The organism is Planctomycetia bacterium (assembly GCA_015075745.1).
GTDB lineage: Bacteria > Planctomycetota > Phycisphaerae > UBA1845 > UTPLA1 > UTPLA1.
In genome coordinates, this window is sequence record JABTTW010000001.1 from 3,171,930 (window position 1) to 3,229,600 (window position 57,671).

At 61.3% G+C, this 57,671-nt stretch carries 51 protein-coding genes, 3 tRNA genes and 1 pseudogene (2 of these 55 cut by a window edge); 17 read left to right on the plus strand and 38 right to left on the minus strand.

Going from position 1 to position 57,671, the window contains the following annotated elements; genetic code table 11:
• Positions 1 to 3,214, plus strand: the 3' portion of a protein-coding gene (locus HS101_12490) for a S8 family serine peptidase (GenBank protein ID MBE7507082.1). The gene continues 2,129 nt to the left of window position 1, outside the view; the window shows 3,214 of its 5,343 coding nt (coding positions 2,130-5,343); its start codon lies beyond the left edge, outside the window; it ends in the stop codon at positions 3,212 to 3,214.
• 54 nt (positions 3,215 to 3,268) lie between these two features.
• On the opposite strand, the gene HS101_12495 is transcribed toward HS101_12490, so the two are convergent.
• A tRNA-Cys gene (locus HS101_12495) sits at positions 3,269 to 3,342 on the minus strand.
• Positions 3,343 to 3,509: 167 nt separating this feature from the next.
• Here HS101_12495 and HS101_12500 point away from each other — a divergent pair.
• Both HS101_12500 and HS101_12505 read left to right on the plus strand, forming a co-directional pair.
• A complete protein-coding gene (locus HS101_12500) occupies positions 3,510 to 4,430 on the plus strand; it encodes a 23S rRNA (adenine(2503)-C(2))-methyltransferase RlmN (GenBank protein ID MBE7507083.1) in 921 nt (306 codons plus the stop codon).
• Between the two features lie 165 nt (positions 4,431 to 4,595).
• A complete protein-coding gene (locus HS101_12505) occupies positions 4,596 to 5,939 on the plus strand; it encodes a hypothetical protein (GenBank protein ID MBE7507084.1) in 1,344 nt (447 codons plus the stop codon).
• Between the two features lie 15 nt (positions 5,940 to 5,954).
• On the opposite strand, the gene rocD is transcribed toward HS101_12505, so the two are convergent.
• Positions 5,955 to 7,199: an ornithine--oxo-acid transaminase gene (rocD, locus tag HS101_12510; protein MBE7507085.1), complete on the minus strand. Its 1,245-nt coding sequence runs from the start codon at positions 7,197 to 7,199 to the stop codon at positions 5,955 to 5,957.
• A gap of 237 nt (positions 7,200 to 7,436) precedes the next feature.
• On the opposite strand from rocD, the gene HS101_12515 reads away from it, so the two are divergent.
• Positions 7,437 to 7,510 (plus strand) — tRNA-Arg (locus HS101_12515).
• A gap of 88 nt (positions 7,511 to 7,598) precedes the next feature.
• Here the strand turns inward: HS101_12515 and HS101_12520 are convergent.
• Positions 7,599 to 8,957 carry an aminotransferase class V-fold PLP-dependent enzyme gene (locus tag HS101_12520; protein MBE7507086.1) on the minus strand — a complete coding sequence of 453 codons (1,359 nt, stop codon included), beginning with the start codon at positions 8,955 to 8,957 and terminating at the stop codon, positions 7,599 to 7,601.
• 212 nt (positions 8,958 to 9,169) lie between these two features.
• Between HS101_12520 and HS101_12525 the strand changes: the two genes are divergently transcribed.
• Positions 9,170 to 10,603: a M20/M25/M40 family metallo-hydrolase gene (locus tag HS101_12525; protein MBE7507087.1), complete on the plus strand. Its 1,434-nt coding sequence runs from the start codon at positions 9,170 to 9,172 to the stop codon at positions 10,601 to 10,603.
• Positions 10,604 to 11,166: 563 nt separating this feature from the next.
• Here HS101_12525 and HS101_12530 read toward each other — a convergent pair.
• The 5 genes from HS101_12530 to HS101_12550 all read right to left on the minus strand — a co-directional run bounded on the left by HS101_12530 (position 11,167) and on the right by HS101_12550 (position 18,196).
• Positions 11,167 to 11,784 carry a hypothetical protein gene (locus HS101_12530; GenBank protein MBE7507088.1) on the minus strand — a complete coding sequence of 206 codons (618 nt, stop codon included), beginning with the start codon at positions 11,782 to 11,784 and terminating at the stop codon, positions 11,167 to 11,169.
• A gap of 147 nt (positions 11,785 to 11,931) precedes the next feature.
• Positions 11,932 to 12,600: a hypothetical protein gene (locus HS101_12535; GenBank protein MBE7507089.1), complete on the minus strand. Its 669-nt coding sequence runs from the start codon at positions 12,598 to 12,600 to the stop codon at positions 11,932 to 11,934.
• A gap of 338 nt (positions 12,601 to 12,938) precedes the next feature.
• On the minus strand, positions 12,939 to 13,727 hold the full coding sequence (locus HS101_12540; GenBank protein MBE7507090.1) for a class D beta-lactamase: 789 nt from the start codon (positions 13,725 to 13,727) through the stop codon (positions 12,939 to 12,941).
• A gap of 136 nt (positions 13,728 to 13,863) precedes the next feature.
• Positions 13,864 to 16,569, minus strand: coding sequence for a hypothetical protein (locus HS101_12545; protein MBE7507091.1), 2,706 nt, complete (start codon positions 16,567 to 16,569; stop codon positions 13,864 to 13,866).
• Positions 16,570 to 16,777: 208 nt separating this feature from the next.
• On the minus strand, positions 16,778 to 18,196 hold the full coding sequence (locus HS101_12550) for a PQQ-dependent sugar dehydrogenase (protein MBE7507092.1): 1,419 nt from the start codon (positions 18,194 to 18,196) through the stop codon (positions 16,778 to 16,780).
• A gap of 219 nt (positions 18,197 to 18,415) precedes the next feature.
• Between HS101_12550 and HS101_12555 the strand changes: the two genes are divergently transcribed.
• The 3 genes from HS101_12555 to HS101_12565 all read left to right on the plus strand — a co-directional run bounded on the left by HS101_12555 (position 18,416) and on the right by HS101_12565 (position 21,457).
• Positions 18,416 to 19,549, plus strand: a complete 1,134-nt coding sequence (locus HS101_12555) for an ABC transporter permease (GenBank protein ID MBE7507093.1) — start codon at positions 18,416 to 18,418, stop codon at positions 19,547 to 19,549.
• Positions 19,542 to 20,243, plus strand: coding sequence for an ABC transporter ATP-binding protein (locus tag HS101_12560; GenBank protein MBE7507094.1), 702 nt, complete (start codon positions 19,542 to 19,544; stop codon positions 20,241 to 20,243). Before HS101_12555 ends, HS101_12560 begins: the two co-directional genes overlap by 8 nt.
• Positions 20,244 to 20,311: 68 nt before the next feature.
• Entirely contained in the window at positions 20,312 to 21,457 is a 1,146-nt protein-coding gene (locus HS101_12565) for an acyl-CoA dehydrogenase family protein (GenBank protein MBE7507095.1), read from the plus strand.
• A 45-nt stretch (positions 21,458 to 21,502) separates the two neighbouring features.
• Here HS101_12565 and HS101_12570 read toward each other — a convergent pair whose 3' ends face one another.
• Positions 21,503 to 21,925: an Rrf2 family transcriptional regulator gene (locus HS101_12570; protein MBE7507096.1), complete on the minus strand. Its 423-nt coding sequence runs from the start codon at positions 21,923 to 21,925 to the stop codon at positions 21,503 to 21,505.
• A 233-nt stretch (positions 21,926 to 22,158) separates the two neighbouring features.
• Between HS101_12570 and HS101_12575 the strand changes: the two genes are divergently transcribed.
• Positions 22,159 to 22,941, plus strand: a complete 783-nt coding sequence (locus HS101_12575) for a hypothetical protein (GenBank protein MBE7507097.1) — start codon at positions 22,159 to 22,161, stop codon at positions 22,939 to 22,941.
• A gap of 30 nt (positions 22,942 to 22,971) precedes the next feature.
• Positions 22,972 to 23,460 carry a hypothetical protein gene (locus tag HS101_12580; GenBank protein MBE7507098.1) on the plus strand — a complete coding sequence of 163 codons (489 nt, stop codon included), beginning with the start codon at positions 22,972 to 22,974 and terminating at the stop codon, positions 23,458 to 23,460.
• 66 nt (positions 23,461 to 23,526) lie between these two features.
• Here HS101_12580 and HS101_12585 read toward each other — a convergent pair whose 3' ends face one another.
• The 6 genes from HS101_12585 to HS101_12610 form a co-directional block, all read right to left on the minus strand.
• Entirely contained in the window at positions 23,527 to 26,028 is a 2,502-nt protein-coding gene (locus tag HS101_12585) for an FAD-dependent oxidoreductase (protein MBE7507099.1), read from the minus strand.
• A 51-nt stretch (positions 26,029 to 26,079) separates the two neighbouring features.
• Positions 26,080 to 26,382, minus strand: a complete 303-nt coding sequence (locus HS101_12590; GenBank protein ID MBE7507100.1) for a winged helix-turn-helix transcriptional regulator — start codon at positions 26,380 to 26,382, stop codon at positions 26,080 to 26,082.
• Positions 26,383 to 26,463: 81 nt separating this feature from the next.
• Positions 26,464 to 26,916 carry a D-tyrosyl-tRNA(Tyr) deacylase gene (locus HS101_12595; protein ID MBE7507101.1) on the minus strand — a complete coding sequence of 151 codons (453 nt, stop codon included), beginning with the start codon at positions 26,914 to 26,916 and terminating at the stop codon, positions 26,464 to 26,466.
• Entirely contained in the window at positions 26,907 to 27,908 is a 1,002-nt protein-coding gene (locus HS101_12600; GenBank protein ID MBE7507102.1) for a WYL domain-containing transcriptional regulator, read from the minus strand. The genes HS101_12595 and HS101_12600 overlap by 10 nt, the downstream gene beginning before the upstream one ends.
• Positions 27,909 to 27,957: 49 nt before the next feature.
• The gene (locus HS101_12605; protein ID MBE7507103.1) at positions 27,958 to 29,784 is read right to left on the minus strand and encodes a hypothetical protein; all 1,827 of its coding nucleotides are present in this window, start codon (positions 29,782 to 29,784) and stop codon (positions 27,958 to 27,960) included.
• Positions 29,785 to 29,844: 60 nt separating this feature from the next.
• Complete coding sequence (locus HS101_12610; GenBank protein ID MBE7507104.1) at positions 29,845 to 31,650, minus strand: TolC family protein; 1,806 nt, start codon at positions 31,648 to 31,650, stop codon at positions 29,845 to 29,847.
• 390 nt (positions 31,651 to 32,040) lie between these two features.
• Here HS101_12610 and HS101_12615 point away from each other — a divergent pair, with 390 nt between their 5' ends.
• The gene (locus HS101_12615) at positions 32,041 to 32,514 is read left to right on the plus strand and encodes a winged helix-turn-helix transcriptional regulator (GenBank protein MBE7507105.1); all 474 of its coding nucleotides are present in this window, start codon (positions 32,041 to 32,043) and stop codon (positions 32,512 to 32,514) included.
• Positions 32,515 to 32,652: 138 nt separating this feature from the next.
• Here the strand turns inward: HS101_12615 and HS101_12620 are convergent, their stop codons facing one another.
• From HS101_12620 to HS101_12640, 5 genes are all read right to left on the minus strand, one after another.
• Entirely contained in the window at positions 32,653 to 33,972 is a 1,320-nt protein-coding gene (locus tag HS101_12620) for an IS1380 family transposase (GenBank protein ID MBE7507106.1), read from the minus strand.
• A gap of 193 nt (positions 33,973 to 34,165) precedes the next feature.
• Positions 34,166 to 34,882: a reverse transcriptase-like protein gene (locus HS101_12625; GenBank protein MBE7507107.1), complete on the minus strand. Its 717-nt coding sequence runs from the start codon at positions 34,880 to 34,882 to the stop codon at positions 34,166 to 34,168.
• A 64-nt stretch (positions 34,883 to 34,946) separates the two neighbouring features.
• Positions 34,947 to 35,696, minus strand: a complete 750-nt coding sequence (locus HS101_12630) for a hypothetical protein (protein MBE7507108.1) — start codon at positions 35,694 to 35,696, stop codon at positions 34,947 to 34,949.
• Between the two features lie 311 nt (positions 35,697 to 36,007).
• A complete protein-coding gene (locus HS101_12635; GenBank protein ID MBE7507109.1) occupies positions 36,008 to 37,240 on the minus strand; it encodes a GntR family transcriptional regulator in 1,233 nt (410 codons plus the stop codon).
• 324 nt (positions 37,241 to 37,564) lie between these two features.
• Entirely contained in the window at positions 37,565 to 38,581 is a 1,017-nt protein-coding gene (locus HS101_12640; GenBank protein MBE7507110.1) for a dipeptide epimerase, read from the minus strand.
• Positions 38,582 to 38,998: 417 nt separating this feature from the next.
• Here HS101_12640 and HS101_12645 point away from each other — a divergent pair, with 417 nt between their 5' ends.
• From HS101_12645 to sppA, 4 genes are all read left to right on the plus strand, one after another.
• The gene (locus tag HS101_12645) at positions 38,999 to 40,108 is read left to right on the plus strand and encodes a 3-oxoacyl-ACP synthase III family protein (protein MBE7507111.1); all 1,110 of its coding nucleotides are present in this window, start codon (positions 38,999 to 39,001) and stop codon (positions 40,106 to 40,108) included.
• On the plus strand, positions 40,075 to 40,677 hold the full coding sequence (locus HS101_12650) for an isoprenylcysteine carboxylmethyltransferase family protein (GenBank protein ID MBE7507112.1): 603 nt from the start codon (positions 40,075 to 40,077) through the stop codon (positions 40,675 to 40,677). The genes HS101_12645 and HS101_12650 overlap by 34 nt, the downstream gene beginning before the upstream one ends.
• A gap of 33 nt (positions 40,678 to 40,710) precedes the next feature.
• A complete protein-coding gene (locus tag HS101_12655) occupies positions 40,711 to 41,724 on the plus strand; it encodes an NAD-dependent epimerase/dehydratase family protein (GenBank protein ID MBE7507113.1) in 1,014 nt (337 codons plus the stop codon).
• A 73-nt stretch (positions 41,725 to 41,797) separates the two neighbouring features.
• The gene (sppA, locus tag HS101_12660; protein ID MBE7507114.1) at positions 41,798 to 42,799 is read left to right on the plus strand and encodes a signal peptide peptidase SppA; all 1,002 of its coding nucleotides are present in this window, start codon (positions 41,798 to 41,800) and stop codon (positions 42,797 to 42,799) included.
• Between the two features lie 23 nt (positions 42,800 to 42,822).
• On the opposite strand, the pseudogene HS101_12665 reads toward sppA, so the two are convergent.
• A pseudogene (locus tag HS101_12665) lies at positions 42,823 to 42,927 on the minus strand (hypothetical protein).
• 26 nt (positions 42,928 to 42,953) lie between these two features.
• Between HS101_12665 and HS101_12670 the strand changes: the two are divergent.
• Complete coding sequence (locus tag HS101_12670; GenBank protein ID MBE7507115.1) at positions 42,954 to 43,973, plus strand: VWA domain-containing protein; 1,020 nt, start codon at positions 42,954 to 42,956, stop codon at positions 43,971 to 43,973.
• Between the two features lie 210 nt (positions 43,974 to 44,183).
• Here HS101_12670 and HS101_12675 read toward each other — a convergent pair whose 3' ends face one another.
• Positions 44,184 to 44,627 (minus strand): cytochrome c, encoded by a 444-nt coding sequence (locus HS101_12675; GenBank protein MBE7507116.1) that lies wholly within the window; start codon positions 44,625 to 44,627, stop codon positions 44,184 to 44,186.
• A 195-nt stretch (positions 44,628 to 44,822) separates the two neighbouring features.
• Between HS101_12675 and HS101_12680 the strand changes: the two genes are divergently transcribed.
• Positions 44,823 to 45,629, plus strand: a complete 807-nt coding sequence (locus tag HS101_12680) for a sugar phosphate isomerase/epimerase (protein MBE7507117.1) — start codon at positions 44,823 to 44,825, stop codon at positions 45,627 to 45,629.
• Between the two features lie 33 nt (positions 45,630 to 45,662).
• Here the strand turns inward: HS101_12680 and dnaB are convergent, their stop codons facing one another.
• From dnaB to HS101_12760, 16 genes are all read right to left on the minus strand, one after another.
• A complete protein-coding gene (dnaB, locus tag HS101_12685; GenBank protein MBE7507118.1) occupies positions 45,663 to 47,177 on the minus strand; it encodes a replicative DNA helicase in 1,515 nt (504 codons plus the stop codon).
• The gene (gene rplI, locus HS101_12690) at positions 47,113 to 47,664 is read right to left on the minus strand and encodes a 50S ribosomal protein L9 (GenBank protein MBE7507119.1); all 552 of its coding nucleotides are present in this window, start codon (positions 47,662 to 47,664) and stop codon (positions 47,113 to 47,115) included. The genes dnaB and rplI overlap by 65 nt, the downstream gene beginning before the upstream one ends.
• Before the next feature lie 13 nt (positions 47,665 to 47,677).
• Positions 47,678 to 47,941, minus strand: coding sequence for a 30S ribosomal protein S18 (locus HS101_12695; protein MBE7507120.1), 264 nt, complete (start codon positions 47,939 to 47,941; stop codon positions 47,678 to 47,680).
• 37 nt (positions 47,942 to 47,978) lie between these two features.
• Positions 47,979 to 48,473, minus strand: coding sequence for a single-stranded DNA-binding protein (gene ssb, locus HS101_12700; protein ID MBE7507121.1), 495 nt, complete (start codon positions 48,471 to 48,473; stop codon positions 47,979 to 47,981).
• 45 nt (positions 48,474 to 48,518) lie between these two features.
• Entirely contained in the window at positions 48,519 to 49,043 is a 525-nt protein-coding gene (gene rpsF, locus HS101_12705; GenBank protein MBE7507122.1) for a 30S ribosomal protein S6, read from the minus strand.
• A 68-nt stretch (positions 49,044 to 49,111) separates the two neighbouring features.
• A complete protein-coding gene (locus tag HS101_12710) occupies positions 49,112 to 49,684 on the minus strand; it encodes an aminoacyl-tRNA hydrolase (protein ID MBE7507123.1) in 573 nt (190 codons plus the stop codon).
• Positions 49,685 to 49,729: 45 nt separating this feature from the next.
• On the minus strand, positions 49,730 to 50,383 hold the full coding sequence (locus HS101_12715; protein MBE7507124.1) for a 50S ribosomal protein L25: 654 nt from the start codon (positions 50,381 to 50,383) through the stop codon (positions 49,730 to 49,732).
• A 12-nt stretch (positions 50,384 to 50,395) separates the two neighbouring features.
• Positions 50,396 to 51,358 carry a ribose-phosphate pyrophosphokinase gene (locus HS101_12720; protein ID MBE7507125.1) on the minus strand — a complete coding sequence of 321 codons (963 nt, stop codon included), beginning with the start codon at positions 51,356 to 51,358 and terminating at the stop codon, positions 50,396 to 50,398.
• 13 nt (positions 51,359 to 51,371) lie between these two features.
• Complete coding sequence (locus HS101_12725) at positions 51,372 to 52,451, minus strand: NTP transferase domain-containing protein (GenBank protein ID MBE7507126.1); 1,080 nt, start codon at positions 52,449 to 52,451, stop codon at positions 51,372 to 51,374.
• Positions 52,452 to 52,488: 37 nt separating this feature from the next.
• Positions 52,489 to 52,559 (minus strand) — tRNA-Gln (locus HS101_12730).
• Between the two features lie 422 nt (positions 52,560 to 52,981).
• On the minus strand, positions 52,982 to 53,794 hold the full coding sequence (locus HS101_12735; GenBank protein ID MBE7507127.1) for a site-specific DNA-methyltransferase: 813 nt from the start codon (positions 53,792 to 53,794) through the stop codon (positions 52,982 to 52,984).
• Entirely contained in the window at positions 53,791 to 54,768 is a 978-nt protein-coding gene (locus HS101_12740) for a prepilin-type N-terminal cleavage/methylation domain-containing protein (GenBank protein MBE7507128.1), read from the minus strand. The genes HS101_12735 and HS101_12740 overlap by 4 nt, the downstream gene beginning before the upstream one ends.
• A 3-nt stretch (positions 54,769 to 54,771) precedes the next feature.
• Entirely contained in the window at positions 54,772 to 55,620 is an 849-nt protein-coding gene (locus HS101_12745) for an ABC transporter substrate-binding protein (GenBank protein ID MBE7507129.1), read from the minus strand.
• 513 nt (positions 55,621 to 56,133) lie between these two features.
• On the minus strand, positions 56,134 to 56,571 hold the full coding sequence (locus tag HS101_12750) for a DUF488 domain-containing protein (GenBank protein MBE7507130.1): 438 nt from the start codon (positions 56,569 to 56,571) through the stop codon (positions 56,134 to 56,136).
• Between the two features lie 2 nt (positions 56,572 to 56,573).
• Complete coding sequence (locus tag HS101_12755) at positions 56,574 to 57,203, minus strand: DUF488 domain-containing protein (protein MBE7507131.1); 630 nt, start codon at positions 57,201 to 57,203, stop codon at positions 56,574 to 56,576.
• A protein-coding gene (locus HS101_12760) for a hypothetical protein (GenBank protein ID MBE7507132.1) crosses the window boundary here: on the minus strand, positions 57,200 to 57,671 show its 3' portion. The gene runs 269 nt beyond the window's last position; the window shows 472 of its 741 coding nt (coding positions 270-741); its start codon lies beyond the right edge, outside the window; its stop codon occupies positions 57,200 to 57,202. The genes HS101_12755 and HS101_12760 overlap by 4 nt, the downstream gene beginning before the upstream one ends.

The following is a 57,671-nucleotide window of genomic DNA, read 5'->3' on the forward strand; positions in this document are numbered from 1 at the left end:
CGTCTCTTTCAGTCAGGCCGTCGGCGGCAGCGGCCCCATGGCCGGCACCCGAGGCGTTCGCGCCATCGGCGGAAACAAGTGCTGGGGCACCGATCTGACCTACACTTACGATCCCGGAACCGATGCCTGGCTCCAGACGCCGCCGATCAATCTGACCGGCGTCACCTCACCGGTCATCCTCGAATACTACGACTGGTGCCTGCTCGAGACCTTCTACGACACCTGCACCCTGGAAATCGTCGACTTCAACGACAACATCATCGGCTACCTCGACCCCGACACCGGCGGTGACTACGACTGGACCCAGCGCTCCTACGACCTGTCCCCCTTTGCCGGCCAGGTTATCAAGGTCCGCTGGCATATCGTCAGCGACGGCATCTATCAGCGCGACGGCTGGTTTATCGACGAGGTGAAGATCACAGTCGCCGAGCAGGTCAACCTGCCGCCGGTCGCCAAGAATAAGTCGGCCTCATCGCCAGCGAACATGACCACCGCGATCGGGCTCGTCGCCCTCGATCCGAATCCCGGAAACACGATGAGCTTTGTCATCACCTCGTTGCCGGCGCACGGCCAGCTCGTCGATCCGTTCGCCGCGGCGATCAACTCCGTCCCCTACACCCTGGCGAGCAATCAGAACTTCGTGCATTACACCCCGGCGATGGACTACCAGGGGCCGGATTCGTTCACCTGGGAGGCTAACGACGGCTCGCTCGCCTCGAACACCGCCAACGTGAAGCTCACCATCGGCACCCCGGTGATGATTCAGAATCATCCGCTCGATACCGATCCCGGTTGGGCGCGGGAAGGCGGCTGGCAGTTCGGCCAACCCGGCGGGCAGGGGGGCGACCCCACCATCGGCTTCACCGGCCTCACCGTCTTCGGCTACAACCTCGCCGGCGCATACCCGGATAATCTCGCGGCGAATTACCTGACCATGTCGCCGCTGAACTGCACCGGCCTGTATGGCGTGACGCTTAAGTTCGCGCGTTGGCTCGGCGTGGAAAATGCCGCCTTCGACAAGGCCACGATTCAGGTCTCCACCGACGCCGTCAACTGGACGACGATCTTCACCAACCCGACCAGCGACTTGTTCGAGACCAGTTGGAGCCAGCAGTCCTACAACATCGGCGAAATCGCCGACAACCAGCCCTTCGTCCTGATTCGCTGGGGCATGGGCCCGACCGACACCAACACCACCGGCGCCGGATGGAACATCGACGACGTCTCCATCTGGGCGATCGGTACGCCCTCCGGCAACATGCCGCCCTTCGCCAACAACGTCTTTGCGACCACCGCCGTCAACAACCCCGTGAGCGTCACCCTGAACGCCACCGATGCGGATATGGATTTGCTCACCTACTCAATCGTCTCTCTGCCCGTTGGCGGCACGCTGTCCGACCCGAACGGCGGCGCGATCCTATCGGTTCCTTACGTGTTGCTCGGCGGTGGAAACGTCGTGAATTATTTGCCGAACATGGGCTTCGACGCCGGCGACTCGTTCATGTACCGCGCGACCGACGGCGACATCCCCTCAAATGCCGCCACCGCCGCCATCACGATCCTCAATCCCGCCGGATTCCCGTTCACCGATACCTTTGAGGCCGGTTCGCCCTTCAGCACCCACTGGATCGCAAGCCAGTCGAGCACCGGCCGCATCCTGGTGACCGGCGCCAACGGTCCGATCGGCGCCTATCACGTCACCATGGATTCGTCGTCCGGCTATTCGTCGAATGAACTGACCCTGGTCGCCGATCTCGCCGGCGCGTCAAACGTCCTCCTCCAGTACGACTGGAAGGAATTCGGCGACGAGTCGAATCTGCTGCCGCTCTCGTGGACCGGCTCTGCCGTAGGCGATGGCGTGGCCGTCAGCGAAGACGGCGTCACCTGGCACCGGATTGCCAACCTGACCGAAGGCACGTCGACCTACCAGACCGTCCTGATCGATCTGGACGCCGCCGTCGCCAGCGCGGGACTCACCTACAACCAGACCTTCCGCATTCGCTTCCAGCAGTACGACGACAATCCGATTCCGACCGACGGCATCGCCCTCGACAACATCATGCTCATCCAGGGCACCAGCGATCCGCTCATCGCCACGTCCTCACTGCCGATTGCCCCGCTCAATCAGCCCTATGCACCCTTGCAGCTTGCCGCCGTCGGCGGTGATCTGCCGCTGGCCTGGTCGATGATCGACAACTTCGGCGAGGACTCCCTCGGCGCCAACCAGTTCGCAACGGTCGGCACGCCGCGAGGCTGGCAGGCCGACGACGCCGCATTCGACTACACCCTGCCGTTCTCCTTCCCGTTCTACGGGCAGAACTACACGCAGGTGAAAATCGCCACTGACGGCTGGATCAACTTCGGCGCATACGTCGGCAGCACCTGGAACAACAGCACCACGCTCCTCCAGGCCAACAAGCGCATCGCCGTCATGTGGGACGACCTCAAGACCAACGTGCCGGGCGGTGACATCTTCATCGACGAAACCGTCGCCGGTCAGGTGACCATCCGCTGGCAGGGCGTCGTCCGCGCAGGCTCGATTCCCGCCAATTTCAGTTGCACCTTGATCGACGACGGCCGAATCGAGATGAACTACGGCAGCCAGAACACAGGCCTGACCTGCACCATCGGCGTCTCCGACGGTGTCAGCCGGTCCTTCCTCGCCTCCTATAACGCGCAGGCCGCCCTGACCAATGTCGATTCCATCGAGCTGCTGCTCTCTCGGCTTCCGATGGGAATGATGCTGTCGGCCGGCGGAATGATCTCCGGCACCCCGACCGAGACCGGCCTCTTCAAGCCGATCTTCCGCGTTCAGGACCAGTCCGCCCGAACCGACACGCGCAAGCTTCAATTGCTGGTGCCCGACCTGATATTCGGAGACTTTGATAACGATCAGGACGTGGACGCCGACGACTTCGAGCAGTTCAAGCTCTGTTACACCGGATCGGACAATGGCCCCGTCGCGCCGGGCTGCGAAGCGGGTGATGAATTAGGCGATGGCGACATCGACTGTCTCGATTGGCGTGCCTTCCGCGCAGCCTTCCAGAACAGCAGCGGCTACACACCGGCCATGGAGATAGACGATTTCGTCGCTGTGTTGACCGATGACATGGACGTGACCGACCTCGATCGGTGCCTCGCCGACACCAACGACGACGACATCAACGACGGAAGTGATATTCAGGGGCTGATCGATGCGCTCCTGAGCCAGTAGCGGGAAAATTCGACCGCAGCCGGAGATATATTCGCACAACGAAAAAGGGGGTAAAGGCCGCGGTCGGATTCGAACCGACGAATCACGGATTTGCAATCCGCTCCCTTGGTCCACTCGGGCACGCGGCCGATTGAGCTCGCCGGAGGATTCCGGCAAGACAGGCAATTATCGTCTGCATGAAGGATAGTCGTCAAGACGAGCCTCAGCCAAGGTCCGAATGTGCCGTACGATCGTGCGGTCAAGGGCTCATTCGTCGCGGTTTATCCCCCAAGCGGCTATTCTAAAGAGACGAATCATGGTCTCTCTCACCAACAGCATCAGCCCGCCACTACCCGGCGAATTCCTGCCCGTCTCGCGCACGCAGGCCGACGGCGGCCTGGTCAAGTTCTGCCAGCGCACCCCCGACGGCTACGAGATCGAATCCGTCATCATTCCCATGGGCGCTCGAGAAAAGACCTGGCGAACCCTCTGCGTCTCATCGCAGATCGGGTGCAAGCGGGGATGCACCTTTTGCCAAACCGCGCAAATGGGCCTCCTGCGAAATCTGACCGTCGATGAGATCCTCGGCCAGGTCCGCGCCGCTCGCAGCGCCTTCGGCGCAAACGTCCGCAACCTCGTCTTCATGGGCATGGGCGAGCCGATGGACAACCTCAACAACGTGATAGAGGTCATCAAAATCCTGCACGGCGATCACGCCAACCAAATTCCCCGCCGCCGCATCACCGTCTCGACGGTCGGCAAATGCGAGGGAATCCGCCGGCTCGCGGCCCTTCGCTGGCGCAGGCTCAATCTCGCCGTTTCGCTCAACGCCCCCAACGACGACATCCGCTCGCAGATCATGCCCATCAATCGCGTCGAGCCGATGGCCCAGCTCCGCGAGGCGATTGCCGCCTACCCCGTCCGCGCCGGCGGCCACGTTCTCATCGAATACGTGCTCATTCGCGGCGTCAACGACGAGCTCGATCACGCCCGCCAGCTCGCCGAGTATCTCCGCGGCCTGCACACCTGCGTCAATCTGATTCCCTACAATCCCCGTGATGATTCCCCCTACGAGCCGTCCGACGACGAAACCGTCTCCGCTTTCCAGCTTGCGCTCATGAACGCCGGACAACTCTGCTTCCGCCGCAACACAAAAGGCCAGGCCGCCATGGCCGCGTGCGGGCAGCTTGGCAATCTCGAATTACGTCGCCGTGGCCTGGCTCCGCAATCAATCTGACAAGCCGCCGCACACGGTGTTGATCCGCCATGGCAACCTCGCAAGAATAGTTCGAAATCGGCGGCTAAAACCCATCAACGGCGCGCTTTTCCTGGGAGGCGAATCATTAAAACACCCCACAACTCCGTTTCGCCAGTCTGTGGGCGATGGACCGCCGGCCCACGGTTGCTCTACGGCGTCGTAGCGGCGTTTCTGATCCTCCCGTTCGCCGCTACGGCGAACGCCGCTCCACCCAAGGTCGTCAAGGCCGTTCCCGATCACGGCGATACCGACGTCGATCCGGCCCTCACGCAGATCACCATCGAGTTCGATCAGGACATGACCCCCGACAGCTTTTCCGTCTGCGGTGGAGGGCCCACGTTTCCCGAGGTGGTCGATAAGCCCGTCTGGAAATGGCCGCGCACCTTCGTAATCAACGTCCGGCTCCAGCCCGACCACGGCTACGACCTGAGCATCAACTGCTCGGGGGCCGTCAACTTCCGCAACGCAGCCGGAGAATCCGCCGCGATCTACCCCATCTCCTTTCACACGCGCGCCGCAACCGTCAGGGAGACAAAGCGTCTTACGTCGAAAGACAACGTGGCCGCGATCGAAGAATGTCGCCGCCTGATCGACGAGGCCTATTCCTACCGCAATCTACGCACGGTGAATTGGAACAAGCAGTTCCGGCGATACACCACAAAGCTCAAAAAAGCCAAGACCCCTGCCGAGTTTGCACGCACGGCGGCGAAGCTCCTCGCCCCCGCCAAGGACCTCCACATGTGGCTCCAGGTCGAGCGCATCTCCTTCCCGACCTTCCAGCGCCGCTACAAGCCGAACTACAACCTCAAGCTGCTCCCCCAGATCGTTCCTCAATGGAACGACCACAACCCCGTCGTCTCCACCGGCCGCTTCGACGACGGCATTACCTACATCCTCATCAATTCCTGGGGTTCGAATAATCCGAGCGACCTGGAGCCCGCATTCTCCGCCCTGTCAGCGGCGTCGCCCGACAAAGGCGTCATCGTGGACGTCCGCCCCAACTCCGGCGGCGCGGAGCCGTTGGCCCTCGAGTTCGCCGGCTGTTTCGTCCGCGAGCCCGCGACCTATTCGCAAAGCGCCTTTCGCACCAAGCGAAAGAAGAGCGGCTTCGCCAAACCCGCGCAGCGAGTCGTCGAACCGAACAAGGCCCGCCCGGCATTCAAAGGCCCGGTGGTGGTCCTGATGGGCAAAGGCGTGATGAGCAGTTGTGAGTCGTTCGTGCTGATGATGCGGCACGGGGCCAAAGCGCCCCTGATCGGCGACACGACTTACGGAAGTTCCGGCAACCCCAAGCCGCACGATCTCGGCAACGGCGTCACGCTGGTCCTGCCCTCGTGGAAGGACATGCAGCCCGACGGCACCGTCATTGAGGGCAAGGGGATCGACCCCGACATCCGCGTAAAACCCGCCAAGGCAGACTTCAAGACGAGCGATCCCGTCATCGAAGCGGCCATCAAGGAATTGAAAAAACGCGCCGGCAGTCGCTAGCGCCCATTCGCCCGCCTACTTCACGGGCTGCGCTGAAAGCAGCGCCGGGCCGATCCGCTCCATGGCCCAGTCGATGTCGCCCTTCTCGATGATCAGCGGCGGGGCAAATCGAATGACGTCCTCGTGCGCGTCCTTGCACAGAATCCCCTCGCCCATGAACTTCTCGCAGAACCATCGCGCCTTCGGGTAGTTCGACTTGATCTGAACGCCGATCAGCAGGCCGCGGCCGCGCACTTCCTTCACCGCCGGCGCGTTCACCGCCGACAGCTTGCCGCGGAAGTATTCGCCCAGCTCCTTCGAGCGATGTTCCAGCCCCTCGTCGCGGATAATCTCCAAAGCCGCCCGCGCCACGGCGCACGCCAGCGGATTTCCGCCGAAGGTCGAACCATGATCGCCCGGTGTAAAGACGCTCATGATCTCTCGCGAACTCACCACCGCGGAAATCGGCACGATGCCGCCGCCCAGCGCCTTGCCCAGGCACATCGCATCCGGCCGCGCATCGGGCCCGTCATGCTGCCACGCAAAGCGATACCCCGTGCGGCAAAGCCCCGTCTGGATCTCGTCGGCAATCATCAGAATGTTGTTCTTCGTGCAGATCTTTCGCACTTCGCGCAGATAGCCGTCCGTCGGCACCAGAATGCCGCTCTCCGCCTGAATCGGCTCGACAAAGAACGCGACCGTATTCGGCGTGATCGCCTTCTCCAGCGCAGCCGGATCGCCGAATGGAATCAGCGGGAACCCCGGCGTGAACGGCCCGAATCCGTCTCGGTACTGCTCGTCGGTGCTGAAGCTGACAATGGTGATCGTCCGGCCGTGGAAGTTGCCCTTGGCGCAGATGATCTCCGCCTTGTCCTTAGCGACCTTTTTCTTGTTATAGCCCCACTTGCGCGCCATCTTCAGCGCCGTCTCGCACGCCTCGGCCCCGCTGTTCATCGGCAGGACCGTCTCGTATCCCGACAGTTCGCACAATTCCTTGCAGAACGGGCCGAGCTGATCGTTATGAAAGGCCCGGCTCGTCAGCGTCACTTTATTAAGCTGCTTCGTCGCGGCGGCGATGAGTTTCTCGTGGGTGTAGCCGAAGTTCAGCGCGCTATAGGCCGAGAGCATGTCCAGGTAGCGATTCCCATCGACATCCGTGACCCAGCAGCCCTCGCCGGATTCGACGATGACCGGCAGCGGGTGATAGTTGTGCGCGCCGTAGGCGTCGGCGATCCGGAGATGATTCTGCGTCTTCGATTCTGCGGCCGCGGTAGTGCTCATGTCTGATTTTATTCCTTCGAGTTTGTCTGGCTCGTTGCGATTCGCGAGGCCCCCGCGAACTACCCGGATGGAATCCTATCCAATCAATCTGCGACCCGCAACAATTCCCATCCGGCCGTTCATCGTCTGCGGCGTTTCGGTTGAATTCACGCGATATGCGGATACGCCGCGTCCCTTGCCCCCGTCCGCGCAAGAGCTAGAATGAACCTCCGGTTCGGCAGCGACCGACCCCGCGAAGTCCCCGTAGCTCAACTGGACAGAGCGTCGGCCTCCGAAGCCGAAGGTTGCAGGTTCGAATCCTGCCGGGGACGGTTTTTCCCTGTTCACGTCGAGTGAAGATCTCCCCCATCCGCCGCATCCCCCGGATAACGACGAATACGCGCGATGCGCCGCCGACCGTTACGAATCCGCCGCAGAGGTCGCCGACGTCGTTGGCTGAGTCGCTGGCTCCGGCTTTTCAACCAGCAAACCGTCCGTCACGACTCGGTCGATCGCATCGCAGAATATGTCCAACTCCTGCGTCGTCGTATAGACGTTCGGCGAGACGCGAATCCCCTTGAAGTCATCGTGAAGAATCGGCGTCACGATGATCTGATGCTTCTTCCACAAATGGTCCGTCAAGGCGACCGGCGGGACGTTGGCAATCTCCATCGTCGCCAGACCGCACGAGTGCGAAGGGTCGAGGTTCGTGTGAAACCGGATGCTGTCGTGCTTCGACACCCGAATCGCCCAGTAATCGCGCAGCCACCGCAGCCGCGCTTCCTTCCGCTGGGCTCCGATGCCCTGATAAAAGGTCAACGCCTCGGCAATCGCAAGCCTCGGCGCCGTCGAATGCGTGCCGATCTCCTCGAACTTGCGAATGTCGTTCTCCTTCTCGCGCGGCGCCGCCTGCATCGGCCACAAATCCTTAATGAGTTCCCGCCGAACATACAAAAAGCCCGTCCCGATCGGCGCCGTGAGCCACTTATGCAGACTCGTCGCGTAAATGTCGCACTCCAGATCGCCCACCTGATAAACAAGGTGCGAAAAGGCGTGCGCCCCATCGACGATCGTCCGAATGCCCCGCTCCTTCGCGATCCGGCAGATCTCAGCCACCGGCAGTATCTCGCCCGTGATGTTGACCACATGGCAAAGCAGAATCGCCCGGGTCTTGTCGGTCATTGCCTGCTCGAAGAGCTTGACCACCTCCTCGGAGGACGTGATCGGCACCGGCAGCTTGATCTGCTTCATCACGATGCCCTCGCGCTTCTCGCGCTGCGCTATCGTGTTCAGCATGCGCCCATAGTCCTGCGTCGTCGTCAGTATCTCGTCGCCGGGCTTCAGGCTGATGCCGTTCAGTGCGATCTGCAGGCCCTCACTGGCGTTGCGCGTGATGGCCATCTCTTCCGGGTCGCAGCCGAATATCCGGGCAAGCCGCACGCGCACCAGTTCGAGCTGCGGATCCTGATCGTGCCAAAGGTGCCGGGACGGCGCGTGATTCGCCCAGTCGAGCTGCCGCTTCATCGCCTCGTGGACGAGCCGCGGAGAGGGGGATACGCCGCCGTTGTTGAGGTTGATCAGCGATCGATCCAGATCGAACGCCTGCTGGATGTGTGCCCAGGAGCCTTCGTTGGTGGCGGCCGCCGCCGGTTTTTGACTGGGCGGCGCGGCCTCCTGCGCCCGGGCCAGGTGGCTCCGCCAGGAGTCACTCAGACATACATAGGCCGCCAATCCGGAGCCCGCTGCGGTCCGGAGAAATGAGCGACGAGTCGCTTCCATACATCTAGCTCCCGAGCGCGCCCATCTCATTTCGAGAACGACACTCGATCAAGCCGGCGAGTATTGTCGTCCGACGCTCCAATCACGGCGCGACGCGCGGGTCGCGGTGCGTCCGTTGGCCGACGACCTGAATCGAGATACGATATCAGAGAGTCCGGCCGCTGGCGAGTGCCGCCAATCCACCCCATATGGAGGGCTTCGTGATGACACACATGCGATACGACTTGATCCTTTTCGCCGCCGCGGCGGCCCTCTTGATGGCGCCAAGCCCGGCAATGTCTCAGAGCCCCGGGAAGTCCGCCGATCTGGAAACGCGCTACCGCGATACCGCCCGCAAGATCACCGAAGCCGCGCTTCAGACTCATGGGGCATACGACAAACTGGTCGAACTCTGCGACGACATCGGCCACCGGCTCAGCGGCTCGCCCGAACTCGAGAAGGCCGTTGACTGGGCCCAGAAAAAAATGCGCGACGACGGACAGGAAAACGTCCGCGCCGAGCCCGTCATGGTCTCGAAGTGGGTCCGCGGTCGCGAGTCGCTCGAGATGATCGCACCCCGAAAAACTTTCCTCTCCATGCTCGGCCTCGGTATGTCCGTCGGCACGTCCGCCGAAGGCATCTCCGCGAGCGTCCTCGTGGTCGCCGACGAAGCCGCGCTGGAAGCCGCCGGCGAAAAGGCCGCGGGAAAAATCATCCTCTTTAACAATCCCATGCCCACCTACGATCCCGAAACCGGCTCAGGCTACGGAACCGCCGTCCGCTTTCGCCACAAGGGTGCGCAGCTCGCCGCCGAACACGGCGCCGTCGCGTGCCTCGTCCGCAGTGTCACCGCCCGAAGTCTCCACACCTCCCACACCGGCGCCATGAGCTACGGTGACGCATTCAAGAAGGTCCCCGCCGCCGCCATCTCAATCGAGGACGCCGAGTTGATCTCCCGCCTCACTGCGCGGGGCATCGATGTTCGCGTGAATCTCAAAATGGAGGCCCGCAATGAAGGCCAGGCCAAGTCCGCCAACGTCATCGGCGAGCTTCGCGGCCGTGAAAAGCCCGAGGAAGTGGTCGTCATCGGCGGCCATCTCGACGCATGGGACGTCGGTCAGGGCGCCCACGACGACGGCACCGGCTGCGTCATGGCGATGGAAGCCATCAACGTCCTCAGGAAGCTGAACCTGACCCCGCGCCGGACCATTCGAGTCGTCCTCTGGACCAACGAAGAAAACGGCCTCGCCGGCGGCAAGGAATACGCCCGATTCCATGCCGATGAATTGGCGAATCACGTCGCCGCCATCGAGTCCGACGCCGGTGGCTTCGAGCCCCGTTCCTTCAACGTTGAATGCTCAGATAAGAAGGTACAGGAAACCGCCGCCCGCCAACTGGCCGAGATCGTCAAACTCCTTCGCCCTACCTGTACGATGGACATCTCGCAGGGCCATTCCGGCGCCGACGTCAGTCCGATGAGAGACGCCGGCGTCGTTCTCATGGGCCTCTCGGTCGAAGGCTCAAAATACTTCGACTATCACCACTCCCACGCCGACACCATCGACAAGGTAGACCCGGTGGAGCTCTCCAAGTGCACCGCGGCGATGGCCGTCATGTCCTACGTCCTCGCCGACATGCCCCAGCGCCTCGGCCGCGAAGCCAACTAAACGCCGCCCCGCTCGGCCCCTGCCCCATTTAGCCGCCGACCTTCGTCGGCGCCCGCGCGATCCTCCCGTACCGCCTCCGAAGAGCCCCGGACTTCGAAGAGCCCCGGACATTCGAAGAGCTCCGGACTTCGACGAGCCCCGGACTTCAGTCCGGGCGGTTCAAAACCCACCATCGGCCTCCACTCCCGCGCGCACACGGAGCATCTATCTTCTATGAGATGTCCGCCACCAATCCCACTCCCGCGCCCCCCGATCCGAGCCGCGCGCGTCAGCAAGCGGTACCAGAAAATCCGGATGCCAATTGCATTCAACACCCATCGCCGACGCAATCAGTACCGCCGCCTCTGCATTTTCCTGGATCCTCTCAAATGCCCCCACGCAACCCCGCGACCGCGCACCATTTCGACGTTTCGACGTTTCGACTTTTCGACGTTTCCACGGAAAACCACCCAAATCGCGAACCACCCCAACCCGCGCCCGCCACAGCGCTTACAAGCGCCCCCCAAAAACTTTTTCGCCTATTGTCACCTTGCCTTTTGCGTGCCCCGCCCTCCGCAACCAACTCAATAATGCACGCCGGGCGTCGATTTTCCACCGCGATATGTCACCTTGCAGAGGTGGCAGGGGGTGTCGGTGACAATCGCCAAAGCACACGATTCGCACCGCGACGCGGCCTCAACCGCCAGCAGCATCGTCTCGAATGCCTGGCTGCCCTCGCCGAAGAGCTTTTGATCCGCCACCGCCGTATTGCCGATCATGCCGACCTTGCAGCCGTCGCACCAGCCATACCGCTCGGCATTCTTGCGGCAACCGGCACACCCAATCGACTCGGTCGTGTGGACCTTCCCCTTGCCCAGCACGTACGTGAGCTTCGAGAAGAAGGCGAGCTTGTTGATCCAGCCTGTCTTGCAATGGTCGCAGAAGCCGTCGACCTTCACGGCAGCCTGGCACTCGGGGCATTTGATCGCGTCGAGTTGCAGCTCGTGGCCGTGGGCGTCCATGCATTCGAAGAGAATCTTCGACTTCATCGCCACACTGGCGACATACCCGACCCTGCACGCCTCGCACCACTGGTTCTCCAGTCGCGCGCGAACGCAGCTTTCGCATGACTTGGCGGGCACCCGATCGCAGGCGCAGATAAGAGGTAGCAGCAAAATGGCCGACAGCAGGCGGCGCGACATGATGACAACCTTCGACTGGAGAACGTCCAGCGTCAGCTATACCCCGGGGAAGAGCGCGGAGGCAAGCCGGGGCCCGACCGCGGCGCGAGGCCGCCCGGCATGCTCACCCGCGCGGGCGGAGCGGGAACGATTCTGATCGGCCTGCCCCTAGTGGAGCAGATCGTCCACGAAGGCAACCGTGTTGGCGGCCAGGGAGCCCTGGCAGTACTCGGAGCAGACCGGTTTGTCGCCGACGTCAGGCGTTCCGAGTTGTGCGCGGACAAATGCGGCAACGTCGCCACCATCGAGGACGCCGCTGTTGTCGCAGTCGCCCAACAGAGCACAGCCGACGTTGATGGTGCCTGTCTGCCCGGCGTAATTGGTCGGCGAGTTGCAAGGAGTCGTCAGCGACCGCGTCAGCGAATGAACGCCGTCAGTCGGCAGAAGTCCCGCGCCATAGGTCCATGCGTCGAATGGCGTATAGGAAACAGTGTTGGCGGCGCCGACGGTGTTGATAAACGGAACGCTTCCAGCCGGGAAAACGTAGTCCGGAGTCGGCGCGCCGGGCAGCCCCACAAACGCCGGCGTCGCAAACAGCAGCGTCTTGAAGCTGGTCGGCGGCGTGCGACCGGGAGGGGGAATCAGGTAGCTTCGGGCCGGGTTGGTACTCGTGATGTTGTGACCATTGACGGCAGTTTCGTTAGCCCCGCCGCCGGTCTCTCTGATCTCGACAAACTGGATCGTCCCCGTGGAATCGGTAAAGACCTCGTTGATGTCCCACGTATGGCCGCCGGCCCACGCCAGCCCGACGGGAATCGACAAGAGACCGATGGCCATGACGCAAATCCGAGCCTTTTGAGTGTTCCCGCTCATCTTTTCTTCCTCCACTTCCCGCATTGTTTTCGAGTGAAATTCGTGAAGTCCCACACGACTCCCGAATTCCAAAGAGAATGGGGCCGCCCGAGCCCGCAAGGCGAAGCCCGAACCCACCACCCCGTATTAGGGAATGTCACGGCCCGGCAAACATCTTGCTATTTGTCTGGGTTTATCATTCGAGCCCGCCCGATGAGGGGGAAGGCGTGTGACTCTATGCACACCCTCCCTCCTGGATCGGCGGAATCCCGGAAGAATCGTGGTCAAATTGGGTCAACCGGCCCGGGTCGCTCCTGCGGCCCTCATTTGTCGCGGACGAGACGCAGATCCTTGAGGATCGAGAACACAATCTCTCGCGTCTTCATCCCCATGGCATCCAGCCCTTTCGCATTGGCCGCGAAGACAAATTCACGCTTGCCGCTCTTGAGATGGCCGACGAACCAGCCCAGGTCGTTGCGCTCATATGAACAACCGGTCCCCGTCTTGCCGCTGAAGACCCAGTCTCCGCTGCTCTCCAGGACGATCATCTCGCGCACCTGCTCCATGACTTCGGGCTTGATCGGCAGGCGATTCGTGTACAAACGTTGCATGAACGTGAGCTGCTCCTCGGCTGAGATATTCAGCGATGAACAAAGCCAGAACTGGTCTATCCCTCCCGACATGTCCTTGTTGCCGTATTCGAGTTTGTTGAGATACCCCTGCATCCGCTGGGCCCCGACTCGCCGGGCAAGCTCCTGGAAATACCAGACGACCGACACGCGCACGGCACTGCGAAGGGTATGGTCCTTTTCGCACTCCTTGCGATTCTGCGGCTTGCCGTCCCACTTGAGCTCCATGTCCGGTCCCGTGGCGACGCCGCTGTCCAGCGCGACCAGCGAGTTGAATATCTTTGAAGTCGAGCAGGGCGACAGCCCCTCTTTGCAGCGATCGGCCTTGTACCGAATCGTGAAGTCCTGCCCGATCTCCTTGAGGACAAAGCAGCCGTCGAACGCGCCGAATCGGGCGTCGAAATTGATGGGGGCCGCAGCGGCCTTTGCGGGTGGAGGCGGGGCGATGGCGAGCACGAGCGGCACGAGAACAGACACGAACATGACAGACTCCCTTCTGTATGACATTCGCGGCAACCGGGATCATACGCAGGCGCGGGCCGGCGGTTCGCCAAAAAAACAGGCGCACCTTTTCACCGGGTTGCTGCGGCAATTCCTGCGCAGGCCGGTCATGCCAAATCTAGGGCAAAAGGTCGTCGGTAAACGGCTGCACGTCCAATGCGTCCAGCACCGTATCGTGATTGCGATCGTACATGCACGCCAAGCCAGGGTCCGGCGGATCGGCAAGCAGCGTGGCGACGAACAACGCCATGTCTGTCCACTCCGGGTCGCAGGGATCGAGAACAAGATTGGCGTTGCAGTCACTCACATATCCGGGGCGGAAATCCAGGCCCGTCGGCGTCGGCAGCGGGCCATCGCCGCGGACATAGGAGCGGATGAAGACGCCGCTCGTCGCGTTGTACTCATAGACGCGAATGTTCGCCGGGTCCGTTCGCACAACAAACACCGTACCGACCGGGCCGACGCGAATTCCCCATGCCCCAATCGGGAAGATCTGCTGTGTGAAGACGCGAATAAAAGCGCCGGTACCGCCGTCGAATTCGAGCACGTTGTTCCCACTCGAATTGGAAACCAGCAGCTTGCCATCAGGCTTGAAGACAAGTCCGCGAGGTCCGTTCAGTCCGCCGCTGCCGGCGCTGACAAACGTGCCGACCAGTGCCCCCGTCCCGCCGTCGTACTGAATGACCGTGTTGTTCCCACTGGTCACATAGAGATTGCCATTGGGGCCGAATGTCAAACCGTACGGCGACGAAAGTCCGCCGGAACCCGCCGCAACGAAAGTGCCAATGATCGCGCCGGTCGAACCGTCATAGCGAATGACCGAGTTCGTCAGCCGGCTGGCGACATAAAGATTTCCATCCGGGCCGAACACAAGCGACGAAGGGCCATCGAGCCCGCCGCTGTTTGCGGCGACAAAGTCGGAAGTCGTGCCGGTGTCCACATTCACCCGGACAACGCGATCGTTTGCGTGGCTGGCCACATAAAGTTGTCGATCAGGTCCAAAGACGCAGTCGTACGGATCGAGGACAGCGCCCGCGCCGAAATTACCGACTGGATATCCGCTGGTGCTGAAATACTCGCGGACATACCCGGCTCGATCTGCGACAAACAGGTTGTTTCCTCGACCCAGTTCGATCCAGTCGGAGATGCCATTGGCATTGCAGTCCTGGCAGACGTCCGGTGTCACATTGCGATCGACATCGACGAATCCGCCGCCGTTCACATCCGACCAGTCCAGAATACCGTTGCCGTTGCAGTCCGGGTCGCAGTCGTCCGGCACGTTGTTGCCGTCTGCATCATTCGCCGGGAACAGATCGCATTCATAAGGATCGGGCAGGCCGTTGGCGTTGCAGTCCGGTTCGCAGGCATCAAGGATGAAGTTCCCATTGACGTCCGGCGCCCCGCCGAAGATTTCGTCCTCGTCGATCATGCCGTTGGAATTACAGTCCTCGCATTCGTCTGGGACATTGTTGAAATTGGTGTCGAGGCTCGTCTCATTGCTGATGTCATCGAAGTCGCTGATGCCGTTGCCGTTGCAGTCGTAGTAAAAGCAGGCGCCGGCAATCATCTCCGATTCAATCACGTCCTGAACGCGACGATGAAAGCGCACGTCCGTGTTGGTCGTCCCGCCGGGAAATGTGTGACAGTAGCTCATGATCGTGCCGCGCGAGGGGACACCATTGCCGCAATCGTCGATCGTCGGGGAATAGCCGTCGTGGGTGTGATAGGTGCCGCTGTTGTGGCCCATCTCGTGGGTCGTCACGATGACGTCCCAGTTCCCCAGGTGCGAACCCTCGATGGGGCTGGGGAAACCACCGAGCAGAAACGCGCTGATGGCGTATGCAAATCCCTCGCAGGTTCCGCCGACGTATCCAACGCCTCCGTAGCCCGTATCGCGTCGACCGGAAAGCATGTGGACGTAGTTGAGTCCGGCCGTATTCTCGTTGGTGGTCCAGTACTCGTAAAACCCGAACAAGTCGGTCGCCGAAAACGGCTCACCGCCCGCCGGCCAGAGTCGAACAAACGTCAGGTTAAAACGAATATTGAGGTCGCGCTCGTAAATGTCGCTCCCGGCGGCATACAGGGCGACAACGTACGCCTCGGCATCCATCACGTTGTCAAACAGATTCACGTAGAACTGGTCGCCATCGACGGCGACGTTTGCGATGCGCGGACCGCGAACATCCGTGACGCTTCCGCGCGGAGTAACGGTAGAAGCGGAGACCGCATGGGGCGCCGGCCCGACCCCGCAGAATTCAGGAAACTCCGGCAGGGCGAACTCGCCGGGCCCTTCGTGGATGGTGAACAAACTCCGTCCGTTCGCAGTCCTACCCGCGCCCCGGCTGGAGAGAAAGATATCTCGGCCTTCAAAGTGGACGGATCCGTTGGTGAGGCCGGTCGCCGACACGGAAAGGAACGCGTGGGACCCAGGAGCGCCTTCCACATGTCCACGATAAAGGACGATGTCGGGCGGTTGCAGTTCGGTTGGGCCGTTTGGCCCCATCGAGATGAAGCGCGTTCGCGGCGTGGTCACCTCGAAGCGGGTCATCAACAGGGGCAGGCTGGTACCGTCGGCGAGCGGCAGCATGAGCCTCCGCTGACTTGCTCCCTGCTTGAGAAGGAGAAACTCTGATTCCGGGATGGCGGCACGGAGGTATTTTCCCTGTGGCGCCATCGACTCGATCCTGATGGGACGCCCAACCGTCGCCTCCGACGGTCCATGAATTGGCGCCTCGGCGATCAACGTACCGCAGGCGGCCAGGACGCCAATCACTGAAGAAACGAAAGCGGAAGTAGAGAAACGCACGGTATCTGACAACATCATGAATCGGTCTCCCCGAACGACGGCGCTGGGCCGTATGGCAAGGCTCGCATGCCTTCATGATAACGCGAGAAGCGGCCTAAGGAGATCGCCGTGCCCGTAGATTCTCTCAAAAAAATAGGGGGGTGTGGACTATAACACGGCAGAGCCGACCACCGTGGGTCGGCTCTGCTCCGAAAAGGGAACCAGGATTAAGAACGCGACCGCGCAATCAGGAGCGGCGGCGTCTTCGAAGGAATAGGGCGGCGCCCAGGAGCAGCGCGCCAAGTGTCGCAGGCTCCGGCGTCACATGCAGCACCTGTCCGCCCGTGCCGATGGGACCCAGGAGCGTCGAGGCAAGCAGATAAATCTCACCATTAGCGTCTTCGCCGAACCCCTTGACGAACAATCCCAGCGGCAAGTCCATCGGTCCGTTGATGAATTCAAATATCTGTGAGGGATCGCCTTCAATGTCGATGTAGAACAGCCGACCCGCGGGGGTGGCAAAGCTCGTGCTGAAGTCTCCGAAGATGTACTTTCCAACCAGCTCGGGAAACAGAGAGCCGCGATAGACGAATCCACCGATGACGGAAATGCCGTCGGTGTGATCGTACTCCGCAATGGGATCGAGCAGCGGCTCGCCGCCGGCACCTGTCGAACTGCACATGGCCGGTGGGGTAGTCGGATTAAGTGGATCAAAGCAGTGGAAGCCCTCGCGCGTGACCCAGCCGTAGTTGCCGCCGTTTTGAACTCGATCGATTTCTTCGAAGAGGTTTTGGCCGACATCCGCGACGAGCAATGAGCCGTCACCGCCGGGACCGTCGTCGAATGAAAGCTTGAAGGGGTTGCGGAACCCATATGCATAAATTTCATCCAGGCCGGGTCCGGCCGCGAATGGGTTGCCCGCCGGGATCGCATACTCAAGGCCCATGGCGGGCGGGCCGTTGACGTCGATACGAAGAATTTTTCCAAGCAGAACATTGGTGTTCTGCCCATTGCCGATTGGCCCATGTGACGGAGGGACATCCGCCAGTCCATCGTGCGCCCCGCCGCCGTCCCCCAATCCGAAGTAGAGGAAACCGTCCGGGCCGAACTCAAGATCGCCGCCGTTATGATTGAATTGCGGTTCGTCGACGCGAAACAAGATGCGCTCTGATGCGGGGTTTGCGAGATTCGCGTTCATGGGATCGACGGCAAACTCCGAAAGGCGCTCCTCGTGACATCCGCGCGACGTGCCGAAACACGGCTCCCCGGGAGCGCCGGGGCGCGGTGCGCTGTAACGGACGAAAAACCGACCGTTGTTCGAGTAATCGGGATGGAATGCCATACCGAGCAGGCCGCGCTCGTCGAATCCAGCGGCCAGCATGGGCAGCGACGATGTCAGATTGAGAAACGGCGTCGGGAGGAGCGTGCCGCCGTCGACAATTCGAATGCGCCCGTTCTGATCGGTGATGAAGAGCCTGCCGGATCCATCATTTGGAGAGGTGAGGTCAGTCGGCGATACGAGGCCGGTGGCCACGGGATCAAGATTGACGGTGATGCTGCCGGGTTGAACAGCCGCGTTAAGAGTCGCCGCTGACGCACAGATCGCGGTGAGAATCGCGAGTCCCCTCACGAAGTTTCCCGGCTTCCCTGGTCGACGGATGAACATGAGGTGCTCCTTTCGCCATGCAGATGGCAGACTCGGTGGCCCACACAAGAAGTGTGGGAGTTGTTGATTTGGCCGGGACGAAGTGATTGAACGGGGGATGCGGGAACAGCATTCCCCTCCAATATGAGACATGTCTCTGCTCGACTGGTTTCTTGCAAAGTTTGCAAAGGATTCATCCGGAGCGGGCGAAAAACAATAGACACGCATAGGATGTTGCTCGTGAGGCAGTCAACACGCGATCTGACACTGGCTGGGATGACGCTGCGAAATCTCTACCGCCAGCGCATGCGCACCCTGCTGACGGCATTGGGTGTGGCCGTAGGCACGGCATCAATCGTCGCGTTCGGCAGCATCGCACGGGGGCTGTGGGCTTCCACACAGGCGTCGCTGCGCTTCAACCAGGGGGACCTCATGGTCTTCCAGCGCGGCGTCTCCGCGGACATCTTCAGCTCGCTGGATGAGCGCGAGACAACAGCCGCGCTCTTGGCCGATCCGGCGGTCGAAAGCGTCACGCCGGCCCTTTGGCAGGTGATGCCGGTTTGGCCAGCGCCGTTTTGCTTCGTCATGGGTCTGCCGATTGAGGAGGTGCAGCGAAACGCCGATCGAATTGTTGCCGGTCGCGCCATTGTCTCTGCAAACGAGGTCGTGCTCGGCGCCGTGGCCGCTAAGACCCTTCGCCGGGTTGTCGGCGAAAAGGTGCAGATCTCTCATCGGGTGTTCACCATCGTCGGTATTTTCGAAACCGACGTCGTTTTCTTCAACGCCGCCATCGTCGTGCCGTTGCCGTCCCTGCAGGAAGTCTGCAAGAAGACCGACCAGGTCACGAATTTCCAGGTGATGCTTAAGCCGGGAGTTGATCCGCGGGAAGCGGCAACTCGAATGGAAAGAACCAACGCCAAAATCGTCGCGATCGCCGGGGCCGACCAATATAAAAAAGTCGATCAGGGGTTGGAGATCGCCAATTCGGTCGTCGGCGTCATCGGCTTTCTGTCGATCGTGCTAGGCGGGGTCATCGTGATGAACACCATGTGGATGTCGGTGCACGAGCGCACTCGGGAGATCGGCGTCCTGCGGGCCCTCGGCTGGCCGAGCCGACGGATCGTCACCATGGTCATGATCGAGGCTACCGGCGTCGGCCTTTTGGCCTGGGTAATCGGCTCATTCGGTGGGGTGGGCCTTGCGATGCTGGCGGCGAGGCTGCCGATCGCCGACCAGTTCGTTGATCCGGTCTTTGACTGGCAACCCTTCGCTTGGGCCCTTGCCGTGGCGGTCGTGCTGAGCGCGCTCGGCGGAATCCTGCCCGCCTGGCGGGCGTCGAGAATCTCCCCGGTGGAGGCCCTGCGCTATGAATAACTCCGACCGGTGTCACGGCGGCGGCATTTCGGCCCGCGGTCTCGTCAAACATTACGAGGAAGGGCGCGTCAAGGCGCTGGACGGGCTCGATCTTGACATCGCTTCGGGCGAGTTCGTCGCGATTTGCGGCCCATCAGGCTGCGGCAAGTCCACGCTGTTGAACATGATCGCGGCCATCGACCGGCCGGACGCAGGCCGGATCGAAGTTGGCGGCACGGATCTGTCATTGCTGCGCGGCCAGGCTGTGGACGAATTTCGCGCCCTCGCGGTCGGCCTCGTCTTTCAGCTTCACAATCTGCTGCCGAATCTGACTGCGATTGAGAATGTACAGGTGCCGATGATGAGCCGCGACACTGCTCAGCAATCCTCGCATCGTGACCGGGCAGCAGGCCTCCTGGACCGCGTGGGCCTCGGTGATCGGCTCAGTGCCTTGCCGACGACGCTATCCGGCGGGGAGCGTCAGCGCGTCGCCATTGCCCGGGCACTGGCGAATGAGCCGCGCGTCCTACTCGCCGATGAGCCGACGGGCGCGCTCGACTCAAAGTCCGGGAATCGGCTGTTTGACCTGCTTGATGAATTGCGCCGGGAACGACGCATCACCCTGGTCGTCGTGACACACGATGCTGGAATCGCCGCGCGTGCCGAGCGGATCGTCTCAATGGTGGACGGCCGTATCGCGCCCGACCCGCTGTGACACGGTAAAGCATCCTCGCTACCATATTGTCCTTTGGACTCAAGGAAACTGAACAAAGGTAGTCCTGCATGGACTTTGGACTGACCCCTGAGCAACAGGAATGGCAGAACGCGGCGATCGAGTTCGCGAAGACGTCGTTGAACGATGACATGATCGCCCGCGATCATAACGCCGAATTCAACCGCGAATTCTGGAACCGCTGCGCCGAATTCGGCGTCCAGGGACTGCCGGTCCCGGAAAAGTACGGCGGCACAGGCGGTGACGTCGCCACCGGCATCGCCGTCATGGAGGGCCTGGGCTACGGTTGCAAAGACGCGGGCCTGCTCTTCTCCATCAATGCCCACCTCTGGACCAACTCCGTCCCCATCTTGCTCTACGGGAATGAGGCGCAAAAGGAAAAATACCTCCCGGGTTTGTCGAACGGGACGCTCATCGGCGCCAACGGCGCCAGCGAGCCGGAGAGCGGCTCCGATGTCTTCGCGATGAAGACAAAGGTGGTGAAACAGGGCGGCAAATACATCCTCAACGGAACGAAGATGTTCGTCACCAACGCCCAGATTGCCGACGTCATCGTCGCGTACGGCACGCTCAACGAGAGCATGGGCGTCCTCGGCGTCTGCGGCTTCATCATTGAGAAGGACTTTCCCGGCGTTTCGATCAGCCGCAAGCTCGACAAGATGGGCCTGCGGACGAGCCCGATGGCAGAGTTGATTTTCGAGAATTGCGAAGTTCCCGCCGAGAATCTTCTCGGTCGTGAGAGCCGGGGCGCGGAAGTGTTCAACTGTTCGATGGAGTGGGAGCGGAGCTGCATCCTGGCGAGCTGCCTGGGCACGATGCGCCGCCAACTGGAAAAATGCGTCGAGTACGCACGCATGCGCAAGCAATTCGGCAAGCCAATAGGTAAATTTCAGTCGGTGGCCAATCGCATTGTCGACATGAAGCTGCGTCTGGAAACTGCGCGGCCGCTGGTTTACAAAATCGGCTGGCTCAAGGATCAGGGCAAGTCTGCCGTCGCCGAGGCCGCGATGGCGAAGTTGTACCTGTCGGAGTCTTTCGTAAAGTCCTCGCTCGATGCGATTCAGGTCTTTGGCGGCTACGGCTACATGACCGAATGCGAACTGGAGCGCGATCTGCGCGACGCGGTCGGAAGCCAGCTTTACTCCGGCACCTCGGAGATTCAGCGCAACATCATCGCGTCGATGCTGGGTTTGTGATGGGGCATGGCCTGGCTCGACATGAGGGCCCGGCCGCACTGGCTTTCAATCATCCTGCCCACGACGGAGCAAATCGCCGACGGTGATTTTGCTGAAACTTTCCTTAAGAAGGCGGCTCATGTCGCCGGTGGCTCGATCGAGCATCGTCTGCACGCTGGGCGGCAACCCCTTTACCGCCGGGCCCTTATTTCGACCCTGCTTCAGGGCGCCGACACCCTCGAAAACGTCAAAAAGCGAGATCTTCTCTTCTGCTCGGCTGAGCCGAAATCCGCCCCGCGGCCCCCTGTCCGATTGTAAAACGCCGGCCCCGGCCAGTTGGCTCAGGATTTTCGCGACATAGGCCTTCGGCAGATGGTGTTTTTGAGAGATATCGTGTGCCCGAACCCCCAGTTCCTCGTTTGCACGCTGTTGTCGAGCGATTTCATAGATGGCCAGCAACGCGTAAGCCGCTGTCTTCCTACCTAACATTTCTTCTCCCACTGGGATGCGATCATTGCGTGGCTGAATTGCGATAGACCACGGTCGCGGCCCCCCGGCGTATGAAGACGTGGTACGTGCAACGCCGGTATTTCCGATCTCCAAAAAAAGGATGATAGGTGTCGAGTTTCGAGTTCGCTATGATTCTCGCGTCGAGTTAATGTTTCAAGCCGGGCTGTATTTTCGTGAATTGCCGCTCGTTACGCTATCAGGGAAAGACCTTAGTGACCAAGATTCTTGAGGAGCAACCGACTCGACCCTGGCTTCGCGCGCTGGGCGCGGACGACCTGCCGGAAGTTCTGGACATTGAAGGTCGACAACTCCGTCTTGATAAAACGTTCAAGCATGATTTCTTCGCTGTCACGGGACTTTATCAGGGAGAGGCCGACAAGGTCGTGCTCAAAGTGGGAAGGACAGCGACACTCTTCGGACTTCCGATGTCGTGGATCGGCGGACTTTTGGCCAATCACGAGGCCCGGCTCTTCCACCTGATGCGGGGAATCCCTGGAGTCCCGGCGTTTCGCGGTTGGTTTGGCCGGACCGGCATCCTGCACGACTACGTTGAGGGGCGGCCGCTGCAAAAGGATGACACGATTGACGATGAATTCTTCCCGAGGTTGTCGGCCCTCATTGACGCCGTCCATGCCCGCGGCGCGGCTTATGTCGACCTGGAGAAGCGAGAGAACATCCTCCTGGGCGACGATGGTCTCCCTCATCTGATCGACTTCCAGATATCCTGGTTCGTCCCGGCGAACCGGGGCGGCGAGGTCTGGCCATTTAGAATGATCCGCGACATTCTTCAGGCCTCCGACAAGTACCACATTATCAAGCACTGGCGACGCCTACGCCCCGACCAGCTTGCCGGCAGCCAGATAGACCGTTCGTATCGACCGCCTTTTTGGATAAGATGGCACCGAACTATTTTCCGGCCTCTCACGCTGCTACGGCGGCAGATCCTGGTCTGGCTGGGGGCCCGGGATTCGATCAAGGTCCGATCGCCCGGTTGATCTCGGCGATGTTTGGGAGATGAAGCACCGATGACGCTCACCGCTTCGCAAAAGGATGTAGTCGAGAACTTTCGAGGATCGTTCGAGGATCAACTCTCGTCGGATGCCCGATTCTCGTCTTCAAAGCGCCATGATCGCCCTGACGGCTCGACCCTGGCAACGCGATGGCAGTCGTCGGCGAACGAGCACGTCTGGTTCGAGATCGCCGTGCGCCCGCTCATCCCGCAGATTCGCGTGGGCATTCTGACCGACGACCGATGGAAGAGCGAAGACCTCGAGGAGAAGATCGAGGAGTCCGGCGACACGATGCGCGAGTTCGTGGAGATGGGCTTTGAGGAAGCAGGGCTCGAGTGGCTCGAACCCCCGGTGGAGCATTTTCGCGAAGAGATGAAGTTCTTCTACTTCTCGACGGCCTTCGAACTCAAGCGCCTGGACGAACTCGACGACCCCGCCGTCCGAACGAAGACGCGACAGATGTTCGACGGCTACCATCACGCCTTCGGTCCGTTTCTCGAATAGTTCCCGTGGACGGACCGCCTGCCACGCCTCGGTTGCGCACGCTCTTTCACTTCATTCGCCCAGAGGCTAAATAAACAGATTCGCATTCGCCGTGGACGTCGCATCGAGATAGGTGCCGACGCCGCCGATTTCGATGCCCTCCATTAACTCGTCCTTGTGAATGCCCATCACGTCCATCGACATGGCGCACGCCACCATGCGCACTCCGCCCTTCATTGCCGTTGTCATGAGCTCCGCGAGCGGCGCCACCTTCTTGGCGCGCATCGTTCGTTTCATCATCGCCGTGCCCAGTCCCGCCATGTTCATCTTTGACAGCCCCAGCCGATCCGGTCCGGCAGGCATCATCCAGCCAAAGAGCTTGTCCATCAGCGGCTTAACGCCTGAAGAAGCGCCCTGTTTTCGAAGCACGTTCAGACCCCAGAAAGTGAAGAACAACGTCACCTTCTGCCCCATGGACGCCGCCCCGTTGGCGATGATAAACGCCGCCATCACCCGATCGAGATCGCTGGAGAAAACGATGATCGTCTTGTCCCGCCCAGTCGCCTGCGGTGTCCCCGCCGCTTCCTGCCCGGCCGCTGCCCCGGCGTGCTTGCGGATGGTCGCCACAAAATGTCCGTTCTCGGGCCGGACCTGCAATAACTCATTGCCGGTCTGCCGGCACCACGCCGGAACATCCGCCGCGAATCCCGGGTCCGTCGACCGGATACGCAGCACATCGCCGTCCGTCAGGGTGCGCAGTGAATCGCCAATGGCGACGATCGGTCCCGGACACTGTTGCCCTCGAACGTCAATCTCCTTCGTCGCGGCGACTTCGGCGCCTTTGCCGGCGGCGCTGATGACGGTCGCGTTCGTTCGACTTGCAGTTTGTTTTGCTCCGTCACCGTCTCGGCACTCGGCCGGCCCATCACACGGTGTCGTAGGGGGCGCTTGCGCCTCCGGATGGAACATGCGGTAGGTCTTATACCCTCCCGAAAGGTTGCGCACGTCGTAGCCAAGCTGCGACAGTATGCGCGCTGCCGTGTAGCCGCGGAGCCCGACGGCGCAGTAGGCCACGATCGGCCGGTCCTTTGGCAATTCACCGGCCCGGCGGCGCAGCTCATCGATCGGGATGAGCGTGGAGGCGGGAATCGCCCCGGCCTCATGCTCGGCGATTGTTCGAACGTCGAGCAGCAGGTCACCCGTAAGATCGTCGGCGTGGGCGATTCTCACATCGCCGCGAACGACATTCGCCGCGACGAAGCCGGCCATGTTGATCGGGTCCTTGGCCGCGCCGAACTGCGGCGCATAAGCCAACTCCATCTGCTCCAGGTCGAAGACCGTCATCCCTGCCTGAATCGCCGTCGCCAGCACATTGATGCGGTTGTCCACGCCCTGACCGCCGGTGATCTGTGCCCCGAGGACGCGACCGTCGTCCTTGCTGAACAGCAACTTGATCGCCATCTGCTCGGCGCCGGGGAAATAATCGACGTGATGAGCCGGGTGTAGATAGACCTTCTCAAAATCAATGCCAGCCCGACGAAGAACCTTTTCGCTGGCGCCGGTCATTGCGACCACGAGGTCAAACACGCGGACAATGCTCGTCCCCTGCGAACCGCGATAGTGAGATGTCTTGCCGAAAATGTTGTCCGCCGCGATACGCCCTTGTCGATTGGCCGGCCCGGCAAGCGGGATAAGCGTATCGGCTCGGGTCACGAAATCCTTGGTGATGACGGCATCGCCGACGGCATAGATATCAGGGTCGCTGGTTTGCATCTGGTCGTTGACGGCAATGCCGCCACGCTCGCCGATCGTCAGCCCGGCCTCCTTTGCCAGCTTCGACTCAGCCCTGACGCCGATGGAAAGCACAACCATGTCCGCCGTCAGCGCCGTGCCGCTCTTGAGCTTCGCCGTGACCGCGCCCTCTGCATCGTCGAACGACTCGACAGCATCCGACAGGCGCAGTTCAACGCCGTGCAGCCTGAGTTGTTGCGCGATAGCAGAGGTCATCTCCTTGTCCAAAGGCGGCATGAGCTGGTCGAGCATTTCGACAAGGTGGACGCTCATCCCGCGGCGGCGAAGATTCTCGGCCATTTCCAGACCGATGAATCCGCCGCCAATGACCAGGGCGCTTTGCGCCGACTCGGCAGCCGTCTTGATCCGGTCCATGTCCGGAATGGTGCGAAGTGTAAAAATCTTCGGATGATCAATACCCGGCAGCGGCGGACGGATCGGCCCGGCGCCGGTGGAAATAATCAGATGGTCATAAGCCTCGTCGTACTCGAGGCCGCTTTCCAGGTTACGAATGCGAACCTTCTTTTCTGTCCGGTCGATGGAAAGCACCTCGTTGCGAACGCGAACGTCGAGATTGTGTCGGGCCCTGAGGCTCTCCGGCGTCTGAAGGAACAGCTTCGCACGGTCGGCAATCTCTCCACCGATGTGATAGGGCAGTCCGCAATTGGCAAATGAGACGTAAGGCCCACGCTCGAGCACGACGATCTCCGCCGGCTCACTCAGGCGACGGGCCCGGGCCGCGGCGGTGGCCCCGCCGGCCACTCCGCCGATGATGACGAGTTTTTTCCGTGTTGCCATGTGATTGCCTCCTGTTGCTGACGACGACCCCACCTGTCCACACCCGCGGCGCTAAGCTTCGTGCTTGCGGATGCACTCCAGTATCTTAAGCGCGCTGGGGTTGGCGACTTCGTAATAAACCGTCTTGCCGTGGCGCCGCGCGGCCAGCAGACCGTGGGCCCTCATCAGGTTGAGATGCTGGCTGCACGCGGCCTGTGAAAGGCCGAGGCGATCGGCCAGCTCACCGACGGCAAGGTCATGCTCCGCGAGGAGTTCGACGATCTTGAGCCGGTGCGCATGGGAAAGCACGCGAAACGCCGCGGCGCATCGCTCAAGGGTCTCCATCGAGATGCCCGATTTCGGCTTGATGCTCATGTAATAAATATATCATAATTATTTTATATGTCAAGCGAGGATATTCGCCCCTTCGCCCCCGAATCCCCCCAAACGGCCCTTTTACGGCGTTCTGCCAGGCGATTCGAGAATGATATTGATCGGCCCGTCGTTCACGCTGTGAACCGCCATCGTCTCGCGAAACCGGCCCGTCTCGACGTGAACGCCCAGGGCCCGTAACTCTGCACAGAATTGCTCGTAGATTTTTACCGCCTGCTCAGGCGGGGCCGCATCCACGAAAGCCGGCCTGCGCCCCCGGCTCGTGTCCGCGTAGAGCGAAAAATTGCTGATCGCCAGCGCCGCGCCGCCGATCTGGCTCACATCGAGGTTCATTTTCCCGGCGTCGTCTTCAAAGATTCGCAGCGTCGCGATCTTCTTCGCCAGAAATGCGGCATCCTCATCGCTGTCCTCGCGGCCGATGCCGACGTACAGCAGGAGCCCCCGATCGATCCGCCCCGTCTCCGTCCCATCGACCACGACCGCCGATGGCCCGACCCGCTGGACAATTATGCGCACGCCGTATCGCCCTCGCGACTCGGTCCGCTGAGTGAGTTGACGAGTTGCTGGGCCCGCTCGCGGACGCGCTCTCTGAGCTCCGGCGGCCCCAGAACCTCCACCTGACCGGCGTATCCGAGGATCCAGGAACTGATTTCCCGCAACCCATCCACCGTCGCCTCAAACAGCAGCGACTGATCCGCCTGCCGGACGGTCGATTGCGTCGAGTGCCACATGACCTCCTCCACGCTCGACGCCACTTCCGCCTTGAACAGCAGTCGAACCTCGTACAACTTACCGTCGGGAATCATGCTCCACGCGTTGCCGAAGTAGGCTCGTTCGTCGAAACCGCCGGGCTCCATTTCAAACGTCTCATCGAGCGGCGTCACGCTCACGAAGCGATCCAGTTTGAACGTCCGCGTCTCACCGTGCGTCGGACTCATCGCCAGCAGATACCAGCCGCGGGACATGAAGATCAGCCGCCGGGGCTCAAGCTCCAGGGTCAACTCCTTCCGGTCATATACGGAGTCGTAACAGACGCGCAGCCGCTTGCGATGCGACAGGGCGTGGTGAAGCGTGCGAAAAATGCCCGACGTCAAGTCCGTCGGCGTCGTTTGCGGGAACCGAACCGAGATTCCCTCGAGTATCTTCCCGCAGTGATTCAGTACGCTCGCCGGAATCGAGCTCTCGATCTTCAGGGCGGCGCTCAGCGCCTTCTCATAGGCCGGGTGAACCTGGCGAGACAGGAACTTCCGCGTGGTGAGCAGCAGTGCCAGGGCCTCGTCAAACTCAAGATGAAGGGCGGGCAGAAAGAAGGAGTCCGAGATCGCGTAGACGCTCTTGGTGTGCTCGAAGCGATACGGCACGCCTGCCTGATCGAGCATGGAAAGGTCGCGGAAGAGCGTTCGCCGGGAGACGCCGATCTGGGCGGCGAGGGCGTCCGCGTCATACGGCCGGCCTGATCGCAGCGTGGTAATCAACTTCAGAAGTCGAACGACTCTGGAGACATTCATGTGACTATCGGGCGATCGCGAGATGCGTCCTTCCGTTGCGAACTGCTCGTCACAGAGTATTCGATCCGTAGGCGCTTTGCAAACTTGAAGCCGCGGCAATCAGTAATACGACACCCAATATCAGGATCGCGCGACGATGCTCGCGGCGGCCCGCCAGGCAGTACGCAGCGCCCACCATCGCCAGCGTCGCCGGACGAACCCATTCCGCGGGCAAAGCGACCGGAGAAAGGAGTGCAATGATTGCGGCACTCGGAAGTAGGAGCATCGCCAGGGTCCAAAGCGGCTTCTCGAAGCATCTCGCCTTCGAGTGAACCGCCGACTCCGCCGCCAATAGAACCGGAATCACCAGCCCGCCGAACACAACCGCGTGATATTGAAGAATCCACCCGCGCAGCGCCGACGTCGGAATTCTCACAAAAATGAAAGTGAACCCCGAAATCGCCACGGCCACGCTCAGAGTGGCCATCGAGCTGGAGCCGTCGCGGATCGCCGCTCGCGAAGCCAAGAGCACGATGAGCCCGATCGCGCAGACGCCCGAAACAAGCCGCCCCCAACTGCGGTCATCGCCGCTCGTCGGCACCATCTCCGGCCAAAGCGCCATTTGAAACGCCGTCAGCATCGCCAGCGCCGCGATGACGAATGCCGCGCGTCGGGCATAGGGAATCAATCGTCCCGCCGTCGTCCACGCCTCCTTGCCTAATAGCTGCTGTCGCCAGAAGGCTGCCATCCACCGCCAGAAACCGAACATGATCGCCAGGGCGAACAATACCGCGTTAAAGGTGGCGGGCATTCGGTCTGCATAAGCGTCCGAGGCGCCGCCGATGAAGCCCCCGATCAGGCACGCGAAAAGAGCCGCCGCCGCCGTAAGCAGGCTGATCCCTAGTGCAGCGGTATTGGCACTCCATCGCCGATAGGTCATGAACATGCTGACCACGCCCGTGGCCGTCGTTGCCGCGACGCCCACGAATGCCGCCTCCGGCCCCAACGGTTCGCGCCGCACAATGACGTAAACACCCAGGATCAGCACCGCCGCCGCCAGCATCGCCTCCACCTGAATGAACATAGGCCATCGCGAATAGGGCGCCGACAGTTCCCCCAATCGGTCCGGCCAGGCCCGATTCTGACGATTGCGGTAGAGCAAGTCCTGAAACAACGCCGCCGTCACCACCACGCAGCTCAGGCCCACTTGCAACTGAAGCGTCCAGCTCCACCATGCCGGTCGAAACCGCTCGAAGATCATCGACGATTCCCCCGATCGTGTGGCCGCTTCGGGGATCATCAATCCGCTCCACCACACCAGCATCGCCGAAAGGATGAGCAGCATCACCGGTTGCTGCGGCCGGCGTCCGGATAGCGTCCAGACGAGAACGGCGATGAGCAGGGCGATGATGTCCCACCATTCCTTTCCCGTTGGCTGTCCGGCATGCAGCCATGACGGGTTCAGGACGCGAGACAAGGTCAGGCCGACCAGCGTGTTGAGTACGAGGACCGCCCCCGAAACGCCGGTCACCAGGGCCCACGCAAAAAAGACCCGACTTGTATGCGGCGCTTCCCCTTTGACCTGCTTGGACTTGAAGAGCGACGAGAACCAGCCCATCACCGCCCAAAGGACGCAGAGTGTCGAAGTGATGTGGCAGGCCGAGTAAAGCGTCCACGCCGTCGCTTCCCTCGAAACGACCGTCAAACCAGCCGCCAGGCTCACGGCGCCGACGAGAATAGAGGTTCCCAGTCCTCCCGGAAGTCGACGATGAAGAGCCTGACACGCAATGCCAAGCGCAATCAAAAAATAGGAAACCGCATCGGCATGCCGAATGACGCCCCGGACGATGCCCGGCAGCGACTCGTCCATGGCAACCTGTGCGAGGGGCAGCATCATCCGTGAGGGTAGCTCGTGAGATACAATCGGGCGATTCGAAAAAACCGCGAATAGCGCCGCTTACGGCTCTTCGGAGAGTACGACGTTGTTGTATTCGAGCAGCGTACCCTTAGCCCGCTCAACGTCAATGATGCCCTGATTGTAATTCACCAACGCTGTCAGAAGCCCCCGCCGCGCCTGGGCCAGACTGACCTGAGAATTGAGAATGGTATCAAGCTGTTCCGGGCTCTTGCGCTCCTGCCGCTCCTGAAGCGAGCGAAGATTCTCGGATGAGGACGTAACAGCTTCGTGACTCGGTCCAAGCTGTTCGAAGTTCGTCTCCAGATTGCGGAGGGCGACGCGGCAGTCGGTGATGATGTCGTCGAGTGACCGTTTGTACTGAAAGACGGCCTGCGACTGCTGAAGCTTCGCGATGCGTATCCCCGCCCGCTCGGCGCGCTCGCCGAAGTTCCACAGAAACTCCATGCCGATATATTGATCGATGAAGTTGCCGCCCGTCTGCTGATCGAACGCGCGATCCGCGCTGGGCCCAAGCCCGTTCACGGTCATACGATAGACGACGTCGAGCTGCGGCAACGCCTGGTTCTTGGCAATCCCCAGTTGAAGCCGCGTGTTATCGACGCCCACCCGCGCCTGGATGATCTCCGGCCGGCATTCGATGGCCGTCTGAACCGCATGATACCGATCGCGGAGGATCGCGGCCGTGGTCGGTTCATCGATCGGTAGAATCTCGTACTCGTTCGACATCGGCCACTCGGGATCGTTCATCAGGTTGAGAAGCTGATCCTCGGCATTGCGAACGCGATTCTTCACGTCGATGTACTCGAACTCGCGAGCCTTGACCGCCGCCTGGCTGCGGAACAGAAGGGTCTGATACGCGTCGAAGTCTTTGCGTGCCTCGATCTGCGAGAGCGTGAGGTTCGCCTCGGCCAGCAGCTCCGCGCTCACCACCACGTCGCGTCGAGCGCCTGCGAGGGCCCAGTAGGCCCGCTCGGCGTTGTTCAGCGTCTCGATCACCCGGGCCCTGAAGGCCTCCTGATTGATCTTCTGCTCATTCTTGCGAATGTTGATTTGTGCGCGGTTGAAGTCGATGCCGAAGTTACGCAGAACCGGCTGTCGAATCTCGGCCACAAACGTCTGCGTCCACGACGGATTCAATAGCTGGAATTGAAACCCCGGATTATCGATGCGGGTCATTTGCTGCGTCAGCGTGACCTGTGCCCCGGTCGCCAGCAGCTTGCGAATCCCGCCGTTGACCACCGTTGTGTCGGTTTGCGAGGCAATCAGGGCCGAAGGCGTCGGCTGATCGGTGTTGTTGCGGTTGACATTGGCGAAAAAAGCCATGTCGAACGCCGCCTCGGCCTGCACCACCTGGGCCGCGCTGATCGCCGGCGCATAGCCGTCCAGCCGTATCTGGTAGTTGTTCGCCAATGTCCGGCGAAGACAGTCCGACAAAGCCAGGCGAAGCACATTGGGACGGGAGATCTCCCTGATCTTCTCAAGGGCCGCTTCGTAGATATTCTCATACTCCCGTTTGATGTTCTGGCTGAAACGGGTTACCTCCAGCCGCTTCTTAAAGACTTCCTCGGCCTTGATTGGGTCCGGAAGCTGCAGCCAGATCGTCGTATCAAGGGAGAGGTTTCCGGCAGACGATCTCGGTTCACCGCTAAGGTCGACCGGTGCCGGGCGATCGATGTTCGCAAGCTCCGGCGCCGTCTGGCTCTTGGGTGCCTCGGCCATCCGATCCTGGTACTCGGCGACCTGCGCGGAATCGACCGTTACCGCGTCCTTCTGACAACCGACGGTAAAGCAAGTACTGAAGGCCGCGGCGAACGAAACGATGGCGTAGAGGGAAGCTCGCTGCATGGAAGGAACCGGTTCCAGAATCCTGTGCTGATAAGGAGGCCGCCCCAAATGGCGAATCTCAGAATTCACCGCAGGGCCTCGCCTTTTAAGGGGGCCGACGACCGCTGTCAAACCCGTTGCCAATACTGATACAACGGCAAAACTCGGGCAAACTCTCTAGTCTGCGGCCCCGCTGGAATGTTTTTTCAGTGGGCTCTCATCTATGGGCCGTCGAGTCCGAACCGGTCCCGGGCCACCGGGCCGACCGACTCCAAAGTCTCGCTCTGCCGGTCAGGCCTCCCCGGGCCCCGCACCCGTCCCGAGCTCGATCCCAAGCCGCCTTTTCGCCCGGGCTCAAGTTTTCTCAGGTTATGTTCCGATAGCGCTACGTAACCAAAAAGGAACATAATCATGGACGACGTGTTCCCGGCGATCTCAGACCCCACGCGACGTGCCATCCTTCGCCTCTTGTCCGGAAAGCAGATGCCGGCAGGCGCCATCGCGGCCCACTTCGATCAGCAGAGGCCCGCCATCTCCAAGCACCTCGCCATCCTCCGGCAGGCAGGGCTATTGACCGAGACCCGCCGACGTCAGGAGCGGCTTTACGCAATCCGGCCGGGCTCGCTCGACCCGCTTCGGGTGTTTCTCGCGGAGATTCGTCCGCCCGACGACGGCGTCATCCAGACCGCGACCGCCAGAATCCTCGCCCGTGGCCCCAGCGCATTTGTCCCGGCCCCGCCAAGGCCAACCAACCTCTCCGACGCAGTCACGAAGCGAGAGTCTCAGTCGTTGACTCCAGCACCAACCAACGAACACGCTCAATCGGAAGCACCGGAAGAACCAATGGCCGCCGCAACTCCGGGCTTCAATCTGGAGTTCGACTAACCCGCATATTTCATCAGTGATCTTCGAATGGTGATGGACGGAGTTTTTCGGCTTTGTGCGTGAGCGGAGGGACGAAGGTGGAGGTTGGAGCGCGCAGGGCCCCCTTACCCCCAAGCGGTGATCAGGTTGTTTTTCGGGTCATGATGGGGCGGGCGGGATCAGGCGGAGTCGTGGAACCAGGGATCGCCACAGGTCCTGCAGGGGGCAGCTGCTCGACAGTCGCAGTACGACGCGGCGCACGGAGACGACCACCCGCGCGGCGACCTTGAGGAGTTTCAGGCGAATGGTGTTCACCTGGGCCTCGGCCAGTTCGGTGCCGGCCAGGGCCGTGCGGCGCAGCGTTTCCACCAGGACGTAGGCCGCCGAGGACAACAGCAGCCGGAACTGATTGGCCAGGAAGGCGTGGCAACTGGTGCGATCGGCGAAGAGCCCGAGCTGCTGCTCCTTGATGCGGTTCTCCATGTCGCCGCGGGCCGTGTACAGACCGTCGTAGATATCGTTCGGCGTGCGGTCGGTCAGGTTGGTCACCACGAATCGAACGTTGGGCCCCTGAACCAGCCGCTCGGCCTTGACGATCACGCGGCGCGGGCGATCCCAGGTCTGCGCCGCGTACTCGATCTCGTGGAAGTTCCGCACCTTCTGCTGCGTGGTGGCGAACTGGGCCTCGGCCGCCTGCATGAAGGACTCGGCCGCTTTCTCCAGGACGGTGTTGCGGGCCAGGCCCAGCACGTACTTGACGCCGTGCCGGTCGCACCATTTCATCATTCGCCGGCGGCAGAAGCCGGAATCCCCGCGGACGATGATCCGCACCCCGGGCCACGCCTGTCGCAAGCGCTGCACCAGCAGCTTCAGGATGGGCCAGGCGTGATGGGCCCCGTCGATGTTGCTGGGCCGCAGGTAGGAGACCAGCAGCCGCGAGCCGCAGAACACATACAGCGGTAGGAAGCAGTGGTGGTCGTAATAGCCGTGGAAGAAGCGGCCTTCCTGGTTGCCGTGGATCGGATCGTCGGTCGCGTCGAAGTCGAGGATCAATTCCTCCGGCGGCGATTCATAGGACGCGATGAACTGCTCCACCAGCACACGCGACATTCGTGCCAGGTCGCCGCGCGTGACGCGGTTCTCCAGCCGGCACAAGGTCGGACTGCTGGCCAGCGGCTCATCCGCGCTCGGCGGCCGCCCGGTCAGGACCGCCAGCACGGGATCGCTCCGCAGGGCTTGATGGTCGTTGAGATCTTCGTAGCCCATCGCAATGGCAAAGATGCGCTGGGCCAGCATGACCCGCTGGTCATGTTGAATTCGGGCCGGATCACGCGGGTCGTTGATGACCCCGGCCAGTTGATCGACCAGGCCCAGACGCCGCTCGACCTCCCGAAGCAGCAGACCCCCGGCGTCTGAGGTGAGCGTTCCGCCTGTGAAATCGGCCACGATTTTCTTGCGGCCGAGACTGGAAAAGAACATCGGTTTGCTGTTACAGTCTGTCACGAAAAAGCCTCCCTGCCTATGGACCGGAATGTTCTTAAGAAACCCCAGTCTACAAGGCTTCGAGGCTTTTTCTATTCCTATTCAACGCCGACCTGATGAAATATTCGGGCTAATCAGTTTTTTCGCCGGCCATGGTCGAAAACGGCCGCGATCTTCGGTGAGGGGAGATTCAATGCGCTGCATCGATCGTAAACGTCGCCCCGCAGCCGGGCTTGGTGCATTCTGCGCTGCGTGATGGCCCGCCTTGATGAGCCGCTGTGATGACCCCCAGCACGCCGATCGCCGCATGAATACACAGGCCCTCGGGTGTCACGTCGGTGACATCAAATGCGTCGCCCTTCCTGCAATCGGCGGGGCATGTACCCTTCGACGGCGATCTTGTGCACGCGACCGTGTACTCCGAAGCCTCGCCGGCCTCGGTTGCCGATTGTGCCTTGCCGGTCGTTGTCGACTCAGACCCGTCCGAAAAGTCGATTTCGATGACGTCCTCGCCCGCATCCATGGCGAGGTTGGCCAGTTCGTCGGCTCGGGCGTTGCCTTCCCGGCGCACGTGTCGCACCGTCCACTTCGAAAACTTCTTCAACCGGGACATCGCCTCGTCAAAGAGCGTCTGAAGGCCCGGATTCTTGACGCGATATTCGCCGTTGATCTGCTTGACGAGCAGTTCGCTGTCGGAATGGATGAGCAATTGCTCGGCGGACAGGCGGTGCGCGACCTCCAGGGCCTTCAGCAGGGCGGAGTATTCAGCGACGTTGTTGGTCATCCGGCCGAGGTAAAAGCCCGCTTCAAGCTGCGCGGTCCCCTCATCGTCGTGAATGACCACGCCGCCGCCCGCTGGACCGGGATTGCCCCTTGCCCCGCCGTCAATATAAATCACCAGCTTCATAGGGAACTCGTCAGAATCTCTTCCACTGCGCGATGGCCTTGGAGGAGGTTACCGCTCAGCCGATTCACCGCCGAGTGCCCGCGGTTCCGGCCGATTCCATGTAGAGGATGCGTCCGCAGATGTTGCACGGGGTGGCTTCGTCGCGCGACAAAACCGCGTTGACCTGCTCAATGGTGATGGACATGTTGCATCCGTCGCAGGCGTATTCGGCGCGCTTCGGATTGGTGCGGATTACCCTCGCCATTGCCTCGCCATCATTCTTGCGAGCGATGCGCTCGAAGATATCCAGCGCGCCCGGAGGGACCACCGCCGCTGCGGCCGCCCGTTCTGACATGAGCGTCTCGAGTCGATTCTTGGCCTTGGCGTTCGCCTCCTCAACCACCTTCTGGGATTGGCTGAGCCGCTCCAGTTCCGCGGCGCGCTCCTCTTTGATCGCCGCCTGTTCCTGGCGCTTCTTATCAAGCTCGCCCATCAGGGCCAGAACCCGATCCTCGACCTTGCTGCTGTCAGCCTTGAAGGTATTCAACTGGGTGAGAATGGCGGAATATTCTTTGTTCGTTTTGGCGGTTTGAAGGGCGGCCCGGAGTTTCGATATCTCGACTTCGCGCGACTTGACGTCGAGGTCCAGGCGATCCGTCTCCATCTGACTCGCGCGAATCCCATCCTGGGCGCGCTTAATCTGTTCATCCAACTCGGCGACACGCGACTCGTGCTGTTTGACGATTCGGGCCTTGCGGTGGATGCCGCGATTGATCTCCGCGATCTGCAACTCGACCTCCTGAAGGCGATGCAGTGCGTCGAGGGTGGCTCCCATGCGAGGTCGAGTCCTTTCTTTGCTTCGGACGGACGGCGGTATTTGCAACGGACAGTTTGTCCAGAGCAAAGCTATTATGACCGTCAATCCGATCCGCTACAACTCCGAGCCTGGGCGCCCGGTCCAGAATTGATGCCGCGATCGGTTGCGGCCGGCCGCCCGATACCCTTTGGAGCCTGCCTTGGCAGCCGGAAAAAGCAAACGCGCCGGCGAAAAGCCGACGCGTTCGCTCCCCCCCATTCGGATCGGAGGCATTGTCCGTAGCGCCGCAGAGCGCCCTCCCGCCCCGGGCCGCATTCGGACAACACTTGTTAAATCAAGGCATCAACCGCGCTCATTCGTGAGGGAATCGCTCCCTTGGCGTGTGTGCCGTTTCGACCGTTATGACTCGATTGCGGACGAACCGTCTCCCGAATGCACAGCTCGCCGGGAACGATCACCTCGATGGGCCGTTGACCCTGCCGCGCATCCAACAGCAGCCGCGCCGTCCAGTCGGCAATCTTATTCACATCGAATTCGTATGCCGTCAGATTCGTCTGCTGCGGTGTCGCGTCCCCGGGTTCCATGATGCAGGTAACTGCAAGCTCACCACAGGTCACCAGGCGTGCGACAGTCGTGTCCGCGCGAGCCGCCGCGAGCGCGCACGAACCCACGCAGACGATTCCAACCGCGGCCTTGTGCGTCGTCGCCGCATCCCCGTTGGCGTTCCCCATTTCGGAAAGCAGGCGACCCGGCCAGTCTTTTTCGCCTGTGTGAAGTCGTGTAACGAGACAATCGTGTCGCAGGGCTGCCGTTCGACAGCCCGTCATCACCATGCCCGTTTCGCGGCCGGCCTGATCGCTAGTCAGCACCACGACGCGACGACAGCCGATGAGGAACAGGTGTTCGGCACTATTGAAACCCGCCGCGACGTAATCCGGCATGACGGCGCTGAGCTTGAGATCATCGGCACAACCCGAAAGCACGATCATGGGCACATGGCGTCGCCATGCCTCGAGGACCAGCTTTTCGTCGAGCCCGCCGTTGCCGCCCGAGAGGCGATCCGCGGGAAACGAGATCAGTCCGCCCGATGTTCGGCGATGCGATGAGTGCCACGAGCCCGCCGAGATCCTGCCATGCTCGTCCAGTCGCTCGATGCGGTGACACTCCAGCTTGTGGCCTTTGCGGGAGAGGGCGCTGCCGATCGCCGCGATCATCGCCTTGCGGTGAGGCATTGTCGAACAGTCCGCTGCGTCGAACAGATGGAACACCTTCTCCGACGGATCTGTCGAGGTTCGACCGTTTCCATCGGCGACGAAAGTACCCCGCCCGATGACGCGGACGAGCAGGCCTTCGCTGGCCAGGTCGCACAGCGCCTTATTGATGGTCTTGGCGTTTGCTTCGAAGCGGCGACCGAGTTCGCGCTCTCCGGGCAGTTGTCCCGAAAAATCTCCGCGTCGGATCGCTTGCCGAAGCTGCTCTCGGATTCTCTGGAATTTGTAGCTGAGGCGTCGGGCTTCCGGCAAACCCCTTTCCGCGATGTGCGGCAAGGAATCGTGCTGCATGTGCGATCTCCCATATTTTTTGCGAGGACGATCGCCCGAAAGGCCGACGGCCTGCCGCGACGGTGCACAATTTGGAGCATGCCCCAAAATGAACGCAGGCGCGCGTCAGACATTCAGCCTGTCATGCGATGAACCGGCCGGATGGGCTTTCGCGAGTCGAGTTCGGCCGAAACCGAGTCGCCGCGACGGGAGATCGAAGGGGCGGGTAGGAGGCCTTCGAGAGTCATTCGCCGGTACAAGTAAATTCTTGCATATATCGGGCGTCAGTCAAGGACGAGTTGTATGCCGGCTCATTTTTGACTTAACCAATTGGCCTTAATCGGATTACGAGTTTACGGCGGCCACAGAATTGCGGAATTGTCTGGGAAAAACACCCAGCCCCGGCTCCGGGGAGAGACGCAGGACACCGCCTGCGCCGCCAATCCCCGAAAACGGGTCCTCGGCGAGCAGTAAGTGGCCGTCCAAGTCGATCCAATCCACCAGCGGTGCGAGCTGCAGGGCGGCGGCGATCCCCAGCGAACTCTCCACCATGCAGCCCAGCATGATTCGCAGACCCGCGTCTCGCGCTCGACGAATCATCTCCAACCCCTGTCGAATCCCACCGCACTTGCTCAGCTTGATGTTGATGCCATCGACGTGACCCACCATGCGATCAATGTCATTCGGACGCACGCAGCTTTCATCCGCGACGATCGGTAAAACGCCGGCCCGCTTGAGTTTTCTCAGCCCTTCGAGATCATCAGCCGCCAGCGGCTGCTCGACGAATTCAACGTCATACATCGCCAGCATGGGCAGCTTTCTCAGCGCCTCGTCGACGCTCCAGGCCATGTTCGCATCGACCCGGATAATCGCCGTCGGCGCCTCGCGCCGAATGACTTCGAGGATGCGCTCATCCTGCTTTGTCCCTAATTTGATCTTGAGAATGGGAAACGACGCAGCCTCCCGAACGTGCGCAGCGAGCAAGTCCTGGTCCGACTCAAGCCCCAGCGAAAATGAGGTCAATGGCAGGGAAGGGTCCGTCACCCCAATGCCCTGCCAGGTCGGCTCGCCCCTCTTTTTACCCTGCCAATCGAGAAAAGCGGCATCCAGACCGGCCACAGTCGCAAGTTGGTCACCAAATTCGCCGGTAAGCCCCTCAATGGCCGAACCGAGCTCCTCCGCATCCCTAAACGCTCTGGCGGCGATCTTTGAGAGCGTAAGCTCTGCGGATTCCAGGGTTTGACCGTAGGTATCCATGGGAACCACCTCCCCCGATCCCTGCACGCCGTCATCGTGGACTATTACCCAGATTGTCTCCTTGTCCGTACGGACTGCCTTCGATGTCCGGAAGGGTCTGGCCATTTTCAGTCTCATTCGAGACCATGTGATTTTCATCATTCGCCCTTTTCGGCCGATAACTAAGCTGATATTCTCACCGTCCGCGAAGGAATTATGATGTAGATGCCTTTGTTATGTAAGCGGCGGCCTGCCCTTAGGGGCTTTGAGGGCCGCCGTACTTCATGACTTTGTGCCAGAAATCAGGTGAAACGTTCGATGGTCTCCCGGCGTGGTCTGTCCGGTACCGGTTGCTCATTTCAGGAGCATATTGGCAGCACATCGGTTTTCGGGTAAACATCTTGACTGCCCGATTGGTCCGCGTCTTGCTATTATGTCCGGCCTTGCTGGTGGTGCCGCTTTGGTGATCGTCAGTAGGCCGGGGCACTTGGCAGTGACCGGTAACCTCGTAGAAGATCGGATAGGCTTAGGAGTGCTATGTCCTTGCTACCAGTAAGAATCGCAGGCACCGGAAGTTTTCTCCCGGGTCCGCCGGTACCCAATGATCGGCTCGAAGCCATTCTCGGCCCGCTCGACAAAGCGCCGGCGAAGGTCAGGAGCTTCATCGAAAACCTCGGTCCCAAGATGCTCGATCGCGGCGGCGTCCGCACTCGGCATTTCGCCGTGGATCCCGAGACGGGAAACATGACCTTCAACTTCAGCAGCCTCGCAGAGAAGGCCGCGCGAAATGCGCTCGAGATGGCCGAGATGGAGCCGCAACAGCTCGATCTCATCGTCATCTCCTGCCCTTCGTACGATCAGAGCACGCCGCCGACCAGCACACTGCTTCAGGAGCGGCTCGGCATTCAGACGTGCGCTGAAATGGAGATCCACTCAAACTGCACCGGCGTCGGCAAAGGCGTGCAGGTTGCATACGACGCGCTGCGAAGCGGTCGTTACCGCACCGCACTCGTCGCCTACAGCCAGCTCTCCTCGATCTATCTCCGTAGCTGTTACTTCAATCAGCCCAAGATGGACAAGGTGCATGCCGCACTGCGATGGATCCTCGCCGACGGCGCCGGAGCCCTCGTCCTTCAGGCCGGTCAGAACGGCAAGCCCGGTCGCGAGATCGTCGGCACCTTCGTGGAGTCGGTCGGCGCAGGTCGTCCGGCAGGCATGACCGCCGGCGGCGCAGCCTCCGACCTGATGAATACCTCACATCAGATTCCTGAGTTGTACGCCGACGGCACTCACCACCTGTGGCAGGACTTTTCAGCCGTCAATGACAATGCAGCCCCGCTCCTCTTGCAGGGCCTCTGTAACTTCACGGCCCAGATGAAGATCGATCCCAGCACCGTCGATCACTACGTCGTATCGATTCCGACCCTCCAGCTTTACGAGGATCACATTCCCGCATTCCTTGATCGACTCGGCATCACGCGCGACAAGATCAAGTTCCGCAGCGGGAAGATCGGCTACTGCGGCGGCTCCGCGACCCTGCTCCACCTCGACGAGATGATCCGCAACAACGAGATCAAGTCCGGCGAGTTGGCCATCGTCCATGCGGTCGAGTCGAGCAAATGGATGACGGCGGGTTTCGCGGTCAGATGGTAGACCCTCCAGCCTCGACGCCCTCGGCCAAGCCGGAGAAGCCCTTCGCGCTGCGGGCGTTCGTTTACACCGTCGGCTTTCTCATTTTCATTCTCGGCATCGTCCCCTCGGTGTTTCACCTCCTGGGTGAGATGCCCCTGCGCGATCTCTCATTACGCGATGAAATCCGGCGATTCTGGACTGGCTTTCAGCATCTCGTGGGAATTGGCATCTTCGCCGGAGGTCTCTGTGCCTACGTCGTCTGCTCCGCTTGGCTGATCTTTCACGGACGCGGCCCGCACGTTGAGTTTGATCCGCCCAAGGTCTTCGTCGCCACCGGTCCCTATCGCTGGGTGCGAAATCCCGTCGTGATCACCCTGTTCATCTGCGTCCTCGGCGAGGCGATCTACTTCGGCTCCATCGGCATGTTCGTTCTCCTCGCCGTCGGCTGCGTCTTCGCCCAGTATCAGGTCACGAAAATCGAAGAGCCGCGCCTCCGCGAGCGATTCGGTGACTCGTACACCGACTACTGCAATCGCGTCTCCCGTTGGCTACCTCGCCCGCCCGGTGATTCCGGCCCGTCCGTCCAGTGATGCGGCCGACCGCGTACCGGGTAAACTGATGCCATGAATGCACTCGTCACCGGCGGAACTGGCTTCGTCGGCAGCCACCTCATCGAACACCTTCGCGCCGCAGGCGATAACGTCCGGGCGATCGTCCGCCCCGGCAGCAATCGCGCGTTCGTCGAATCGCTCGGCGCCGAGGCCGTTGATGGCGACCTTGATAACCAAACCTCCCTCGAAGCCGCCTGCAAGGGTATCGATGTCGTCTTTCATTCCGCCGCTCGCGTGGAAATCGTTGGAACCTGGGACGAGTTCCAGCGAACAACCGTGGAAGGCACGCGCCGGCTCGTGAATGCGGCGAATGCAGCCGGCGTCCGCCGTTTCGTTTTCGTCAGCTCATGCGGCGTCTATCACCCGGACCTACTCGCGTCGGGCGAAGTCATCAACGAATTCACCCCGTCCCCACCTCCGCCCAAGTGGTTCTCATACGCCATCGCCAAGCTGAAGGCCGAAGAAGTCGTCAGGACCGAACTCACGCCGGGAACCGAGTGGGTCATCGTCCGGCTCGGCTACCTGTACGGCCCGCGCAATCGAACGATGAAGACCTACCTGGAACCGGTTATGCGCGAGGGGATCATGACCCTCATCGGGACCGGCGAAAACGAAATGGCCATGGTCTACGTCGAAGACGCCGTCCGGGCGCTGGTCCTTGCCGGCAGTTGTCCCGGCGCGGCAGGCACGACGCTGATCGCCGGAAACACCGAGCGCGTCACCCAGCGACAATACTTCGACGCCCTCGCCGACGGCTTCGGCATCCCGCGAGTCACAAGGAAGGTGAACTACTCAGTTGCTTTCGTGGCCGGCTGGGTGGGGGAGTACCTTTTCAAGGATGGCATTAGGGCCGCGGCCGTCCGACGATCCGCTATTGCCCTGACCGGATTGCCGCAGCGCATCAACAGCGACTACACTCAGAAGCTGCTCGGCTGGAAACCGACGACAAAGTTTGATGACGGAATGCGGGCTGCGTTCCAGTGGTATCATCGTGAATACGCGGCGAAAGTTGTTCCCGGCAAGTGATCGCTTCGATGTGAAGTCCCGCGTGACTTTTCACGCTTTCGGCAACAACCCAGACAAGGGCATGGAGGTCTTTATGGCGACAGTAAGCAGGTCGATTTCCGTCTTAACCGTCACCCTCGCGATGTGGCTCTCCGCGTGCGCTCCCACCGGCGGATTCAAGATCACACCGGTTCCCGCGGACCAATCGCTTCAGGAGCAGGTCGTACGGCGAGATCCCGGATGGATCAGCGATCGCATCGCCATGATCGACATTTCCGGCATTCTCATGAATTCCCACGAGCCGGGGTTCTTCTCCGAAGGTGAGCATCCTGTCGCGCTCCTCGTCGAGAATCTCGCCGCCGCCGCCCACGACAGCAGGGTCAAGGCCGTCGTCCTCAGGATCAATTCCCCCGGCGGCACCGTCACCGCCAGCGACACCCTCTTCCAGGAGATCAAGGCGTTTAAGGCCAAGACCGGCAAACCGGTAGTCGCCTATTTTCAGGATGTCGCCGCCAGCGGGGGGTATTACCTCGCCTGCGCAGCCGACGAGATCATGGCCCAGCGAACCACCGTGACCGGCTCGATCGGCGTCATCATGCAAATGGTCAACCTCACCAATACGATGGCCAAGTTGGGGATCGAATCGGATGCCATCAAGTCCGGGCCCTACAAGGACACAGGCAGCCCATTCCGACAAATGCGGGCAGAGGAGCGGGAAATTTTTCAGGGTCTCGTGGACGGGTTCTACCAGCAGTTTGTCGGGGTCGTCTGCGAAGGCCGGCCGAAACTCACCCGGGATGAGGTCCTAAAGCTGGCTGACGGAAGAGTTTACAGCGCTGAGCAGGCCCTTTCGGCCGGTCTGATCGACCGAATCGGCACTCTCACGGACGCCATCGATGCCGCGAAGGCCCGTGCCGGCCTGAAAAGGGCGATTACGGTTCGCTATCTCCGGCCAATGGAGTGGGCGCCGAACATATACGCACAGTCCCCGGCCCCTCCCGCGGCAGGCACAAATATCAATTTTTTGCACCTAAACCTGCCTTTTTTCTGGACAAATAGGCCGACATTCATGTATATTTGGCGTTCAGAAGGGTGAAGCCGCAGCCGTCGCTCTGACGACTAAATGCGGTCGCCAAACATTCGTGCAGCAGCCTTTGATAAAGTCGCTGTATAGAATGTGTTAGCGGCGACCCCGGTTTTGGGAAGCTGTGGGCGTTCGCTCTGGGTGGATTCTTATCGGGAGAGCCCCGATGCCTTTGAGAGTACAGTGTAGGTTCTGCGGACGAATTCTCGTCCTCAACGATGCCTTCGCCGGCGGTCGCTGCCGGTGTCAGCATTGTCGCACTGTCACCGCGGTTCCATCCTCGCACCAATCTTCGCCGACCTCCGCTACATCACGACCTTCTCGCCCGCCGCTGATCGGCGAGGCGCCTTCACATGCGAGCCCGGTCCAGGCGGCTTCGCCTCGCGTTACGGCAGCTCGCCGTCCGGTAAGTCCCGGTCTAAGGCGCCACGTTACCTTCGGACGCGCTTCGGCGGCATTGGGCATCGCCGCGATTCTGGTCGGTCTCCCCGCTTGGTACTTCGCCTTAAGTGGTTCGCGTCAGCCGACCGTCCATCAGACGGTGACGCGCGTCGATACCGTTGCCCTTCCCGAGGCAAACGCAGGGTTGTCCGGTGCGCCGTTGGCGCTCGCCTCCGCCGACCCGCTCAACACCTACTTCGGCCTTCCGCTCAGCGGCAGCATCATCGGCTACGTCGTTGACGGTGACTCGGCCATGACACCCTACATCCACGAAATCGCTTCACTGACCGATGCGGTGAACGCCTCCTTCGTTCCCGGCTCAAAGCGCTACGGAATCGCCCAGACATACGGTGAAGGCGGCGAAGCCGTGGTGGAGGTAGCCGAGCCGGTCGGTGATCTGGAAGGCAGCCGCCTGACGATCTCACCACGGACCTCTGCCGGCCGAACTAATCTCAGCGACGCATTGGGCGTGACCTCCGGCTGGTACGCCGATCAGGTCTTCCTGGTCATGGCCAAGACCGTTGACGCCGAAGAGCTTCAGAAGCTCGCCGCCACCGCCGAGCAGAGCGGCGCGATCGTCAATGTCATCGCCCTCGGTGAGGCCGCCAGGCAGCCCGAGCTCGCCGAAATCGCTGCGGCCTCACGTGGCAAGTTCGTCCCGGTCAGCGACACCGCCCTTCGTGACCTCCTCGCCCGCCAGCGTGCAGCCCAGGAAGATCGCAATCGCGTAGCCGCCGCCCAGTAATCTCCCTCCCGATCGACCACGGTTCATCACAGCAACCCAATCATGATCGATTGCGATAGCCCACTCCTTGTCTGCGCATGCGCGATCCGATTCCGCATGGCCCAAAGGCCGAGTCGGTCTGGCCCTCGCCGATGAGATAATCCCCCAAGGCTGAAGGGCAATCGTGAGAAGGCCCCCGACCTCTGCAGGGGCCCGCTCACGATTTGCAATCTAATGCTTCTTGCCGAATTGATCGTGACACGAGCCGCACGTCTTCCCGATGGCGCTGAACTTCTCCATCGACTCCTTCGCGTCGTGCTTTTTGAGCGTCTTGGCCAGGTCGGCGCACTGCTCCGACATCTGCCCCGCGAGCTTCTTGTAGTCGGCGTGAGCGTTCTGGAATTGATTGGCATTCGCCATCTCGGAGAGGATCCATGCCTTGATCACGGCGTCATCCCAGGTCTCGTCCAGAATGCCGGCCTTGATCCCGCCGAAGAGGTACTTTTGTCCTGCCATCATCTGCTCAAGCTCTTGAGCAGGCTTGAACACATTCGACTTCTTGGGCGATTTGCGGGTTTGCCCCGGTTGGGCCTCCGCGCTGGGTAGCAGGCTCAGCGCGAAGATCGCGCAGAAACCAATACCGGCAACTATCTTCATGTGTTTCGAACTCATCATTCCTTAACTCCTTGTGATCCGGCCTCCGACTCAGCGGTATGGCTTTAAGTAAACGTGGGTTCGCGACGACGGCGATCCCTCCCACAGAGAAACGTCGCACTGCAGATTAACGTTCGCGCAGGCGAAGTAAAGGTTACAATCCCCTTCATTCGGGTCCGCCCGCGTTGTCGGCCCCTGCGATAGGCGTAATGAGCCATGCCAAACCAACTTATCAGTCGGCCGCGGTTGGCCGTGTGCCTCGACGATCTCAAGCTGGAAATCCGCGAGGCCCTCGACATGTCCCGTCGCCTCGGCTTTCGCGCCGTCGACGTCAGCGCCCTCCGCGGCCCCATCTCGCCGGACGAAATGTCCCGCTCCGCCCAGCGCCATTTCAAAAAGCACCTGGACGATCTCGGCCTCCGGTTGTCGAGCCTGCGTGGCCCTCACGGCGGCAGCGGCTACGACGATCCCGCAACCGGCGATCGTCGCCTCGACGCCATGCGTCGCATCATTGCATTGGCTTCGGAGATGCGCGTCCCCGCGGTTTCCACGCTGCTGGGTCCCGTTTCAAACACCTCTGATAGCAAGGTCGCCCCGCGCATTCGAGAGACGCTCAATCTCCTCGCCGAAGACGCCGACCGTCTCGGCGTCACCGTGGCCATCGAGACATCCGGGCTCACCACCACCGCGCTCCGCGATCTCCTGGCTGACATCAACTGCCCATCTCTCATGGCCTGCTGCGACACCGGCGCCATGCTCATGCAGGGAGAAGACCCGCATCGCGTCGCCGAACTGCTCGGTGGAAGGATCGGCCTGACCCGAACGCGCGACGCCGTCGCGGGCTCATCCGGGGCCATGGGCCATGAAGTGGCGATGGGGGAGGGGCAGCTCAGCCCGCCGGCGCTGCTCGCCTCGCTCGCGGAGGCCGGCTTCACCGGTGACATGGTGATGACACGAACCGGCGGCTCATCAGTCGCCCAGGACCTCATCCGTGCACGGCAGGCCTTTGAATCCCCATTGTAATCACGCTGTATATTGACTTACCGGGCAGACGGATCAGAACGGCGCATCATCCGCCGCGCCGCCCGACATATCTGTGCCCCCGCCGTAGCGGCCTGGCTCGTAATCCGTGTCGTGGATATACGCCGGGGCGGCATTGTCGAATCGGGTGAACTGAGGATTGAAGTGCAGCTCCACATCCCCGGTCGGTCCGTTTCGCTGCTTGGCGACGATCAACTCCGCCTTGCCCTTGAGCTTGTTCGCCAGGTCCATCCCCTCGGACGTGCCCGTCTTCTTCTTGTTCAGGTAATACTCTTCGCGGTGCAGCAGGATGACCACGTCGGCGTCCTGCTCGATGGCCCCGCTCTCGCGCAGATCGCTCATGCGCGGGCGATTGCCTTCCCGGCCTTCGACCTGCCGATTGAGCTGGGCAAGCGCGACCACCGGAATGTTCAACTCGCGGGCCAGTGCCTTAAGTCCGCGGCTGATGGCGGAGATTTCCTGCTGACGGTTCTCCCTTGATGCCCGGTCATACATCAGCTGAAGGTAATCGACAAAGACGATGCGAATATCGTGCAGCATCTTGAGCCGCCGCGCCTTGGCCCGCAGCTCCATGACGCTCATCCCCGCCGTATCGTCCACGAAGATCTTGTAATTGCGCATGTTGCCGCAGACCAGCTTCAGCTTCGTCTTTTCGGAGTCGGTCAGCCGCCCGTGACGCAGCTTGTGCAGATCGACCTGGGCGTGCGAGCACATCATGCGCTGGGCCACCTGCAGCTTGCTCATTTCCAGCGAGAAGAACGCGCACGGAATGTTCTCGACGATACCGACGTATTCCAGAATCGAGAGCCCCAGCGCCGTCTTGCCCATGCTCGGCCGCGCCGCAACAACGAGGAAGTCGCCGTTCTGCATGCCGCCGAGCATCGAGTCCAGCTCGGTAAAGCCGCTGGGCACCCCGGTCAACATGCCTTCTTCAAACACGTCGATCTGCCGCATCGTCTCATCCAGAAAGTCGCGGATGGCGACTGCCTGGTTGCTGACGCGCTGCTCCGTCACCGCGAAGAGCTTCTTCTCCGCGTCGTCCAGGACGGTGCCCGCGTCGTCGTGCGAGTCATACGCCGAATGAAGTATGTCGCTCGTGCACGAAACGAGGTCGCGCAGCAGGCCCTTGTCCCGCACGATTCGGGCGTAGTATTCGGCGTTGGCGGCAGAGGGGACGGACCGGCAAAGGTCAATGAGATAATCGCGCCCGCCGATCTCCTCCAGGAGCCCGCGACGGCGCAGTTCGTCCTCCAGCACGATCAGGTCGATCGGGCGGTTGAGGTCGTACAGGTCGATCAGGACTTCATACAAAAGGCGATGGTCCGGTCGATACAATCGACCGGACTCATCGCGGGGAATGATTTGCAGCACGAGGCCGATCGCATCCTTGTCCAGCAGCATCGAGCCCAGAAGGCTCGCCTCGGCTTCGAGGTCCTGCGGAGGAATGCGACCCCCGGCGATCGGGTCAGTCGTCCGCGCTGCCGGGGTCGGTCTGGGTTGCGACGGCTGCGTCGGCGTTGTCGGCGACATGTGTGACCTCCGTTTCACCCTCATCGTCAAGATCGCCGGCAATCTTCTCCGCCACGACCCATACCTTGATCGTCGCGCGGATATCATCCGCCAGCACAACCGGCACTTCCTGTGAGCCGACTTCCTTGATGTTGTGCGACATCTTGATCTGGTCGGCGTGAACCGAGTGGCCCTCCTGGACCAGGGCGTGGGAAATCTCCCGCGGGCCGACCGAGCCATACAGGTGCCCGTCAGGCGTGCAGGCGGCGCTGATCGTCACTTCCTGACCCGTCAGGCGCTCGCACGTCTTGAGCAGCACCTCGTGGATCCGAGCCCGCTCGGCGGCGGCGATCTTCTTGTCTTCCTCGATCGCCTTCAGGTTCGCCTTCGTCGGTTCCAGCGCCAGGTGATGCGGTAAAAGGTAATTCCGAGCGTACCCCGACGTCACCTCGACGATGTCGCCGCAGAGGCCCAGTTTGGCAATGTCTTTTCGTAAGAGCAGTTTCATGAATCAATCACTCCTATCCGGAAAACGGCATGAGGCCGATGAATCGGGCCTGCTTGACGGCGCGCTTCATGGATCGCTGGTGTGCCGCGCAATTGCCGCTTCTCTTGCGGGAGAAGAGCTTGCCCTGGCCCGAGACCAGCTTCAACAGCGTGCCGAGGTCCTTGTAGTCCAGTTCCGTGACTTTCTCGCGGCAGAAGCGACACTTCGAGGGCTCGCGCACCTTCGAGCGCTTCTGCTTCTTGTCATCCTTTTTCTTGAACGACTTGTAGGGAGGCATGTTTTCTCTGTCCTTTCGTCGCGTCCGATTGCACTCTTCAGAACGGAATATTGTCACCGCCGCCGGTAGATTCGTCGATCGGCGGCATTTCGTCGTATCCACCACCACTACCACCACCACCACCGCTGCTGCTGCCGCCGCCCGCACGCGCAGGCTCTGGAGCCCGGCCGCCCGTGCGACCGCCGCGGCTCGAATCACCGGATGGCGCACCGAGAAACTGGAAGGTGTCAACGACCACGTAGAGCTTGCTGCGCTTCTGGCCGTCTTTGCCTTCCCACTGATCGAAGCGGAGCTGGCCTTCAACAAGGATGGGCTTGCCCTTGTTCATGTATTGATTAAGCGTTTCGGCCTGACGACCGAATGCCCGGATATCCACGTACGTCACGTCCTCGCGCTGTTCCCCCGTCTGCGACTTCCAGCGACGGTTGATCGCCATGCCGAACTCGACGACCGGCGTATTGCTCGGCAGAAACGAGAGCTGCGGATCGCGGGTCAGATTCCCGGCCAGGATGACCTTGTTAAAGTTCGCCATGCGTTGCTCCTTGCTCCTCGCGGATCGTCACTTGTTCTCACCCGATCATTTGTCGTCGGCGTCGTCGGAATCCAGGTCGGGTACCTCGTCGTCCTCGTCGCTCGACTTCGCGGTGGCCGTCGCGGCCTCACCCTCGCCGCCCCGATCGCGGCGCTCTCCGCCGAATCGGTCTCCACCGAAGCGATCGCCGCCGAACCGCTCGCGTCCGCCGCCCCAGTCGTCGCCGCGCGACGGCGCCTTCGGCGGAGGCGGTGCGTTAAACGCCTTCTCAATCGCCTCCGGCGTCAGCTTGTCGTGACGCAGGATGATCACCCGAACCGTCTTTTCGCTCAGTTGCGCGTCGCGCTCCAGCGGCGCGATCTTCTCCGGCGCAGCCTCGAAAAAGCAGAGCATGTACAGCCCCCGCTTGTTCGGGCCGATCGGATAGGCCAGCTTGCGCTCGTCCCACTTTTTCACACCGAGGACATTCGCCTCCGCGCGACCCAGCAGACGCTTGATTTCAGCTTCCGCCGCCGCTTCATCCGTCGCCATCGCCGGATCCATCAAAAACATCGCTTCATAGCTCTTCACAAGTCACTACTCCTTACCAGTTGCGCCGCACGGAAGTACGCTATCCGGGCATCCTCAATGGCGACGCGTCACGTCTTGTCGTTTTCCCGATTCGTATCGTTCATCGCCGCGGCGATTTCTTCTTTAATCCACTTCTCGACGGCATCGGCCGCCTTCGGAATCGCAGCGTCGATCGTTTCCCTCTCATCCTTCGCGAACGGCGACGTCACGAAGTCCGCGATATTGCCCCGGGCCGGACGCCCGATCCCAACTCGCAGTCGGGCGATTTCCTCGCTGCCCAGGCAGCGAACGATGTCGCCCAATCCCTTCTGACCGCCCGCCGAACCCGTCGCCCGCATCCGCAGCTTGCCCAGAGGCAGGTCCACGTCGTCGGACACGATGATCAAGTCCTCAAGCGGCGTCTGAAAAAACTGCATCGTCGCGACGACGCTCTTGCCGCTCAGGTTCATATACGTCATGGGCTTCAGCACGCAGGCCCTCACGCCCGCGACAAGCCCTTCGAAGATCAGGCCGGAGAACTTGTCCTTGCCCGATCCCAACTGCCATCGATCGACCAGCACGTCGGCGACGCGAAATCCCACGTTGTGCCGGGTCTCGGCGTACTGTCGCCCCGGGTTTCCTAGTCCAACGATCAGCTTCATGCCGCCGCTCTGCAATGGGCCATCGCGATGCCGGACGGCGATGTATTATTCCTTCTCTGCGTCGCCTTCTTCCTCGTCTTCCTTGCCCTTGGCGATGACTTCCGGTTCCGTCGAAGCGCCCTCGACCGGTGCGGCGTCCGTCGTCTCCGCCTGAACCAGCGGCAGGCGAACCGTCGCAACCACCGAATCGGAATCGCTGGTCGCCGTGATACCGGCGCCCAGTTGCAGGTCTCTCACATAGAGCACCTGGTCGAGTCCAACGTCCGCCACGTTCACCCGCACGTGCTCGGGAATGTTCGTGACGAGGCACTCCACCTCGATGTCGTTCATTTCCTGTCGGAGCACGCCGCCGTCGGCTACGCCCTTCGGCGTGCCGCGAAGCTCGATCGGAACCTTCACCGTGACCCGCTCGTTCAGGTCCACCCGGGCAAGGTCGATGTGCAGGATGCTCGCCCCGAGATGGTCGTACTGCGCGTCCTTGAACAGGCACGGCTGGCTCTTCGAGCCCAGGTCGAGCGTCACAAGGTGCGCCCCGTGTCGAAGCTGAATCTCCACGTCGCGATAGTTCAGCGTGACCGGCTCCGGATCTTTCTTGTGACCGTAAATGATCGCCGGAAGCTTGCCGGAGCGGCGCAGGCGCATCGCAGCGCGGGAGCCCGCGGACTTTCGGGGTTCTGCCTTCAGTGTTGGAATGTCCATCGTCTACTACCTCTAGTCGTTGTTGTGAAACAAACTGCTTACCGATCGATGCTTGTGTATCCGCGCGATCGCCTCGCCGAAAATGCTGGCCACGCTGAGCTGAACCAGGTTCGGCAGACGCTTGCGCACTTCGTTGGAAATCGGAATCGTGTCGCTCACGGCGATCTCCGTGAACGGGGCATTGCTCAGTCGCTCGAGGGCCGGGCCCGCGAACACCGCGTGCGTCGCCGCGCCGCGGACGCTCTTCGCTCCGCGCTCGATGCACACCCGGGCCGCCTCGCACACCGTTCCCGCTGTCGCGATCATGTCGTCGATCATGACCACGTCACGACCCTCGACCTCGCCGATGATGTTATGAACGATCGCCGTACTGCCGCTCGTGCGACGCTTGTCGATCACCGCCAGATCGCAGCCCATCTTCTCCGCGTACATCCGGGCACGCTTGACGTTGCCCACGTCCGGGCTCACGAAGACGACGTTCCTGTAATCGAGATTCTTGAAATGCTTGGTGAATGCAGGCTCGGCCTGAAGGTGATCGACAGGAATATCGAAAAAGCCCTGAATCTGCGCCGCGTGCAGGTCCATCGTCAGGACCCGGTCCGCCCCCGCCTCGCGAATCAGATTGCTCACCAGCTTCGCCGTGATCGGAACCCGACCCTCATCCTTGCGATCTTGTCGGGCATAGCCGTAATACGGCAGCACCGCCGTGATGCGCCGTGCCGATGCGCGACGCAAGCAATCCATGAATACCAGCAGTTCCATCAGGTGTTCGTTGACCGGCCGGCAGGTCGGTTGAATGACGAAGACGTCTCGCCCGCGAACGTCGTCGTTGAGCTTCACGAACAGTTCGCCGTCGGGGAATGTCTCCGCATGGGCCCGGCCGGGGCGGGTTTCCAGGTAATTGCAGATCCCGTCCGTCAGTGCCGGATTGCTCCGACCGCTGAAGATTTTGAGTTCTCCATCTGGGTTGATCATGGGCGAAGCCTCCTCATGGACAACCTGACGAAGCCGGCGGCCTGCGAACCACCTGCACCGTTCGTTTACTGGTTTGCTGAGACGTCATGCGATTCGCCGCCGCGTCGAATCCACCGGTGGCGGACGGACCGATCGTCGTATTGTCCGCTGCGCTCAAGCCCGCCGCCACGTGCGAAAAAGGCCCGACTGTGCAGCCCGCGCCGATGCTCGCGCCCCGTTCGATAAACGTAAACGGGCGAATCACCGTGTCGCGCCCGATCTGCGCGTCGCATTCGATCCAAGTATTGCTCGGGTCAACAATCGAGACCCCGCTCTCCATCCACGCCGCCTGGATGCGCCGCTGCATGAGACCGTTGACCATGGCCAACTCGGCACGCGAATTGATGCCGGTCGCGTCCTCGGCAGGCAGCTTGACCGGCGCGACGACGCGCTTGCCCTCGCCGCGGAGGATCGAGAGGGTGTCGGTGATGTAATACTCGCCCTTGGCGTTGTTCGGTGTGATCTTGTCGAGCGAGGTAAACAGCGCCTCGGCGTCGAAGCAGTAATAGCTGGGATTAACTTCCGTGATCTTGAGCTGTGCCGGCGAACAGTCACGATGCTCGACGATGCCGGTGAATTCGCCCTTCCCATCGCGGATGATCCGCCCGTATCCCGTGGGGTCGTCCAGTACCGTGGTCGCCAGCGAGGCCGACGCCGTCGCAGCGCGATGAGCTGTGATCAGGTTCTTCAGCGTTTCGGCATTCACCAGCGGCATATCCGCCGCGATCACCACGCAATCGCCTGAAAAACCGGCAAGTGCCTCGCGACACATCATCACCGCGTGACCGGTGCCTTTCTGCTCCGTCTGCTCGACAAAGTTGACGCCCGGCTGCTGGTCGTACGCCTGAATAATCGCATCCTTCGCGAAGCCCACCACGACATAGAACTTCTCAATGCCCGCGTCACGGCATGCGTCCAGCACGTGCCCCAGCATCGGTTTGCCGCAAACCTCGTGCATGACCTTCGGCAGATCGGTCTTCATGCGCGTGGACTTCCCGGCAGCCAGAAGAACGGCCGCGAGCCCGCGCGATGATTCCGCTTGTGATTTCGTCATCTGCGATCGTGTCCAAAAAACAGGGCGGCGAAAACTACTACCCGGCGAGGACTCGAACCTCGACAAACAGGACCAAAACCTGTTGTGCTACCATTACACTACCGGGTAAATCGCGGTAGCGACTCGATATCGTCCGACGACAAACCGTCAACGGCAAAGCGGCCGCGCTCATCACGCAGCGCGCAACCACGGATCACTGACGATTCATCTCCAAGGCAGCCGGGAAAGCCGATGGACGGTTGTCCGCCGAAGTTCCCAAGAGTTTCAGCCCCAATTGAGGAGCCAGATTGGACGCGGCTGCGATTGGGTCACTCCCAGGGCTAGTGCGCTCGGCCGCGTGCCGAATGCCCTCAGGTCGCCACCGCCTTCTCGGCGCCATCGACCTGCCCCGTGGGGAGAGACTACCGGCATCGGGAGCTTCCCGAACGCCGAGCGAGAAGTCTAATCCCCCGTAAAACCCCCGTCAACCGTGTGATTTACGCCGATTTACCACCACCGGTTTGCGCCAAATAGGAGCCCCCGTCCGAGAACTATTCCTTCAACCGCCGCCGGGCAATCGAAACGGCCTCCCTGGCGGCGTCGCACCCGATGAACCGCCGCCCCAATCGCTTCGCCGCCACCAGCGTTGTCCCGCTGCCGCAGAAGAAGTCCGCCACGCAGTCCCCCTCGCGCGTGCTTGCCCGGATGATCCGGTCGAGCAGCGCCAGCGGCTTCTGCGTGGGCCAGCCCTGTCGTTCCAATGAGACCGTCGAGAGAAACGGAATGTCCCAGACATCCGTCAGCGCCGGGCCCGCCGCGTTGAAGTAGAGCTTCCCGCGCGTCGTGGATTTGTACGGCCGTCCGTCCGTCTCAAACTTGAGCCCGTCCGTCCGGAACACGCCTTCGCGCAGGACATTGAACCGCTGCGACCCGATCTTTTTGGCATACACCAGAATCGTGTCGTGCTTGCGCCCGAACCACTGGCGCGAGACGCCGCCGGTTCGATAGTGCCAGATGATCTCGTTGAGAAAGTTCTCCTCCCCGAAGATCGTATCCAGGCAAATGCGAATGTACGCCGCGACGCGCCAATCGAGATGGACATAAAGCGTCCCGCTCCGCGCCAGCAGCCGATGACACTGCTCCAGTCTCGGATGCATGAACGCGAGATAGCCCTTGCGCCCGCCAGCGAATGAGTCCGCGTACGCCGCCTTTTTGTCTCGCTGTTTTCCCTTTTTGCCCGCCACGGTTCGCTCGCGGCCCGTCAGGAAGGGGGGATCGATATAGATCAGATCGCAGCAGCCGTCGGGCAGTCGCGACATGACTTTCAGATTGTCGCCCGAATGAACGCGATTAACGTGCGTCATGGCGCCGGGCTCTTCGTCGGCAGGGCGGGGGGGTCGAGGTCTCGGCTGCTGCCGGAAAACCACGTGTTGTTCGGCCTGTCCGGCGTCGACTCCAGATCGACAAACGCCCCATTGGGCAGCACGCGATATCCGATCGTCTGCGGCAGCACGGAATCGACGTGCCCATCGCAGAACACCGCGTTGGCCTTGGTCTGATGACGCGGATCGACCGCCGTGCGCGGCGTCCCGGCATCGCCCGTCCCGCGATCTGAAGTCGCCGTCAGCCTCGGCGGGTCCAGCGTCCAGCCGTGATTGCCGGTCTCATTGAAGCCCGTGCCGCGCAGGCTGTATTCCTTTCGGTCGCTCGCCGGCACGCCCGCCGCCGTTCCCATGCAGTCGGCGGCCATCACCGTTCCCGCGAAGCTGGCGATGCTCGACCGATTCACCGGGAAATTGATGAACTTCCCCGCCGCCTGCCGCGAGTTGCCGAGGAATTGGTGGTTGTAGCCGTAGCCCGCGTTGCGGTTGTCAGTCCACTGCGGGACCGTCGGGCACAGATAGACATTGTTGGTGTAATCGAGTCGATCGACGTCGGTCCGCGGCATGTCATAGGCGTAGATGCCCACATACTTGCCGATTATCGCGATCCAGCGCGGCCGATAGGCCAGCCCGTTGCCGACGTCGTACCAGTTCGCCGGGTTCGACACGCCGCCGCCCTTGTTGTACAGCCGGCCCGGCGGCGACACGTCGTCGTGATCGTCCGCGTACATGTGCCAGCCCGCGCCGATGCTGCGAAGCCGCGACTGACAAAGCACGGTCCGGCTCCGCTGCCGCGCTCCGGAGAGCGCAGGCAGAAGAATGGCGATGATGATCGCGATAATCGCGATCACAACAAGCAGCTCAATCAGGGTAAACGCGCGTCGCTTCACGGGGCCATACCTCCGGCGCAGAACGAGCGCCGTTGTATCCACTCTGCCCCCAATGGCAAGCGACATGCGCTATCCAATAAACTCAATCTCCCCCGCGTTCGGCACCAGGCCCGCCTCGTGCGCCTTCTTTAGGAGCAGCCGCACCGCCGCGCGGCCTCGCTCGCCGTAGTCCAGCGTCCACTTATTAACATACATCTCGACGAACTGATCGGTCAGCTTCGTGTCCAGCCCCCGGCCGAACGACAGCGCGTAGTCGATCGCCTCGCGCCGGTGATTCAGCGCATGCTCAATCGACGCCTTCAGCAACTTCGCCACTTCGGCCATCCGCTGAGGGCCCAGGTCGCGGCGAATCACGTTGCCCCCCAAGGGCAGCGGCAGGTCGGTCTGCTTCATCCACCACTCGGCCACGTCCACCACCTTGTGCAAGCCCTGCCTGGCATAGGTGAGCTGCGCCTCGTGGATGATCAGCCCGGCGTCCACCTCTCCGCGCAGCACCGCGTCGGGAATCTCGTCGAACATGACCGTCTTATGCTTGAAGGCCCCGCGGCCCATGCACAGGTTCAGCGCGAGGAAGGCCGTCGTCCGCTCGCCGGGAACCGCGATCGTCTTGCCCGCGAGGTCGGCCAGCGTCCGCGGCTCGCGGCTGATGACCATCGGCCCGTAGCCGTCGCCCATGCTGCACCCGCAGGCGAGCAGGGCATAGCGGTCCTTCACGAACGGGTAGCTGTGAATGCTGATCGCCGAGACTTCCAGCTCGCCCGACTCGGCCCGGCGGTTGAGCGACTCGATGTCGGCCATCTCGTGGGTGAACTGGTAGGGCCCGGTGTCGATGAGGTCCTTGGCCAGAGCATAAAACATGAAGGCGTCATCCGGGTCCGGCGAGTGGCCGACGCGGATCAGTTGAGCGGCTTGGATCATTTTCTTCCCTGTGGCTAATCGGGTTTCCAGGTTATTCGAGGCCGCATTATAGCCTCGCCGCCCCGGCGTGTGGGGGCCGCGCCCGCCTGCAAAAAGTCGTGAAAACTCCGCGCAGAATGCGTGCCCACCTGAGGTGACAATAGACGAAAAAAGTTTCTGGGGGCGCTGGCAACTCTCGTGACGGGCACGTGTTGGGGCAAGTCGCGTTTCAGGTGGTTTTTTGGAGAAAAAGGCCTGAGTCTTGTAGCCCGGGACCTGAGACATGGGGCTTGGGCTTGAGAGGTTTTGAATCTGAATCGCGCGAACATCATGAATGGCTCCGCCCGGCATGGATGGAACGGCCTCCTTTCACTCAAACTTGCTCCCTGTCCGCGCGGGTAAAGCCGGTTGACAGTCGGGCAAAAGATGATGAGTGGGTTGTGGTCCGATGTTGCCAGCTCAAGCCGGCGGCGAACACCAATCGGCTGAAGCCGATCCACTGTAAGGTGCACACCGGTGCACGGCCACGCATCCTCAAATGAGGTGCTTCGTCGCTACGTTTCGCCAGTGTTTCTGCAAGTATTCCGCGACCAATCGACGGTGGCAGTGGTGCGGCTTCTTTTCACTACAAAGCAGGCAGCCAAGACTGGCTGTATCCCGCGAGATGACGTTTTCGATGCCGCGCTTAGACATAAGGGCATTGAATTCTTGCTCGTAGACTGACCAACTTCCCCTGTGCTTCTTAAAGGCATCGAGGATTTCCTGTGTCGGGGCAAGTTCAGGAACGTGAATGTAGTCTATTCCACCTACCTCGCGCAGGAAGAACCGTAGGTCTTCCTTCTTCGAAAAGCCCGACAATTGAGAAGTGTTATTAAGCCGAACATCAATGATACGCTTTACACCCGCGCCACGCAGCAACTTGAAGAACTGCTCCGCTGTCGTCTTTGCGAACCCAATAGTGAAAAGCTGCACACTCACCTTATCGCTCCGCTAGTTACGGGCGGAGCCCCCGACTCCCTGAACGCGATTCGCTCGCCTTGAAGGTCGTAGGCAAGTTCGATCAGTTCGGAACGGGAACGAAACAGGTGCTCTGTCGGTACCTTAACCGCTTCGAGGAGTCGCGATTCGATTTGGTCCATAGTTTCAACCGAACCGTCCTCCAGGATGTGCCGAATGTCGATGGAGTCGGCGCGGAGATGGCGGCAAACAAGCACCGCTCGGTGACAAGTAATCGGGTCCTTTTCAGCACAGAGTAGTGCAATTCGATGAGTGGTAAGCCCACGCCTAAGCCGGTCCAATCCTTCACGGAATGCTGGAAGTTTGGCTATAAGGTCGTAACGAGCCTGTTTTTCGTGGTAACACTCTCGTTCCGATCGCCGCGCGCCGAGTTCTTGCCCGAGGAAGACGTATTGAGTCCCGGCGCGATTGAGCAACTCTGCGAGCGTCTCACGATTGAACTGACCATGAAAGCGGCTGTATGGCTGTGAACGCACATCGGCGATAGCAGTGACGCCATGTTGCGCCAGCAACGAGACGAACGCCGGCATTTCATGGTCGGAGTGTCCGATCGTGAAGAGGCAGGGTTTCGTGGCGTTTTCGATCATGGCAACTCCAACACGGTCGCAACTATCTTGTAGTGGTAGCCATTGAATACTGGCGTGAGACTCACACAAAGCAGGCACTGGTCTCTGTAAGGCGGTCTAACGGTGATCGCGGGCTTGTCTCGTGCGGGAAACTTCGTCGCATACCGGTCGATGAACACCGGATCAGTCAGGCCGAGCGAATACTCTTGACGTCTGTACGTGAAGCAGGCCCGCCGTTTCTGTTGGTTTTTTCCCTCGAAGGGGTTGAAGTCGTTTGTCAACTCCACGCGGAAGTCGGTTGGGCGGATGAGATACAGAGACTGGTGATTCGATAGTTTGATGAGGAAGTCCGTCGTGGCCCGATCCGCTCGTGTAGATGGGTCCATCCACAGATCCCGGGGCTTGTCCTCAATTGTCGCGAGATACTTCGCCGCGAACTTCCTTCGACGCTTCCATGCCTCGGAAGTTTCGACGCGCCAATCCTCTGGG

Bases quoted from the DNA above. Each gene is read 5' to 3' on its own strand.
- HS101_12500 (MBE7507083.1), top strand. From the start codon at position 3,510: ATGGTCTCTCTCACCAACAGCATCAGCCCGCCACTACCCGGCGAATTC.
- rocD (MBE7507085.1), bottom strand. From the start codon at position 7,199: ATGAGCACTACCGCGGCCGCAGAATCGAAGACGCAGAATCATCTCCGG.
- HS101_12520 (MBE7507086.1), bottom strand. From the start codon at position 8,957: ATGGAAGCGACTCGTCGCTCATTTCTCCGGACCGCAGCGGGCTCCGGA.
- HS101_12525 (MBE7507087.1), top strand. From the start codon at position 9,170: ATGCGATACGACTTGATCCTTTTCGCCGCCGCGGCGGCCCTCTTGATG.
- HS101_12530 (MBE7507088.1), bottom strand. From the start codon at position 11,784: ATGTCGCGCCGCCTGCTGTCGGCCATTTTGCTGCTACCTCTTATCTGC.
- HS101_12535 (MBE7507089.1), bottom strand. From the start codon at position 12,600: ATGGCCATCGGTCTCTTGTCGATTCCCGTCGGGCTGGCGTGGGCCGGC.
- HS101_12540 (MBE7507090.1), bottom strand. From the start codon at position 13,727: ATGTTCGTGTCTGTTCTCGTGCCGCTCGTGCTCGCCATCGCCCCGCCT.
- HS101_12545 (MBE7507091.1), bottom strand. From the start codon at position 16,569: ATGATGTTGTCAGATACCGTGCGTTTCTCTACTTCCGCTTTCGTTTCT.
- HS101_12550 (MBE7507092.1), bottom strand. From the start codon at position 18,196: ATGTTCATCCGTCGACCAGGGAAGCCGGGAAACTTCGTGAGGGGACTC.
- HS101_12560 (MBE7507094.1), top strand. From the start codon at position 19,542: ATGAATAACTCCGACCGGTGTCACGGCGGCGGCATTTCGGCCCGCGGT.
- HS101_12565 (MBE7507095.1), top strand. From the start codon at position 20,312: ATGGACTTTGGACTGACCCCTGAGCAACAGGAATGGCAGAACGCGGCG.
- HS101_12570 (MBE7507096.1), bottom strand. From the start codon at position 21,925: ATGTTAGGTAGGAAGACAGCGGCTTACGCGTTGCTGGCCATCTATGAA.
- HS101_12580 (MBE7507098.1), top strand. From the start codon at position 22,972: ATGACGCTCACCGCTTCGCAAAAGGATGTAGTCGAGAACTTTCGAGGA.
- HS101_12585 (MBE7507099.1), bottom strand. From the start codon at position 26,028: ATGGCAACACGGAAAAAACTCGTCATCATCGGCGGAGTGGCCGGCGGG.
- HS101_12590 (MBE7507100.1), bottom strand. From the start codon at position 26,382: ATGAGCATCAAGCCGAAATCGGGCATCTCGATGGAGACCCTTGAGCGA.
- HS101_12600 (MBE7507102.1), bottom strand. From the start codon at position 27,908: ATGAATGTCTCCAGAGTCGTTCGACTTCTGAAGTTGATTACCACGCTG.
- HS101_12605 (MBE7507103.1), bottom strand. From the start codon at position 29,784: ATGATGCTGCCCCTCGCACAGGTTGCCATGGACGAGTCGCTGCCGGGC.
- HS101_12610 (MBE7507104.1), bottom strand. From the start codon at position 31,650: ATGCAGCGAGCTTCCCTCTACGCCATCGTTTCGTTCGCCGCGGCCTTC.
- HS101_12615 (MBE7507105.1), top strand. From the start codon at position 32,041: ATGGACGACGTGTTCCCGGCGATCTCAGACCCCACGCGACGTGCCATC.
- HS101_12620 (MBE7507106.1), bottom strand. From the start codon at position 33,972: ATGTTCTTTTCCAGTCTCGGCCGCAAGAAAATCGTGGCCGATTTCACA.
- HS101_12625 (MBE7507107.1), bottom strand. From the start codon at position 34,882: ATGAAGCTGGTGATTTATATTGACGGCGGGGCAAGGGGCAATCCCGGT.
- HS101_12630 (MBE7507108.1), bottom strand. From the start codon at position 35,696: ATGGGAGCCACCCTCGACGCACTGCATCGCCTTCAGGAGGTCGAGTTG.
- HS101_12635 (MBE7507109.1), bottom strand. From the start codon at position 37,240: ATGCAGCACGATTCCTTGCCGCACATCGCGGAAAGGGGTTTGCCGGAA.
- HS101_12640 (MBE7507110.1), bottom strand. From the start codon at position 38,581: ATGGCCAGACCCTTCCGGACATCGAAGGCAGTCCGTACGGACAAGGAG.
- HS101_12650 (MBE7507112.1), top strand. From the start codon at position 40,075: ATGGATGACGGCGGGTTTCGCGGTCAGATGGTAGACCCTCCAGCCTCG.
- HS101_12655 (MBE7507113.1), top strand. From the start codon at position 40,711: ATGAATGCACTCGTCACCGGCGGAACTGGCTTCGTCGGCAGCCACCTC.
- sppA (MBE7507114.1), top strand. From the start codon at position 41,798: ATGGCGACAGTAAGCAGGTCGATTTCCGTCTTAACCGTCACCCTCGCG.
- HS101_12670 (MBE7507115.1), top strand. From the start codon at position 42,954: ATGCCTTTGAGAGTACAGTGTAGGTTCTGCGGACGAATTCTCGTCCTC.
- HS101_12675 (MBE7507116.1), bottom strand. From the start codon at position 44,627: ATGATGAGTTCGAAACACATGAAGATAGTTGCCGGTATTGGTTTCTGC.
- HS101_12680 (MBE7507117.1), top strand. From the start codon at position 44,823: ATGCCAAACCAACTTATCAGTCGGCCGCGGTTGGCCGTGTGCCTCGAC.
- dnaB (MBE7507118.1), bottom strand. From the start codon at position 47,177: ATGTCGCCGACAACGCCGACGCAGCCGTCGCAACCCAGACCGACCCCG.
- rplI (MBE7507119.1), bottom strand. From the start codon at position 47,664: ATGAAACTGCTCTTACGAAAAGACATTGCCAAACTGGGCCTCTGCGGC.
- HS101_12695 (MBE7507120.1), bottom strand. From the start codon at position 47,941: ATGCCTCCCTACAAGTCGTTCAAGAAAAAGGATGACAAGAAGCAGAAG.
- ssb (MBE7507121.1), bottom strand. From the start codon at position 48,473: ATGGCGAACTTTAACAAGGTCATCCTGGCCGGGAATCTGACCCGCGAT.
- HS101_12710 (MBE7507123.1), bottom strand. From the start codon at position 49,684: ATGAAGCTGATCGTTGGACTAGGAAACCCGGGGCGACAGTACGCCGAG.
- HS101_12715 (MBE7507124.1), bottom strand. From the start codon at position 50,383: ATGGACATTCCAACACTGAAGGCAGAACCCCGAAAGTCCGCGGGCTCC.
- HS101_12720 (MBE7507125.1), bottom strand. From the start codon at position 51,358: ATGATCAACCCAGATGGAGAACTCAAAATCTTCAGCGGTCGGAGCAAT.
- HS101_12725 (MBE7507126.1), bottom strand. From the start codon at position 52,451: ATGACGAAATCACAAGCGGAATCATCGCGCGGGCTCGCGGCCGTTCTT.
- HS101_12735 (MBE7507127.1), bottom strand. From the start codon at position 53,794: ATGACGCACGTTAATCGCGTTCATTCGGGCGACAATCTGAAAGTCATG.
- HS101_12740 (MBE7507128.1), bottom strand. From the start codon at position 54,768: ATGTCGCTTGCCATTGGGGGCAGAGTGGATACAACGGCGCTCGTTCTG.
- HS101_12745 (MBE7507129.1), bottom strand. From the start codon at position 55,620: ATGATCCAAGCCGCTCAACTGATCCGCGTCGGCCACTCGCCGGACCCG.
- HS101_12755 (MBE7507131.1), bottom strand. From the start codon at position 57,203: ATGATCGAAAACGCCACGAAACCCTGCCTCTTCACGATCGGACACTCC.